50 protein-coding genes and 13 pseudogenes (2 of these 63 cut by a window edge) are annotated in these 57,671 nt (G+C 32.0%); 35 read left to right on the top strand and 28 right to left on the bottom strand.

Annotated elements, in window-relative coordinates:
* Nucleotides 1-1,754: the 3' portion of a peptidase domain-containing ABC transporter gene (locus AC0ONG_RS29385; protein WP_098437986.1), read on the top strand. The gene continues 439 nt to the left of window position 1, outside the view; 1,754 of the gene's 2,193 nt are visible here — the last part of the coding sequence; its start codon lies off the left edge, out of view; it ends in the stop codon at nt 1,752-1,754.
* Between the two features lie 80 nt (nt 1,755-1,834).
* On the opposite strand, the gene AC0ONG_RS29380 is transcribed toward AC0ONG_RS29385, so the two are convergent.
* Nucleotides 1,835-3,187 (bottom strand): HAMP domain-containing sensor histidine kinase, encoded by a 1,353-nt coding sequence (locus tag AC0ONG_RS29380; protein WP_098437988.1) that lies wholly within the window; start codon nt 3,185-3,187, stop codon nt 1,835-1,837.
* On the bottom strand, nt 3,184-3,855 hold the full coding sequence (locus AC0ONG_RS29375; protein WP_098437990.1) for a response regulator transcription factor: 672 nt from the start codon (nt 3,853-3,855) through the stop codon (nt 3,184-3,186). The genes AC0ONG_RS29380 and AC0ONG_RS29375 overlap by 4 nt, the downstream gene beginning before the upstream one ends.
* A 151-nt stretch (nt 3,856-4,006) precedes the next feature.
* On the opposite strand from AC0ONG_RS29375, the gene AC0ONG_RS29370 reads away from it, so the two are divergent.
* From AC0ONG_RS29370 to AC0ONG_RS29355, 4 genes and pseudogenes are all read left to right on the top strand, one after another.
* Nucleotides 4,007-4,939: an ABC transporter ATP-binding protein gene (locus tag AC0ONG_RS29370; RefSeq protein WP_098437991.1), complete on the top strand. Its 933-nt coding sequence runs from the start codon at nt 4,007-4,009 to the stop codon at nt 4,937-4,939.
* On the top strand, nt 4,914-5,621 hold the full coding sequence (locus AC0ONG_RS29365; RefSeq protein WP_098437993.1) for an ABC transporter permease: 708 nt from the start codon (nt 4,914-4,916) through the stop codon (nt 5,619-5,621). Before AC0ONG_RS29370 ends, AC0ONG_RS29365 begins: the two co-directional genes overlap by 26 nt.
* On the top strand, nt 5,621-6,352 hold the full coding sequence (locus tag AC0ONG_RS29360) for an ABC transporter permease (RefSeq protein WP_474205277.1): 732 nt from the start codon (nt 5,621-5,623) through the stop codon (nt 6,350-6,352). The genes AC0ONG_RS29365 and AC0ONG_RS29360 overlap by 1 nt, the downstream gene beginning before the upstream one ends.
* 1,076 nt (nt 6,353-7,428) lie before the next feature.
* A pseudogene (locus AC0ONG_RS29355) lies at nt 7,429-7,863 on the top strand (Y-family DNA polymerase); the annotation flags it as partial.
* On the opposite strand, the gene AC0ONG_RS29350 reads toward AC0ONG_RS29355, so the two are convergent.
* Nucleotides 7,841-9,487, bottom strand: coding sequence for an ABC transporter substrate-binding protein (locus AC0ONG_RS29350; RefSeq protein ID WP_474205275.1), 1,647 nt, complete (start codon nt 9,485-9,487; stop codon nt 7,841-7,843). The pseudogene AC0ONG_RS29355 and the gene AC0ONG_RS29350 sit on opposite strands and share 23 nt — an antisense overlap.
* Before the next feature lie 102 nt (nt 9,488-9,589).
* Here AC0ONG_RS29350 and AC0ONG_RS29345 point away from each other — a divergent pair, with 102 nt between their 5' ends.
* From AC0ONG_RS29345 to AC0ONG_RS29335, 3 genes and pseudogenes are all read left to right on the top strand, one after another.
* The gene (locus tag AC0ONG_RS29345; RefSeq protein ID WP_474205273.1) at nt 9,590-10,843 is read left to right on the top strand and encodes an MDR family MFS transporter; all 1,254 of its coding nucleotides are present in this window, start codon (nt 9,590-9,592) and stop codon (nt 10,841-10,843) included.
* A gap of 67 nt (nt 10,844-10,910) precedes the next feature.
* Nucleotides 10,911-11,069 (top strand): annotated as a pseudogene (locus tag AC0ONG_RS29340) (IS4 family transposase); the annotation flags it as partial.
* A gap of 53 nt (nt 11,070-11,122) precedes the next feature.
* Nucleotides 11,123-11,206, top strand: a pseudogene (locus AC0ONG_RS29335) (gamma-type small acid-soluble spore protein); the annotation flags it as partial.
* Nucleotides 11,207-11,402: 196 nt separating this feature from the next.
* Here AC0ONG_RS29335 and AC0ONG_RS29330 read toward each other — a convergent pair.
* Nucleotides 11,403-12,634, bottom strand: a pseudogene (locus AC0ONG_RS29330) (condensation domain-containing protein); the annotation flags it as partial.
* Between AC0ONG_RS29330 and AC0ONG_RS29325 the strand changes: the two are divergent.
* A pseudogene (locus AC0ONG_RS29325) lies at nt 12,616-12,831 on the top strand (M9 family metallopeptidase N-terminal domain-containing protein); the annotation flags it as partial. The pseudogenes AC0ONG_RS29330 and AC0ONG_RS29325 overlap by 19 nt on opposite strands.
* A pseudogene (locus AC0ONG_RS29320) lies at nt 12,826-13,140 on the top strand (DDE-type integrase/transposase/recombinase); the annotation flags it as partial. The pseudogenes AC0ONG_RS29325 and AC0ONG_RS29320, both read left to right, overlap by 6 nt.
* Here AC0ONG_RS29320 and AC0ONG_RS29315 read toward each other — a convergent pair.
* A pseudogene (locus AC0ONG_RS29315) lies at nt 13,131-13,550 on the bottom strand (transposase); the annotation flags it as partial. The pseudogenes AC0ONG_RS29320 and AC0ONG_RS29315 overlap by 10 nt on opposite strands.
* Before the next feature lie 200 nt (nt 13,551-13,750).
* Between AC0ONG_RS29315 and AC0ONG_RS29310 the strand changes: the two are divergent.
* Complete coding sequence (locus tag AC0ONG_RS29310) at nt 13,751-13,945, top strand: helix-turn-helix transcriptional regulator (protein ID WP_000956453.1); 195 nt, start codon at nt 13,751-13,753, stop codon at nt 13,943-13,945.
* Entirely contained in the window at nt 13,945-14,406 is a 462-nt protein-coding gene (locus AC0ONG_RS29305; RefSeq protein WP_000040564.1) for a hypothetical protein, read from the top strand. The genes AC0ONG_RS29310 and AC0ONG_RS29305 overlap by 1 nt, the downstream gene beginning before the upstream one ends.
* A 136-nt stretch (nt 14,407-14,542) precedes the next feature.
* On the opposite strand, the gene AC0ONG_RS29300 is transcribed toward AC0ONG_RS29305, so the two are convergent.
* The 4 genes from AC0ONG_RS29300 to AC0ONG_RS29285 form a co-directional block, all read right to left on the bottom strand.
* Nucleotides 14,543-15,139 (bottom strand): LLM class flavin-dependent oxidoreductase, encoded by a 597-nt coding sequence (locus AC0ONG_RS29300; RefSeq protein WP_474205312.1) that lies wholly within the window; start codon nt 15,137-15,139, stop codon nt 14,543-14,545.
* 92 nt (nt 15,140-15,231) lie between these two features.
* Nucleotides 15,232-16,374: a hypothetical protein gene (locus tag AC0ONG_RS29295; RefSeq protein WP_474205270.1), complete on the bottom strand. Its 1,143-nt coding sequence runs from the start codon at nt 16,372-16,374 to the stop codon at nt 15,232-15,234.
* On the bottom strand, nt 16,371-17,270 hold the full coding sequence (locus tag AC0ONG_RS29290) for an NAD(P)-dependent oxidoreductase (RefSeq protein ID WP_474205268.1): 900 nt from the start codon (nt 17,268-17,270) through the stop codon (nt 16,371-16,373). The genes AC0ONG_RS29295 and AC0ONG_RS29290 overlap by 4 nt, the downstream gene beginning before the upstream one ends.
* A gap of 875 nt (nt 17,271-18,145) precedes the next feature.
* The gene (locus AC0ONG_RS29285; RefSeq protein WP_474205266.1) at nt 18,146-19,102 is read right to left on the bottom strand and encodes an SDR family NAD(P)-dependent oxidoreductase; all 957 of its coding nucleotides are present in this window, start codon (nt 19,100-19,102) and stop codon (nt 18,146-18,148) included.
* 289 nt (nt 19,103-19,391) lie between these two features.
* On the opposite strand from AC0ONG_RS29285, the gene AC0ONG_RS29280 reads away from it, so the two are divergent.
* The 10 genes and pseudogenes from AC0ONG_RS29280 to AC0ONG_RS29235 form a co-directional block, all read left to right on the top strand.
* Entirely contained in the window at nt 19,392-20,498 is a 1,107-nt protein-coding gene (locus tag AC0ONG_RS29280) for a phosphopantetheine-binding protein (protein ID WP_474205264.1), read from the top strand.
* A gap of 22 nt (nt 20,499-20,520) precedes the next feature.
* Nucleotides 20,521-21,345 carry a phytanoyl-CoA dioxygenase family protein gene (locus AC0ONG_RS29275; protein WP_474205310.1) on the top strand — a complete coding sequence of 275 codons (825 nt, stop codon included), beginning with the start codon at nt 20,521-20,523 and terminating at the stop codon, nt 21,343-21,345.
* A 20-nt stretch (nt 21,346-21,365) separates the two neighbouring features.
* Entirely contained in the window at nt 21,366-22,172 is an 807-nt protein-coding gene (locus AC0ONG_RS29270; RefSeq protein ID WP_474205262.1) for an acetoacetate decarboxylase family protein, read from the top strand.
* 493 nt (nt 22,173-22,665) lie between these two features.
* Complete coding sequence (locus tag AC0ONG_RS29265; RefSeq protein WP_474205260.1) at nt 22,666-23,274, top strand: hypothetical protein; 609 nt, start codon at nt 22,666-22,668, stop codon at nt 23,272-23,274.
* The gene (locus AC0ONG_RS29260) at nt 23,219-24,343 is read left to right on the top strand and encodes an aminotransferase class V-fold PLP-dependent enzyme (protein ID WP_474205258.1); all 1,125 of its coding nucleotides are present in this window, start codon (nt 23,219-23,221) and stop codon (nt 24,341-24,343) included. The genes AC0ONG_RS29265 and AC0ONG_RS29260 overlap by 56 nt, the downstream gene beginning before the upstream one ends.
* Nucleotides 24,344-24,365: 22 nt before the next feature.
* Entirely contained in the window at nt 24,366-25,490 is a 1,125-nt protein-coding gene (locus tag AC0ONG_RS29255) for an aminoacyl--tRNA ligase-related protein (protein ID WP_474205256.1), read from the top strand.
* A gap of 81 nt (nt 25,491-25,571) precedes the next feature.
* Entirely contained in the window at nt 25,572-26,771 is a 1,200-nt protein-coding gene (locus AC0ONG_RS29250) for an ATP-grasp domain-containing protein (protein WP_474205254.1), read from the top strand.
* Nucleotides 26,772-26,959: 188 nt separating this feature from the next.
* Nucleotides 26,960-27,439, top strand: a complete 480-nt coding sequence (locus AC0ONG_RS29245) for a GNAT family N-acetyltransferase (protein ID WP_474205252.1) — start codon at nt 26,960-26,962, stop codon at nt 27,437-27,439.
* A 267-nt stretch (nt 27,440-27,706) separates the two neighbouring features.
* Nucleotides 27,707-28,162 carry a thioredoxin-dependent thiol peroxidase gene (bcp, locus tag AC0ONG_RS29240; RefSeq protein WP_474205250.1) on the top strand — a complete coding sequence of 152 codons (456 nt, stop codon included), beginning with the start codon at nt 27,707-27,709 and terminating at the stop codon, nt 28,160-28,162.
* A 108-nt stretch (nt 28,163-28,270) separates the two neighbouring features.
* Nucleotides 28,271-28,348, top strand: a pseudogene (locus AC0ONG_RS29235) (IS6 family transposase); the annotation flags it as partial.
* 35 nt (nt 28,349-28,383) lie between these two features.
* Here AC0ONG_RS29235 and AC0ONG_RS29230 read toward each other — a convergent pair.
* The 8 genes and pseudogenes from AC0ONG_RS29230 to AC0ONG_RS29195 all read right to left on the bottom strand — a co-directional run bounded on the left by AC0ONG_RS29230 (nt 28,384) and on the right by AC0ONG_RS29195 (nt 38,336).
* Nucleotides 28,384-29,718 (bottom strand): annotated as a pseudogene (locus AC0ONG_RS29230) (IS3 family transposase).
* Between the two features lie 465 nt (nt 29,719-30,183).
* Nucleotides 30,184-30,482, bottom strand: a pseudogene (locus AC0ONG_RS29225) (DUF3967 domain-containing protein); the annotation flags it as partial.
* Between the two features lie 779 nt (nt 30,483-31,261).
* Nucleotides 31,262-32,788 (bottom strand): alkyl hydroperoxide reductase subunit F, encoded by a 1,527-nt coding sequence (gene ahpF, locus AC0ONG_RS29220; protein ID WP_474205248.1) that lies wholly within the window; start codon nt 32,786-32,788, stop codon nt 31,262-31,264.
* 41 nt (nt 32,789-32,829) lie between these two features.
* Nucleotides 32,830-33,393, bottom strand: coding sequence for an alkyl hydroperoxide reductase subunit C (gene ahpC, locus AC0ONG_RS29215; RefSeq protein WP_063539142.1), 564 nt, complete (start codon nt 33,391-33,393; stop codon nt 32,830-32,832).
* Between the two features lie 62 nt (nt 33,394-33,455).
* Nucleotides 33,456-34,949 carry an amino acid permease gene (locus AC0ONG_RS29210; protein ID WP_474205246.1) on the bottom strand — a complete coding sequence of 498 codons (1,494 nt, stop codon included), beginning with the start codon at nt 34,947-34,949 and terminating at the stop codon, nt 33,456-33,458.
* 150 nt (nt 34,950-35,099) lie between these two features.
* Nucleotides 35,100-35,870 (bottom strand): HalD/BesD family halogenase, encoded by a 771-nt coding sequence (locus tag AC0ONG_RS29205; RefSeq protein ID WP_063539144.1) that lies wholly within the window; start codon nt 35,868-35,870, stop codon nt 35,100-35,102.
* A 33-nt stretch (nt 35,871-35,903) separates the two neighbouring features.
* Complete coding sequence (locus AC0ONG_RS29200; protein ID WP_228546496.1) at nt 35,904-37,421, bottom strand: aminotransferase class I/II-fold pyridoxal phosphate-dependent enzyme; 1,518 nt, start codon at nt 37,419-37,421, stop codon at nt 35,904-35,906.
* Between the two features lie 366 nt (nt 37,422-37,787).
* On the bottom strand, nt 37,788-38,336 hold the full coding sequence (locus tag AC0ONG_RS29195; protein WP_474205243.1) for an NAD(P)H-dependent oxidoreductase: 549 nt from the start codon (nt 38,334-38,336) through the stop codon (nt 37,788-37,790).
* Nucleotides 38,337-38,587: 251 nt separating this feature from the next.
* Between AC0ONG_RS29195 and AC0ONG_RS29190 the strand changes: the two genes are divergently transcribed.
* Together AC0ONG_RS29190 and AC0ONG_RS29185 are read left to right on the top strand one after the other, a co-directional pair.
* A complete protein-coding gene (locus tag AC0ONG_RS29190) occupies nt 38,588-38,920 on the top strand; it encodes a winged helix-turn-helix transcriptional regulator (protein WP_474205241.1) in 333 nt (110 codons plus the stop codon).
* Between the two features lie 276 nt (nt 38,921-39,196).
* On the top strand, nt 39,197-39,751 hold the full coding sequence (locus AC0ONG_RS29185) for a sugar O-acetyltransferase (RefSeq protein ID WP_097888400.1): 555 nt from the start codon (nt 39,197-39,199) through the stop codon (nt 39,749-39,751).
* 162 nt (nt 39,752-39,913) lie between these two features.
* On the opposite strand, the gene AC0ONG_RS29180 is transcribed toward AC0ONG_RS29185, so the two are convergent.
* Entirely contained in the window at nt 39,914-40,267 is a 354-nt protein-coding gene (locus tag AC0ONG_RS29180; protein ID WP_097888424.1) for a winged helix-turn-helix transcriptional regulator, read from the bottom strand.
* Between the two features lie 466 nt (nt 40,268-40,733).
* On the opposite strand from AC0ONG_RS29180, the pseudogene AC0ONG_RS29175 reads away from it, so the two are divergent.
* A pseudogene (locus AC0ONG_RS29175) lies at nt 40,734-40,925 on the top strand (TIR domain-containing protein); the annotation flags it as partial.
* Nucleotides 40,926-41,267: 342 nt separating this feature from the next.
* Here AC0ONG_RS29175 and AC0ONG_RS29170 read toward each other — a convergent pair.
* The 3 genes from AC0ONG_RS29170 to AC0ONG_RS29160 form a co-directional block, all read right to left on the bottom strand.
* On the bottom strand, nt 41,268-41,429 hold the full coding sequence (locus AC0ONG_RS29170) for a hypothetical protein (protein ID WP_176546566.1): 162 nt from the start codon (nt 41,427-41,429) through the stop codon (nt 41,268-41,270).
* Nucleotides 41,430-42,202: 773 nt separating this feature from the next.
* Nucleotides 42,203-42,364, bottom strand: coding sequence for a hypothetical protein (locus AC0ONG_RS29165; protein ID WP_474205238.1), 162 nt, complete (start codon nt 42,362-42,364; stop codon nt 42,203-42,205).
* 624 nt (nt 42,365-42,988) lie between these two features.
* Nucleotides 42,989-44,422, bottom strand: a complete 1,434-nt coding sequence (locus tag AC0ONG_RS29160; protein ID WP_474205236.1) for an IS4 family transposase — start codon at nt 44,420-44,422, stop codon at nt 42,989-42,991.
* Between the two features lie 517 nt (nt 44,423-44,939).
* On the opposite strand from AC0ONG_RS29160, the gene AC0ONG_RS29155 reads away from it, so the two are divergent.
* Nucleotides 44,940-46,121 (top strand): DUF7018 domain-containing (lipo)protein, encoded by a 1,182-nt coding sequence (locus tag AC0ONG_RS29155; protein WP_001024592.1) that lies wholly within the window; start codon nt 44,940-44,942, stop codon nt 46,119-46,121.
* 245 nt (nt 46,122-46,366) lie between these two features.
* Here the strand turns inward: AC0ONG_RS29155 and AC0ONG_RS29150 are convergent, their stop codons facing one another.
* Both AC0ONG_RS29150 and AC0ONG_RS29145 read right to left on the bottom strand, forming a co-directional pair.
* Entirely contained in the window at nt 46,367-46,567 is a 201-nt protein-coding gene (locus AC0ONG_RS29150; protein ID WP_000569755.1) for a hypothetical protein, read from the bottom strand.
* A 372-nt stretch (nt 46,568-46,939) separates the two neighbouring features.
* Nucleotides 46,940-47,161: pseudogene (locus AC0ONG_RS29145) on the bottom strand (DNA cytosine methyltransferase); the annotation flags it as partial.
* Nucleotides 47,162-47,263: 102 nt separating this feature from the next.
* Here AC0ONG_RS29145 and AC0ONG_RS29140 point away from each other — a divergent pair.
* Nucleotides 47,264-47,500 (top strand): hypothetical protein, encoded by a 237-nt coding sequence (locus AC0ONG_RS29140; RefSeq protein ID WP_474205233.1) that lies wholly within the window; start codon nt 47,264-47,266, stop codon nt 47,498-47,500.
* 50 nt (nt 47,501-47,550) lie between these two features.
* Entirely contained in the window at nt 47,551-47,766 is a 216-nt protein-coding gene (locus AC0ONG_RS29135; protein WP_474205231.1) for a hypothetical protein, read from the top strand.
* 106 nt (nt 47,767-47,872) lie between these two features.
* Here the strand turns inward: AC0ONG_RS29135 and AC0ONG_RS29130 are convergent, their stop codons facing one another.
* Nucleotides 47,873-48,475, bottom strand: coding sequence for a DUF3967 domain-containing protein (locus AC0ONG_RS29130; RefSeq protein ID WP_474205229.1), 603 nt, complete (start codon nt 48,473-48,475; stop codon nt 47,873-47,875).
* 452 nt (nt 48,476-48,927) lie between these two features.
* Between AC0ONG_RS29130 and AC0ONG_RS29125 the strand changes: the two genes are divergently transcribed.
* Genes AC0ONG_RS29125 through AC0ONG_RS29115 form a run of 3 tightly spaced genes read left to right on the top strand, consistent with a single transcriptional unit; the run spans nt 48,928 to nt 50,972 of the window.
* Complete coding sequence (locus AC0ONG_RS29125; RefSeq protein WP_474205227.1) at nt 48,928-50,193, top strand: Y-family DNA polymerase; 1,266 nt, start codon at nt 48,928-48,930, stop codon at nt 50,191-50,193.
* On the top strand, nt 50,190-50,531 hold the full coding sequence (locus AC0ONG_RS29120) for a YolD-like family protein (RefSeq protein ID WP_474205225.1): 342 nt from the start codon (nt 50,190-50,192) through the stop codon (nt 50,529-50,531). The genes AC0ONG_RS29125 and AC0ONG_RS29120 overlap by 4 nt, the downstream gene beginning before the upstream one ends.
* A 48-nt stretch (nt 50,532-50,579) precedes the next feature.
* Nucleotides 50,580-50,972 (top strand): hypothetical protein, encoded by a 393-nt coding sequence (locus AC0ONG_RS29115; protein ID WP_098992737.1) that lies wholly within the window; start codon nt 50,580-50,582, stop codon nt 50,970-50,972.
* A 176-nt stretch (nt 50,973-51,148) separates the two neighbouring features.
* On the opposite strand, the gene AC0ONG_RS29110 is transcribed toward AC0ONG_RS29115, so the two are convergent.
* Together AC0ONG_RS29110 and AC0ONG_RS29105 are read right to left on the bottom strand one after the other, a co-directional pair.
* Nucleotides 51,149-51,718, bottom strand: a complete 570-nt coding sequence (locus AC0ONG_RS29110) for a DUF2812 domain-containing protein (RefSeq protein WP_474205223.1) — start codon at nt 51,716-51,718, stop codon at nt 51,149-51,151.
* A complete protein-coding gene (locus AC0ONG_RS29105; protein ID WP_098992736.1) occupies nt 51,705-52,022 on the bottom strand; it encodes a PadR family transcriptional regulator in 318 nt (105 codons plus the stop codon). The genes AC0ONG_RS29110 and AC0ONG_RS29105 overlap by 14 nt, the downstream gene beginning before the upstream one ends.
* Nucleotides 52,023-53,034: 1,012 nt before the next feature.
* Here AC0ONG_RS29105 and AC0ONG_RS29100 point away from each other — a divergent pair.
* The gene (locus AC0ONG_RS29100) at nt 53,035-54,108 is read left to right on the top strand and encodes a Rap family tetratricopeptide repeat protein (RefSeq protein WP_098992735.1); all 1,074 of its coding nucleotides are present in this window, start codon (nt 53,035-53,037) and stop codon (nt 54,106-54,108) included.
* Between the two features lie 310 nt (nt 54,109-54,418).
* Here AC0ONG_RS29100 and AC0ONG_RS29095 read toward each other — a convergent pair whose 3' ends face one another.
* Together AC0ONG_RS29095 and AC0ONG_RS29090 are read right to left on the bottom strand one after the other, a co-directional pair.
* A complete protein-coding gene (locus tag AC0ONG_RS29095) occupies nt 54,419-54,847 on the bottom strand; it encodes an SMI1/KNR4 family protein (protein WP_098992734.1) in 429 nt (142 codons plus the stop codon).
* Nucleotides 54,847-55,442 (bottom strand): annotated as a pseudogene (locus AC0ONG_RS29090) (pre-toxin TG domain-containing protein); the annotation flags it as partial. The gene AC0ONG_RS29095 and the pseudogene AC0ONG_RS29090, both read right to left, overlap by 1 nt.
* 231 nt (nt 55,443-55,673) lie before the next feature.
* Between AC0ONG_RS29090 and AC0ONG_RS29085 the strand changes: the two are divergent.
* From AC0ONG_RS29085 to AC0ONG_RS29075, 3 genes are all read left to right on the top strand, one after another.
* On the top strand, nt 55,674-56,291 hold the full coding sequence (locus AC0ONG_RS29085) for a recombinase family protein (protein WP_474205220.1): 618 nt from the start codon (nt 55,674-55,676) through the stop codon (nt 56,289-56,291).
* On the top strand, nt 56,263-57,255 hold the full coding sequence (locus AC0ONG_RS29080; RefSeq protein ID WP_150191995.1) for a tyrosine-type recombinase/integrase: 993 nt from the start codon (nt 56,263-56,265) through the stop codon (nt 57,253-57,255). Before AC0ONG_RS29085 ends, AC0ONG_RS29080 begins: the two co-directional genes overlap by 29 nt.
* A gap of 400 nt (nt 57,256-57,655) precedes the next feature.
* Nucleotides 57,656-57,671 carry the 5' portion of an NAD(P)/FAD-dependent oxidoreductase gene (locus AC0ONG_RS29075; RefSeq protein ID WP_474205218.1) on the top strand. Its footprint extends 1,214 nt past the window's final position, so the window shows 16 of its 1,230 coding nt (coding positions 1-16); it begins with the start codon at nt 57,656-57,658; its stop codon lies off the right edge, out of view.

Here is a 57,671-nt window from a genome sequence, read left to right as displayed (position 1 = left end):
CTGTTTTTAAAAATTTTTTACAAGATGTTTTTAGTAATAAACTGGTATTCCTTAAACTTTTCTTACTCACTTTCTTTGTTAGTGCAATTACATTATCAATTCCTATAATGATTCAAAAGTTAATAGATGGTGTAACTATCCATAATACTTTGAATATAAATACCATCCTATTATTTGCAGGTCTACTACTACTCTATGGTTTACTTTTACTTGCGAGAGGAAAATATATTGTAGATATACGAGCATTATTAGATCGTTCGCTGCTTGGGAAAGTATTTAGTCATCTGTTAAAAATCCCCTATAAATTTTTTGAGGTAAGAGCCAAAGGAGATTTATTATATAGAATAAATTCTATGAATATAATACGGGATTTATTATCCGAAAAGGTGATAGGTAGTATCATGGATGTCAGTGCTCTAGTTTTTATGACATTTTATATGCTATATAAGTCCCCGGTTTTAACAACCTTAGTGTTAGTTTTATTTTTAATAAGTATTGGGTTTACTCTATTTATGCATTCTCATATCAAAGAATATAGCTTATATGAAATGGTGGAAAGAAGTAAATTAAGTAAAATTCAAACAGAAGCCATTTCAGCAATATTTACAGTTAAGGTATCAGGCATTGAGGAAAATATATTTAACGTTTGGAAAAATAAATTAAATGATGTTTTATTTAGATATAAAAAACAGGCAAATTTACTTAACGTATATACAACCTTTACTCAAATGATGCAGACTATTTCCCCTTTTTTAGTACTTTTACTTGGATTAAAATTATATACTGAGAAAAATATTACTTTAGGTGAAGTAATTGCTTTTTATTCGTTAGCAGTCATGTTCTTTAACTATAGCTTTTCTATATTTCAAACATGGAATAACTTTATCGCAGCTACTAACACATTAGAAAGAATACAAGATATTACTAACGAAAAGATTGAAAAAGAAGGGAATCTACCTGTCCCTAATCCAATAAAAGGAGATATAAAGCTAGAAAATGTAACGTTTTCTTACAGTAAATATTCAAATCCTGTTATAAAAAATCTCTCACTACATATTAAAAGTGGACAAAAGGTAGCCATAGTAGGAGCTTCGGGTTCTGGAAAAAGTACCTTAGGTAAATTATTATTGGGTTTATATACTCCAAATAGTGGTGATATTTTTTATGATTCTTTAAATTTCAAGGATATTAATAAAAAACAATTAAGAAAGCAAATAGGGGTTGTACCTCAAGAAATCTATTTATTTAATGAATCTATTTATGATAACATCAGTTTAGGTCATAAAAACGTGGATATATACGCTGTCAAAAGGGCTGCTGAAATTGCTCAAATTTCAGATGAAATTGAAAAAATGCCTATGCATTACAATACTCTCGTTTCAGACATGGGATTGAATTTCTCTGGAGGCCAAAGGCAGCGTATAGCACTTGCTAAGGCTTTACTTAATGACCCAAGAATAATGGTCTTAGATGAAGCTACTAGCTCTCTAGATTCAATTAATGAAGCAAATATTGCTAATCATTTCAAAAATATTGGTTGTACTTGTATTATAATTGCCCATAGACTTTCAACAATTGTAGATTCTGATATAATTTATGTTTTAGATGATGGAAAAATTGTTGAACAGGGCACACATACTGAGTTAATGAACTTACAAGGGAAATACTGTAAACTTTATACACAGGGCGAGTCGAGTGATAATTCCATTAAAATAGAATCAAATGAGGAATTATCACAATCGATATCTTCTTAAGGATAGCTAAGTAATTAAAAATTGTGGAGTTAAATTTTTATTAAAACAAAAAAAGTAAAAAACATTTATTTATATGTTTTTTACTTTTTTTTAAATGAAATTATAGTCTGTCCATAAGTAGAATCAATAGCCCAGTCTATATCCATTTCCTTTGACATAAGGGAAATAATGGATAATCCTATTCCTGTCCCCTTACTTGAGTGATTGCTATGTTCGAATCCCGGACCATGATCAATAACTGAAATAGTTTCTTGGTTATCACTTGTACTTATGTATATACCAATATAATTCCCCTCACTGGCATATCTAATTACATTTTGTATAACATTATCTATAATCCTTTGAAACCAGTTTTGATCAATATACCAATAAATTTGCTTTTCTGGTATTTTAACGTCTATATAAAAACCTCTTTCTTCTAAGGAATTATACCAGGAAGCAATAATCTTTCTTAATAAAGATGTTATGTTTATATCCTTTGGGTTAAATGGATATTTTTTAGATGTTAATAAAGAATATGATAATAAATTATCTATAAGTTCAGCAATATAACTAATTTTATCATCCATTAATACTATGATTTCTTTTCCTTTAATTGAAGTTACTTCCTTTTCTAATAAGTTAATTTGAGTGCGGAATACCATTAAAGGCGTTCTTAAGTCATGAGAAAGGTTAGCAATTAAATCTCTTCTAAATTCTGCTTCTTCACGTTCCTTCAAACGACTTTTTTCTAAAATTTGAATCATATTATTAAAGTTTTGTTCTAATAAACCGATTTCATCCATTTTTGATAACTCAATTGTTTTTGGTATTGATTCTTCTTTAGAAAGTTTCATAGCTTTTTGTAACCGGATTAACCTATTACGAATATCGCGGAAAAAGAGTCCCGAAAAAATCAAAAAAATTATCAAAATCAATAGAATTACGGTAATAAAAATAGTGCTGTATTCTTTTTGCATTCGTGAAACAGGGTATTCAATATACTTTTTAGGAAGCCGTATTACCATAAAAGCTTCTTTTTTTTCTTTCCCCATATAACTCACTACAGTATAAAATTCTCCATTTATACTTTTTTTCATAAAATCTATACTATAATTCACTGTCCATTGTGAGGGGATATTAGACGGCTTTGAAACGGGGAAATGAGCTCTCCCTTGATTATCGACCCAAAACGTAGAAGCTTGAGGATAGGCTTTATGTATAGAATGAAAAAACTCTTTAATTTTTTCAGGATTTTCTGCATTTAACAACTTAGAATTTTCATTCCAAACTTGTTCAATCTCTTTAGTACTGTAATAAGGTTCAGAAATGGCTAGCTGCGTATAAGATAATGTGAAAATTATCGAAGTCAATGGAAACATGACTGGAATTATAACTATAGCAATCAAAATGATAAAAATATATTTTTTTAATAAAGATGTACTCTTCTTCATCCTCTTAATCGATAGCCTATTCCATGTATAGTTTCAATTATTGTTGGATTACTGGGGTTTATTTCAATTTTTTCTCTTAAATATCGAATGTGTACCATGAGTGTCTTATCCCCTTCTATATAAGAAGTTTTCCAAATAGCTTCAAAGATTTGTTCTTTTGTTAATGTCTGATTTAGATGCTGCATTAGATAGAAGAAAATTTGATGCTGCTTACCAGTTAACTCTATCTCTTTATCTGTTATAGTATTAAAAACTCGATATTCCTTTGTAGAAACTTGAAGATGCTTAATTGCTTGTAAGGTATTTTCTAGTCTATTATACCGCCTCAATAAAACTTCTATTCTTGCTAATAATTCTTTAAAATGAAATGGCTTAGTTAAATAATCATCAGCGAATAATAGTCCTTGTAATTTATCATCTAATGCAGTACGTGCAGTCACTAAAATTATTGGGATGTCTGGATAGTTTTTTTTAAACCTTTGCCCCAGTGTGAAACCGTCTAATCCTGGAAGCATAATGTCCAAGATAATTAGATCTGCGGTTGTAATCGCCTCATAACATCCTTTTTCTGAAGTAAACCAAGATACTCTGTAAGATTGCTTTTCTAAATCAATTTTTATTTGTTTTCCTATCTCAATTTCGTCTTCGATACAAATAATGTGCTTCACGTTCTCACCCCTTAATATCAAATCAATTTTACTTATTTAACTATATAACAATTACTATATTATGTAAAAAAAGAAATTTAAACAAATTTTAAACTATATAGAAATTTAATTTAACCTTCATGAAATATAATAAATATAAGGTGGTGTTTATATGAAATATATTGTTGAAACAAATAATCTAACTAAAAAATATAAAAAAAGTAGTGTGGTTAGTGGTGTGAATCTAAAAATTCCTGAAGGTGAAATTTATGGATTTTTAGGACCCAATGGTGCTGGAAAGACAACTAGCATTAGAATGTTACTAGGTTTAATTAAAGCGACTGAAGGTAATATTTCAATTTTTGGTAAAGATTTAAATAAAAATCGTTTATCTATTTTATCTGATGTTGGAGCATTAGTAGAAAATCCTTCTTATTATGCACATCTCAATGCAATTGAAAATTTAGAAGTTTATAGAATTTTAAGAAATATACCAAAAGAAAAAATACATTCTGTTTTAAAAACTGTCGGACTGCAGAATGCAGCACACCAAAAAGTTAAAGAATACTCTCTAGGCATGAAACAACGTCTTGGTCTTGCCATTGCATTACTTGGTGATCCTAGATTATTAATTTTAGATGAACCAACAAATGGACTTGATCCCCAAGGGATACATGAAATGCGTGAATTAATAAAGAGTCTCGCTAAGGAAAGAGGCATTACTATACTAGTATCCAGTCATTTATTAAGTGAAATAGACCAAATGGCTACATATGTTGGGATTATTTCAAAGGGACGGCTCATTTTCCAGGATAAAATTGAAGTTTTACGACAACATTCACATAATTCAATTAAGATTTTAGTTAATAAACCTAAGGAAGCATGGAAAATCATTCTTGCTAGTGGTATACCGTCAGTGATGGAAGAGGATAAAATTGTTATATCTAATACTGATAATACAGCTATAGCTAAGATTGTGAAGGCTTTAGTAGCAAATGATATATCGGTATTCCGTATTGAAGAAGAAAAAAATTCACTTGAAGATATTTTCCTAAACATCGTAAAGGAGGAACAAAACGATGTACAAATCCCTCTTAGCATCTGAATTTCTTAAATTAAAGCGTAAGTGGGTTTGGTTTTTAATAATGATAGCCCCAATAGGTGTTATTATACTTCAAGGAATAAATTTCAGTTTAAGATACGATTACTTAATTGAAAAATATAAAAATGATTTATGGGGAGGGCTACTTTCAAATGTTCAGTCTCTTTCCCTTCCAGCAATAATACTAGGAATTACAATTATTACTTCTATAATAGCCCATTTAGAACACAGCTCTACTTCTTGGAAACACCTTTTAATACTACCAATAGAAAAAAGAAAAATATTTATAGCTAAATTTATATTAAGTTTTATTTTATTATTTATATCTTGTTCCATCCTCTTTATAGGCAGTATTTTTTTAGGTATAGGACTAGATTTTGGATATTCTATCCCATGGTTAAAAGTTATAAAAATTAGTTTTTTCCCTTACTTTTCTGCTTTACCAGTTTTAGCATTACAATTATGGTTATCCATTGTTTATAAAAATCAAGGGATAACATTAATAGTGGGAGTTTTAGGTACAGTATTAGCACTATTCTCAGAATCCTTGCCAGATTGGATTATATGGAAATTACCCTCACTTGCAAGTAAATCAGATACAACTACACTGTTAGGGGCAACTGTTGGGATTTTACTAATTTTGATAGCAACATTTGATTTTGTAAGAAGGGATGTGGATAAATAATGCTAAATTTAAGATTATTTTTGGCTGAATTCCATAAGATTAAAAAGACAAAAATTTGGCTACTATTATTTATTAGTCCCCTTTTAACAGGGATGTTAACTTACCTAAAAGTGGGTGATACATTAGCACCTTTAAATAATTGGGAAATTATTTATTCATTTGCTTCAATAATACACGCTATGATCTTTCTCCCATTATTAACTGGAATTTTTACCGCTTTTATCTGCCGTCACGATCATTTACATGGTGGGTGGAAGCAATTACTAGTTCAGCCTATAAAACGTTATCAACTTTACTGTACTAAAGCTATATTTGTGCTATTTTTTATAATTATTACTCAACTTTTATTTCTTTTAGAAATAATTATAGTAGGTTCTATGTGCGGGGTAACAGGCCCTTTTCCTACAACAAATATATTGAAATCTTTAATAGGTGGAATATTTACAACATTACCTTTAATAGCACTTCAAATGTGGCTTTCCGCAATATGGTCCAGCTTTGCTGCTCCAATGGTAGTATGTGCTGGTCTAACGATACCTGGTATGATAATTAGTCAGTCTGAACGATTTGGTCCAATTTATCCATGGAGTCAACCCCTTTTAGCTATGTTACCTTCAGGGAGTGAAACAGGGATACTATTTATTTCTACCAAAAGTATATTAATTGTATTGATTAGTTTTATTATTTTCTTTATTGGAGGATTGCTTAATTTTAATAGAAAAACATATTAACTCTATAAATTAGAAACTATGACATAAAAATTACTATAGCACCAAGAAGAATCTATTATTATATTGTTGATATAGTTAATATCAACAATATAATATTTAAAATAGCCGCTCCACATCTACAAGGAGACGGCTTCTTCTCTTACTTCCTATATACTCGGCTTTATTCGTTATAGGGATTCAGCCATAAATTTGGGGCTAAAGATTCAACTTGAGTATGATTTATTAATTGAAGAATTTATATTTCGAAAGTTTAAAGGAAACATCCACCTGCATTTTATGTAAAGTTATGCTTCCTGCTATAAATTGATACTTAAGGGAAAAAGCAGAAGCAACATTCGTGCACTTTTATACTTTTATATTTGTGTGAAAGTGTAAACTGACACAAACAAAAGGGGTACAATACAATACAATGCAAACAATGTTAATCCATACAAAATCAAATCCGTTTTTTCAAAAATTCATTTAGTAAACTTAATTTAAAAATGATGTACTTTTAATTAAGTTCTTTTTATTTCCTTCGTTATTACATCTACTCATTTTCAAAACCTCCACCAAGTAGAGCTTGGTATATTAATGAATTCTAGTCTAAGTAAAGATTATTTTTATTATACATTGTCGTAAAATGATATAAAACAAGCAAAAAAGGACCTCTTTAATATTAAAGAGGTCCTTTTTTATAGTGTATTTTAAAATTTTTTTTAGTTTCTCAAAAATGCTCTTAGAATTTAAGGATAAAGTGAGTAAAATGCATGTGTAGAAGGGAGGCTTTATATTATGCAAAATCCAACAAAAACTTTTTATCTAAAAATTAAATTTTTCGGATTCAAAATGATTATCAACTATTCTTTATAAGAGAATATAGCCTATTTTAATTTGAAAACAAAAAGGTAGAACAACTTTTTACTTCTACCTTTTTGTTTTAACAATACCTTATTCAAAATTTTGTTGCATCTATTAATTGTATAAACTCCCCCTTAATTATAAACTTCTTTAATATATTATAATTCCTCTTCATGAAAGAACGTAAGTTCGTGTGTAATAAGGACAAATGTTCTTTCACTTTAGGAGGAATCACAGTGTATGACTATTCAATCCTACCGAATAGAATCATCTTATGTGTTGATTTACGGAGTTTTTACGCTTCAGTAAGCTGCATCAAAATGGGATTAGACCCAATGCATACAAAATTAGCTGTAGTAGGTGATGTAAATAGAAATGGTTCAATCGTTCTAGCTGCAACACCCCCATTAAAAGCGTTGGGTGTAAAGAAGATGGCAAGGCTATACGAGATTCCTCGAAGAAAAGATATTCTTGTTGTAAATCCAATTATGGGAACTTATATTAAATGCTCCAACTACATAACAAAACTAGCTTTACAATACGTTCCTATTGAGGATTTTCACCAATACAGCATCGATGAATTTTTCATGGATATTACCGATAGCATTCATTTATTTGCCAACGATCCATACGAATTCGCTATGAATTTTAAATTAAAGGTCTTATCCAAAGTTTAGAAAAATCCACATATCCAAAATATTTCATCTTAATATTCGTTAAATCTGATGAAAAAGGAATTTGACGTGTATCATAGTATAAGGGAATCATAATAGAGGATTCTATCAGTTCTTTTTCAAGATTCTTATTTAATGAAGCCCACTCCTCAAAATGTGTATGTTTGTATTTAGAAAGGTGTTTTTTTAGGGATTTATTTGTTTTTAAAGCCTTAGCCAATGGTGAATATCCAGCTGTTAAAAAATAATAAAATGATATCTCTTGATTCATCTCGAATACTTCACCATGAATATAGAGATCTACTTGTTCATTAAGTTTTTCATCACTAAAATAGTTTTCAAATGGAACCCATTTAACTTGAAAAGGTATATTCTCTTTTTCTAAGATATTCATTAACCATTTTGTTGTTGCTTCTGTATACTGATTAGCTTTTATAATAAGTGGTTCTTTAAATTCGGGACGTTTTCTTTTTGGAATATTGACTTGATGATCTACATCTTTCAAACAACTTTTAATATTTGGGTTTTTTTGAGAATCATATTCATGAATATGATTCATATTGTTAGCTATAATAGAATGTAAGTAATTACGAACATCTATGTGTTGAATTGACGAATTACGCCAAGCATTCATAATTATAACACCGAAACCTGAATTCCTTTCTACTTGAAAGGTAGAATTACTTTTATGATGTTTGGAAGATTGATAAATAGTATCAAATTCTAGAGGGACCTGAATGAATTCTACTGTATCTAGCAAAGGTCTTTCTTGAAAATAATCATGAAATGCTATCAATGATGTTTTCTCCAGGTTATTCTCTCCTATATAAAAACCACCGGTTCCTATGATTTGGCCGTTATTTTCCTTATAAATGCTTGTATTTATCATGCATAATATTTGTAAACAATAACTACAACTATCTGGATAATGTATATCAATAATTAATGGTGATACAATCTCTATTTTTTCTATGGGTGCCCATAAGTCTTTATAATATTTATGACTACGTAGTTTTGAGAGACATAGTTTCACGTCAGCCGCTGTTAAGATGGATCCATCATGAAATTTTATAGACTTTTTTAAATATAGTCTAAGCTTAGATTGAGTTAAATCCCAACTGTGAGCTATTTCAGGGAATATGTTCCCCTTTTCATCCATATAAACAAGTCGATTGAAAACGTTCGCGACAATATGTGCACTATTTACATCGGTAGCCTCGAGCGGATGTGTTGTTAAAAAGGGCTTTCTTCTAGGAATAATTAATTTATCATCCGAATTATGTATATAGCCAAATTTCGAATGAAACTTAGTCATCAAGCGTAGTTTACTGTTTGGAGACCAATTATATAGTAAATATTTACTACTTTTTTCAACAGGCTGTTGATCCATAATTTCCATTACTTGTGGCTCATAGATTTTTTCTATATTTTTTAACCATTGAAGAGAGGAGGGATTTCCTCTGCCTTTTCCAGAAGTGAAAGTCAGCCAGCCTTCATCCATCCATTTATTTAAGTAACGTACTGTTTGCTTTGTACTTAAATTTAAAAAATCTGAGAGGTCTTGTATTTTTATATTTCCTGAAGAAAATGATTGCCATAGATTCAGTAAATTTTTATCCATCTTCCTATCTCCTTTTATAAGTGGACATGTTTTTCTGAATATGTCCATTTATATTTTGGTAAGTCTAGTTTAATATAACATTAAACAAAAGGAGGAGATACGATGAATTGGAAAGACCTTGAGCAAAATATAAAAGTACGCTTAATTACATCGTTTTTTAATCGTGCTGTTACATCAGCAGTAATGCCCTTTATGGCATTGTTTTTTGCTCACGAAATAAATAAAGTATGGGCCGGGTCATTTTTAATCTTAACGGTTATATTAAGTTTTGTTTCAAATTTAATTGGAGGTTACATGTCAGATCGCTTTCAACGAAAGAAAATCTTATTGTTAACTTCATTTTCTAGTACTTTAATGTTTTTATTCATGACTTTAAGCTTATATCCTACAGATAAGATGATTTGGTTATTTGCTATTGCTTATGTAGGTTTTATAATATCAAACAGTCTTGGAAGCCCATCCATGCAAGCTATCATCATAGACTCAACTACACCAGAAAATCGAAAGGCTGTTTATACAATTGACTATTGGCTTATGAATCTTTCTATGGCAATTGGTGCAGCATTAGGTGGTTCTTTATACATGAATTACCAAAAAGAGTTGTTTATATTACTGACTTTTGTTTCTGCTACATTACCGATTGCTTATAAAATTTGGCTAGTTGCAAAAGTTAAAGAGTGCCTAGAAAAAAGGCATGGAAATATAGTACTTGATCTAATTCAAAACTATAAAGTTGCTATTCAAGATAGAGCATTTTTAAGGGTTGTAATAGGGTCTATCTGCATATTTGCGGCAGAGTGTTCTTTAAACAGTTATATTGGTGTACGACTTTCAGAAACATTCAATCCAATAAGCATTGGGAATTTTGAAATAGTAGGAGTGAGGATGCTAAGTATTCTTAACATACAAAATATGCTTTTAGTAGTATGTTTAACGTTTATTGTAAATAAATTCACAAAGCGTCTAAGTGAAAAAAAAGCGTTACTTTTAGGTCTTGTGCTCTATGGTGTAGGCTATGTAACAGTAACATCTGCAAACACTTGGTACGTACTGATTATTTTTAATTTTATTGCCACTGTTGGTGAACTTGTCTACTCCCCAATCAGAAATACAGAACAAGCTAATATGATTCCGGCTGATAAAAGAGGATCGTATTCAGCTTTTGCAGGTCTATCAAATATTGGCGCGGATCTAATTGCAAGAATGACTATTATCGTTGGTGCGTTCTTAGTTCCTACGATGATGTCTGTTTACATTGGTATCATTGTAATAATGGGGACATTTCTCTTATATAGTGGACTGTTCTTTAGAACTAATATTCAGTCTCAGGAAAGATTGAATAAAATGTCATCATAATATAATACTTTTAATGAAAAAACACGCTATTCTTTCTATAGAATCGTAAGAAAGGATGGCGTTCTTTATGTCTATTTCTGTATCTAACGAGTTACAATTATTTGCTCAAGAGATTCAAAGTTTTTTATCTCCAAATACCTTACGCAATCTTGCTAGAGATGTTGGTTTTGTACAACGAACCAGTACGTACCAAGCAAAAGATTTAGTCGCTTTATGTGTATGGATCTTTTAGATTTTATTGTAGTTTTGAGTTTGAGTGCCTTTAGAAAAATAAAAAGAACTGAAACGTATGTGCATGCAGTGAAACAAGCGAATGCACAATCAGCCACAAAAAAATCCCAGTCTTCTAGCTCTAATCAATAATGAAGGAAAAACACTTCTCTATCTTAAGAGAGGTGTTTTCACATAAACAAAAAATGCTATTCTTTTTGTAGAAATATACAGAAAGGATATTATTTTTGGATGAATCTATTGATGCAAGAGGAGTGCAATTCAAACTAACATTTTGATCAGGGTTATTGCTCATACTTTGGTTTAGCAACAAACCAAAAGACTCCATTTACAAGTATGTTAGTTGACTGACTACACTTTCTAAAAATTGCTCTACTTTTTCTTTTGATGTATCCGGCGTATTATAACCAATCGTAAATGTAAGTCTTCCATTATAAGAGCTTATCCCCATTGTAAAGAATGGGGAATACATAATAGGTGATGTCATATACCCGTCATCGGCTAGAACTTCACAAACTTAATAGGTTCATCTGCTATCACCCCTAAGTTTGTAAGTAATAGCAATGCCATCCCTATTTGTAAAGCCTGTTCGTATTGTTTTTTATACATTTCTTTCACCTCAGATAGCTTTAGAGGTGCTAGTAATTCCATTCCTGCGGCTGAAGAGAGACCTGGATTTTGAAATTTTATTTTATCCATTGATTGTTTGATTCGAACTAGGGTCTGATTAAATGATTCATTATCTTCCGTTTTAATCACTGGCATTTCCATACCGGATAAATTGCAAATAGCACCAGTTGTATGATTGGGAAGATATCGGCGTAAATCAATTGTTAAACCAATCATTTTTTCTGCAGTGCGAGGTTCTGCATACACAGTGAAATGTGATAAAAATCGGAAGTATGCCGCCATAATGACATCATTCAAGGTGGCCTGTTTTACTTTTGTCCATTGGGTTAGACGTAGAGTTTGCTCATGGCTCAACCGCCGTATGGACATTTTGGGGTATGCAATTTCGTTCGGTTGACATGGAAAAGGCCATAAAGATGCTTGTTGTTCTTGGCTAGGGCGATACGCACTTTTTACGTCTGATATTCCAGCATAGTTGAAAACAGGTGATTGATCGCGAAAACTCCCATTCCCCGTGCCAAATTCCTTTATAATTTGATCCTTAGAATGCCCCTGGGAAAGTTGAGTATATATTGATCCCAGTAAACTAAGATATTCCTTGACTCCTGCGCCATATGAACAAAGATGTGATAATTTAACAACTAAAATATTTGTTGTAGTACCTTGTAATAATTTTGTTTGAACCATTGGCCCCTGAATATAATCTCCAGGTTCCTTAATAAAATCTATTGCCATTATTTCAAGTTCTTAATCGTTTCCTTCTGCAAAAAAACAAGTCGTTGATTTAGTACTAGATGAATGTTCCTCCCAGTAAGGAATATCACTTTCTACAAAATGGCTGTTCAAAACTGGCTGTAATTGTAACGTTATCCTTACTGATTGTTCAAGCATTTCCTTTGATATACCTATAGGAAAATAAAGAACGCATGAACGTTATCATTAATGAATTAGGACAACGAGGAAGAGCTTTTACGAAAGAGGACTCAAAGGGAATTGAAACATTTGTTGAGATATTACGTTCTGCGTTTTATGTGGGATATTATAATAATGAATTAAGTTACCTAAAAGAGAGAAGCTTTCATGATAAATGTTTACCAGCATTAAAAGCAATTGCAAAAAATCCAAACACAATCGATTTTTTCCTAAGTAAAACAGGAGATCAGAAGGCTGTAAAGCACTTTTTCAAGAAAGCTGTGCAGTCTTTTCATGTTTCGCAGCCTCGTGTCATAACAGTCGATAAGAATCCAGCTTATCCTATAGCAATTGAACAGTTGAAAAAAGAGAAAAGCATACCTGACGGTATGCAACTTAGACAACAAAAGTACTTAAATAACATAGTAGAGCAAGACCATCGTTTTATAAAGAAACGAATCTGTTCTATGCTAGGGCTCAAATGCTTTGATACAGCTACATCCATTCTTTCTGGAGTAGAAGCAAATTTATCTGGAATCTGAAAATGTGTAGAATCCAATACACGAATACTCCGAAAATAGTTTGTATATAAAGTTGAAATCTTACTAGATGTACAGAATTGTTGGTGAAGTAAATAGGTTAATATTTGTTGTGAAAAGTGCACAGCCTGAGAATTAAATCGTTGATTGAGTCCTTCTGGACTCATAGAAATACCTGTATTCGTTTCTAAGCGACTACATAATTGTGTCAATGGAGTATGAGCTATATTTTGGCTTAACCAAACACATAGAGCCACTAAATCTTGAGCACGGTATTTACTTTTTCGTTGAACAAATCCTATCTCTCTAGCTAACTGTTCTAAAACATGTGGTGACATATATCGTTGTAATTCTTTAGAAAACAATTCTAGTTCATCTGAAATCGATAAATCCATACAAAAACGCCATCCTTTCTGTATATTTCTACAAAAAGAATAGCTTTTTTTTCATTTTATAGATACAAATTTATATATTTGATTTGTATAGGAATATCCATGGAAATATAAGGTGTTAAAATTTCTAGGTATTTACATATATATATGACGAATGTAATATATATATTACAAAGGTAATAAATGTATTGGAGGCTTCTAATATGCTTACCAAAGTAAAGCGAATTCGACTTGAAAAAGGGATGACACAAGGGGAATTAGCAAAATTAACAAATGTAAGTAGACAGACAATCGGTCTAATAGAAAAAGGCGAATACAACCCATCTTTGAAATTATGTATTGAGATTTGCAAAAGTTTAGGTGTCACATTAAATGATTTATTTTGGGAGGAAGATTAATGTCTAAGTTACTAAAATTATATCTTTTTGGTAGAGGTACTTCTGTTGATGAACGAGAACAAAATACAGCCTTCGAAATAATGGCAAACGCTGGGATGTTAGCTCTTTTCATCTGTTTTGGAGCTATGTTATATGACTTGATTTTAAACAAAGAAATTACATCACTTGGCATTCTAGCCTTAATTATTTTATTAACAACATCATTTTATATCGTTATGATGATGCGAATCAAAAAAATATATATACGTTATACATCAAATAATAAAATGTTAGTTCGTAACTCGATATTCTCAGGATTTATTTTCTTTGTTGTATTTACTTTATTAACATATTTACCTTCTGGAGAAGCAATTACCATGAGAGATCTTACTATAAATAGTATGGGTGGAGTATTTTTCGGTTTATGTATATATGGATATAGTAAATATAATAGTAAAAAAGTTGAAGAAGACGAACTATAATGATTAATTCAAAACACCCTTCATTAGTTATTAATGAAGGGTGTTTTTTGAATTATCTTTATTGATGTAGCGATTAATCCGATTGCATTTTTTCTTTAAAAATCAGTACCTGCTATATAATCATTAGGTTAAACTTCTATAATGCTTTCAGAATGAAAACGTGATGTTTTCTATGGCAACCAAGCTTATTTTTATCGTTGTGGGGGGACACCAAAACCTTAGCTTGATGGGCATGAGGTTCAGCCCACATAAGATATACATCTGAATGCTTTACTGCTACCTCCATTGCCTCATCAGATGCGCCACCGAAAAATATGGGTGGCCGTGGATTTTGAAGTGAAGGAAATAAAATATTAGCATTTTCCACATTAATATGATTACCTTCGAAATCAATTTCCTTACCTTCCATGATTGGATTAAAAATTTTCAGGAATTCTTCAGTGTATTTATAGCGTTGAGAATGTTCTAAATGTACTCCATCAGCATGTAATTCTGCTGGAACACCTCCTGTAACAATATTCAACTCTAAACGTCCATTACTAATTCTGTCAAAACTGGATGCTAACTGCCCTGCTAAGGTAGGGGATTGTACACTTGGACGCAATGCAATCAAGTATCTAAGTTTTTTTGTTTCATTCACTAGGGAAGAGACAAAAATCCATGGATCCTCACATGACCTACCTGTAGGAATTAGGACACTATCATAACCAAGCATATCTAATGCAGTTACTATTTATTTATGATAATTTAAAGAATTATTTCTGTTACCTTTAGTTGTACCAATATATTTCCCATCACCTTGAGTTGGTAACCACTATATTAAATTCATAAGCTTATCTCCTTTAAGTACCCTGAATTCCTTTGTGCTAGTTGACTATGATATTCTTCATGCAATTTCCTAAACAAGGAGAATAATTCATTTGTCTGATCTTTTAATATATATTCGCGTACTTTGGTATGAGAATACAGAGACATGTATTTAGGATTGTTTTGACCATATTCTTTGATAAGTGTAGTAAATAATTCTATATATGCATCTAGATAGGTATAATCTTTTAGATTTAATATTATTATTAAATTTATAGAACTGTAATAAAAAGCATCTAGTACATTATTTTCTCTTTGACTGACATATTGTTTTAACTCATTAAATAGTTGTAAATTATTTTCTATATATATTTCATCTTTTACAATTAAGTTTTTCAAACATGATGCTAATAGATTAGTAATGTCAATAGATGAGAAAGATTGTTCGTTTGAATTGTAATATTCTCTTGATTTGATAATATTTAATAATGATTGCTCAGCAATTAGTTCGTTTAATGGACTAGTATTTCGATGTTCATAGATATTTTTATAATTATTTTCAAAGTTATTTAATAGGAATAGCTGTGAACGTAAAGACTCTAAGACCACTTTTATTTTATGGTATTTGTGTTCTGCTCTAAAAATAGCTTTATTAATATTTTTTTCATTGTGTGGATAAAGGAAAAACCCTGAGAATTGATGAATAATATTTTCAATTAAAAATCTTTTTGTCAGATTCGGTGTCGGTAATTGTACCTCGAAAGATTGAAAAATAGGATTTTCAGCAAGTTTTAGAAAATCGTAAGCAAAACACCCAGTTATATATGGCAAATTATTATATGGTAGTACTTGAAAAGTACTATTCATTTCTGGGTTATAGTTTATAGCCCAATCAGTAAATTCTTTTAATTCCATTTCGGTGCAGTTTTTATATACCAAGATAAAGTCGATATCTGAATGGAGTTTTAAACTGTTATTTGCATAAGTAATTGAAGGTTCTTTTCTAGCTAGTGAACCTCCAACATATAAATTAATATCTAATCTTCTATATTGGAGTTCATCCGAAATCTCTTTAAAGAAGGTGTTCAATTTTTTATTCAGTATTTTTTTTTCATCTTCTTTCAAGAATACTGAATTTTCGCAGTAATTTAATGTACTCATAAATCCTCCGTATGTTTGTTATGAATTTCATAATAATTATCTATGTATGACATATCTTTAATAAGTGCTTTATCATTATTCATTTGATTATATATTTTCACAGCTTGTTCTAAAAGAGGAGTATAACCATTAAAAGTTTTTGATGTTTTTAAAGCATAATCACAGTCCTTTATCATATTGTATAGAACACAATCTGGCATATTGTGATTGTTAGATATCATCCTTTTTCCTTTACTATTAGCAACTCGAGTGGCCCAACCATTATCCTTCAAAAGTATATCTAGTAAGTCATGTTTTTTCATCGGAATAGCATGGGATAAATTCAATATTTCTGAAAAAGCCAATAATATTAAGCCCCCAAGTGCATTATAGACAAGTTTAAAACGCATAGCCTCTAAATTTGTTCCTATATAAAAGGTTTTAGAAGAAATAGCTGAATATACATGTTCAATATTCTCAATATCTTTTTTGTTACCTCCTAAAAATAATGTTAATGTACCACTATCTGCACCTGATTTACTCCCAGTTAACGGCATAACTAATGGCTTTCCACCTACTTTATATATATTATTTTGCCAATTATCAATAAATTCTTCGGATAAAGTAGAACCATTTATACAATAAGTATCCTTTTTTATATGATAAACTACCCCTTTTTCACCAAGCCATATTTCTGCATTTGCTTTATCATCTGAAAGGAATGATAAAATTATATCTGCATCCTTTATGGCATCAATGTGATTTTTAAAAACTTGTGTATGATCATTTGGTAAATCGTATACTTTATCATAGGTTCTATTGTAAATACTTAAATGATATCCTTTTTTTTGTAAGTTCTTTATTATTCCTCGACCAATAACACCAGTGCCTAAAACGGCTATTTTGCTTTTTAACATTATATTTTCTCCTTTGATTAATAGACTGATTTAAATAAAACTCACATAACTTGTGGATAATATTTTTCTAATGTTATTATATTTTGATAAATTCGTATTAAATCATTTGAGATTAAGCAAAATAGAAATTATATTTTAGTATTAGCTAAATCGGTAGGGTTATTATTAAAATATAATGATTCTAAGTTGTTAATAGTAATAATTCCTAGAAATAAATTATACGATTCACGTTAGAGGGTATTTTGCAAATCTATATTATTTATTTCTATAGATGTGTAGACTTTGTATCTGATAAGCAAGCTTATCAAGGGTATTTTATTATTATTTTTTTCTAAATGCACTAAAATATAGAGAGTATTTGTATAGATGATACCTAAAGTATGTTCAAAATATAAAATTGAATAATTCTCCATTTTTATATTTGAATCAGATTCTTATAAAGTTAATATAAGGATAAAATGAAAAATTTTTGAAATTGGTATAATACTATTTATTATGATATATATTAATCAATATATCAACCATTATATAGATAGTTCTAAATAATGCAAATATTTTTCGTGCAATTCAGAGTATGTCATAAAAAATAAAGAAATAATAATAATGACTCAACAGCATGTCAATTAAAAGGTATCTGAGATTTATTATGAAATTTTCTTTCATAGTAAATCCAACATAATTAAGACATCGACATATATTTAAAAATCATTTTGAGTTGTATGCCAGGGTGTTTTTAAGCTGTGACGAAGATACTTCACTGATCGCTTTTGGCGGTTTAGAAAAAACTAAATAGCCTTTAAAAAGGCTATTTAGCGTTATTCTGGTTTACCATAAGGAAGGATATACATATGGTAAGCTAATACCAATTATGTTTACTATGGATGTAAAATATAATCTTTTAAGGATTGGGCTCCTTCTTTTAAGTCTATCCGAGGTTCCCATCCAATAAGCTCTTTTGCTTTTTTATTATTTAATACAGAGCGTTTCACATCCCCGAGACGTGGCCCTCGAACATGAATTGGTAAATTGGAGTTAAAAGCTTCTCGGATAGTGTAATAAATATCTAGAATTCCAATTTCATTTCCAGATGCTATATTAATAATATCATTCACTTTTCTCTCCAAGCATAATACATTCGCTTCTACTATATCTGATATATATACATAATCTCTTGTACATCCTCTTGGCATATCTGGATATGTCATCAGAATAGAATCTTTTTGATTTAGAATATTATCAACAAATATCGGAATAACTCCACATTCACCATCACCAATTTGTCTTGGGCCATAAACATTAGCATATCTCAGTATAGAGAAATTAAATTTATATAATTCGCTATAAATCTTTATATATTGTTCTCCGGCAAATTTTGTAATAGCGTAAGGGGATATTAATTGTGGAATATCAGTTTCTTCAGATTTTTCATTCCCTATTATTTCTTTAGAGAGAGCCCCACCAGATGAAACGTAGATAAAATTTTGTATTGGAAATTGTTGAGCTAAAGTAATTAAGTTTATTAATCCCATTAAATTTATCTCTAAATCATTAGTAGGGTTTTCTACAGAATCTGGAACAGATTTTTGAGCTGCATGATGATTAATAACTGTAGGACGATGCTTTTGGAATACTTCTTTCAACTTTTTTTTGTCAAGAATATCTAATTGGTAAAAGTATACACCCTCTTTTTTTAGAATTCTTTCAATATTTTCATGTCTTCCAGAAGATAGGTTATCTATAATAACAACGTTATGTCCTTCTTTTACATATCGTTCACAGATATGAGAGCCAATAAATCCGGCTCCTCCTGTAACCAAAATAGTTTCTTTCATTTGCATTACCTCCACTAGATATTTCGATAATTAAAAATTCTATAAATTATTTTACAACATTTTCTTGAAAATTGATATAGGCCCTATTTTAGTAAATATATTTCTGCAAGGCCTGGTGATTTTTCGATAATTTATTAATAATTAACTATTGACTTTTCATTTGATTATTCTTAAAATTCAATACAGTTCTAAAATTTACAATATAATGCATTTAATGCATTTTTAGCAAAATTGGTACTATTTTTGATATAGGGTGCTAATCTTGAGCTTTGAGAGAAGAGGAGAAGAAATGGATAAATTAGAAGAGGTTCTTGAAATTGTTGCTAATGTACTTGAAAAACCTGTGGATTCCGATGAAGATTTAGAAAGTCAAGGGATGGATTCTTTGAATTTAATGCACTTGATGTATCAATTAGAGATAACTTATAACATTCAATTTGTTGATGATGATCTGCGAAAAATAAATTTTAAAACTATCTATAATATTTGTTGTTTATTGGAAAGTAAACTAGAGGAACATCAAGAAAATGAAAAGGATTTATCAGCACCCTTTATTAATATCGGTAATCAAAAGATTAAATGTATACTGCGAGGTGGATGTGATCTCAGGAGAACAGAACCATTTTTATCTTTAGGAACGAATCTATGTGTTCAATCAGAATTGACATATGTTTCTCCTACTGGAGTAATTATTCGAAATGATCATTTAGAGATTCTAAAAAATTCTCTCATCTTGACAGAGGAACAAAAACAAGAACAAATAAAGAATTTCCCTTTTTATGATGAAAAGGTATTTAATACAGCATTATTTAATTCCAATTATGACGTAGTAATCATTAGTATGTTACATGATTATTATGCAGGACTTTATCGTAATAAGTATGACAAAGATTTATTAATTGCATTTGGTGATTATAGTTCCCCTTCTTCTGATATAGAAAATTGGCATGCAGACTTTGAACAGAAAATCTCAGATCAGTATTGGGAAGGACGCGGCAAAATTAATAATGAGAAAATGGCATCGTTCTATGAAAATTTTGAATTTATTGGTGGCGTAGATCGTGACTATTTTATTAATCAGTTGCATTGGCTTAGAAAACACATGAATCCTAATGCTATGCTTATACTTTTGAATGGTAGTCATACAGATATTAAAAAAACACTTTTATTAGATCGTGCAGAAAGACATAAAAATATGAACTCTTGGCTCGAAGAAGCTGTCCATTCCATGCCTGATACGTATCTAGTAGATGTAAATAAGTATATAAAGAGTCAAGATGATCTACTTGATACGATTGGACATTATAGACGGGATCATTATAAAAATATTGCTTATGAAATTATAAAGATAATCGAGAAGAAATATAGCAATAGCAACCTTAATCTAGATAAGTAATTAGGGGGATTTTAGAGTGAAAATGAATTTAAAAGAATCACAAGAAGTAGCTTTAAAGCTTTTTGGCAATACAATTGCTACATCAGACTTAAAATCAGTAGATGAGATAACAGAACAGGCAGTAAAACAATATAAACAACAGGGATATTTAATAGTTGAGAACTTCTTAACTGAGAAAGAAATCCAAGACGGGTTAGATGGAATCATGGATATTATATATAAAAAAATTAAGGGGCCTCAAATTCAGTACTATATTCCAGAGAATCAGATTTGTAATGAAGAAAATCCTGAGTTTGCTGTTCGAAAACTTTCTAGATTTATTGACTATTGTGAGCCATTAAGAAAAATAGCTGAGAGTAAAAAACTAAGAGGAGTGGTTGAATTATTATTGGGGGAAGAGGCTTTGTTAACCGATCCAATCGCCTTATTAAAACCGCCTAAATATGGGCTGGAAAAACCATGGCATCAAGATATGGCTTATGGAGTAACAGCATTTAACAAACCATTATTAGGGGCATGGATCGCTTTGGATGAGGCAGGACTTGATAATGGGTGTATGCATATAATTCCTGGATCTCATATGGATGGAGGTGTACCTCACTACACTATTCGTGATTGGCAGGTTTGTGATGATAATGTTCAAGTTGAAAAATCCATAGCTGTTCCATTAAAACCGGGTTCTATTATTTTATTCCACGGCTTATTATTACATGCAACGCCACCAAATATATCTAATAAACGACGTCGATCTATGCAGTTACATTTTGTTTCTAAATCTGCAGCAAAATTATCTCGTGAAGAATATTCTAGGATGTTTACTAATGAACTGAGTGGAGCAGAATGTTAAAAATACTAAGGGGGATTTAAATGAATATGCAAGGTTTTACTTTACCGCTTTCTCCGAATGGAACATCTACATTGATAGAAGCACCACCATGGGGGTTTGGCGGAGACTCGTTAGAAGTTAGCTTTGAAGTTGATTTACAAATGTTCTGTAGATTTCTACCAGAACCATTTGAATTAAGTAGTCAACCTGGGTTAATAAGCGTTACATTTGTAGATATGACTTCATTGGGTAATCCTGAACTAGCTTATGCAAATCCAGAGCGTACTCAATATAGGGAATGTCTTATCAAGATGCATTGTAAATTTAAAGATCAAGAAGGATGGTTTGTTCCACTATCTTGGGTTGATAAGGATTTTTCATTACTCCGTGGTTTTATTCAAGGTTTTGGTAAAAAATTAGGGAATATTCATTTGACAAAGTTTCATGATTTGAATCCACTAATAGGTTCAAAAGAAGCAGGTAAAAAGATGAAGGCTATTTGTGAATCTTTTAATGGACTTCACATTGAAGCGGGGATCACTTTAGAACAAGAAGTAACAGAAGATATTTATGCAGGTAATAGCATGTTTGTAATTAGACATTATCCGGATATTGAAGATCCAACACAGTTACTTGTACATGAGGTGTCAGAACTTGTAGTACGTAATGTAAGAAAAGAGAGTATTTGGAAAGGGAATGGAGAAATTTCAATATACGGAAATAAAACTGACGAGTACTTACAATTATTACAACCGAAAAAAGTAGTACAGGCAAGGATATTTAGCGAAGGGTTTGAATTATTAGGCGGTAAGGTACTACACCGTTACCAAAAGCAAATGAGCATGTAATTTATAAGTAAAAACCAAGTTAGTTATGGGTACAGATATAATGTGGAAAAGGGACTATAAAGAATTATGTGCAAATTTCCAAATTATTGGAATATATAATTGATCTAGTGAACAAATGGAAGCTTGTAAAACTTTCATAGAGATAGTGTAAAATTCTAAGCTTATTTTTTATACAGGATAATTGAGATAACGGGAATATTTGATTTAGCACAGAGAGATTTATACAGGTAGAATTATAGCAATAAAATTTTAGAATAAATCGATTAATAATTCATTTATTAGTAAGCTGTATTAGAATGTCAAAAATATTTATTTTACATTTGGATTTTACCTGAAATGAGCTAGAGATTTTCCTTATCTAAGGAGCTTTACACAGGAGAAGAAATTTATAGAATATATTCCACATCCCCATTAAAATATCTAAATATCATTTTATGATTATAAGTTTTTATTGAATGATTTTATAAATGAAAATTTATTAGGAGTGGGAAATATGCTAAATGGAATCAAGTTCCCTATTGTTACATTAGGACCAATGGGGACGGATGCATCTGTCATCGCTTCTTCTTTGAGTAATGAAGTAATTTTTAAAGAAAGCTTTGAACAGTCAATGGAATATGCACATACACATAAGTTAGCTGCTTTGATCTGTTGTGGATTTGTTGAAAGGAAAAATGGACAAATTCAGGATGGATGGGTAGACCTTAACTTTCGTTACATGGATAAGATGAAGTTGACTCATGCTTTTCATGCTAAAACTAAAATGATGTGTATAGCAAAACGTAAGGATTGTGAAGAACCAAAAACAATTATAATTCATCCCGCTACTCAAACATTTGCTAATATTTACACACCCGGACTTGAAGTACACTATACAAATAATAAGCCATCTGCAGTGAGGTTAACTGCAAAAGGACTGTATGATATGTGTATAGGATCTGTTGACGTAATTGGCCAATATGAATGCTTAGAAATTTTGTCTACATTTCAACCAAGTATGGTTTGGGCAATCTATATCCATAAAAATCAGGAGTTGGAGGAAGTAAATGAACCAGTTATCAAATCAAGAAATCATTTATATGAACTCAGCCCAATCGGGTAAATATTCTTCAGAGGTAATATTTTCTATTGAAAAGATATTTCAAGAGGAAAGCCATTACGGTGGAGGCTCACCTTATATTCAACAAATAAAGGGTGAGATTCAGAAGAAATCTAGACAAATGTTAGCTCATTCAATGAATGTACTTCCTGAAGAAATTGTTTTGACTCAAAATACAACAGAAGGAATTAATATTTTGTCACAAGGGTTAGATTTTCGATACCATGACGAAATTATTATTACTAGTTCAGAGCATTATTCTTGTGTTGTACCATGGAAAAATATTGTTAATACAAAAGGAGTTACGTTAAAGACTTTACAAATTGAAGAATGCTATCAGCATAATATTTTTAAGGAAGAGCTTTTTATACAACAGTTACAATCGTTAATTACAAATAAAACTCGAGCATTATTTTTAAGCCATATATTGTATGATACAGGCTTAGAAATACCGGTGAAAAAAATATGTGCACTCTTAAAGAAATACCCAATTGAAATAATTATTGATGGAGCACAAGCATTCGGTCATATTCCTGTCGATTTAAGTGATTTAGGGTGCCATTATTATGCTTTTACATGCAGTAAATGGCTAAATGGTCCTTCCGGAACGGGTGGTTTATATATACAGAAAGACCGTATTAATTCTATTAAACCTGTATTTTCTGGGTATATGTCTATAACAAGTCATGAAACCTGGGAATATAAGCAAGATGCTGGTTGTTTTGAAGTTTCTACTAAGAGTGCACCATTGCTAAATGGAATGATAACAGCACTTGAACAATATAATCCTTTAGAGAAATTTTCTTGTATCTTAGCAAATACAGCACGAGTACAAGAAATACTTCAATCTTTTGTTGAAGTGAAAATTATTTCACCTCAACAAAATGGAATTATCACATTCCAATTATCGGAAATAGGGTATCTAGAAGTATTTAATTTTCTAATTGAAAATGGGATCATATGCCGTACAATAGATGAATTGGAAGCAATTCGCTTTGCAGTTCCACCTTTCTTGTCAGAAGAGAATTATGACCGATTATTTCAGGTATTACGTTCTATATTTAATAATTGATAGTATAGGGGAGCAATAAAAAATGGAGATGCAAATTCAACTTACTGAAGAAATGTTATTAAAAAAAGAACAATTAATACGTATGATAAATTTTGCTTCGCAAGATATTCTTACCATTGAGAGTAAGGGGAATTTTCTTCAAATAACTCTGAATAATGAATCTAATGAGTTCTTAATTACCAATAAGATAAACAGAATTATTAATGATTTTTTAGCTAATGAGCCTGAAGATATTATCCTATATCAACAAAATGGAGATACAAAATATGAGTATCTATTACCTGATAATAACTTAGTTGAATACTATGGTAATGGACTAATTGCTTTTAAGAAAGAGGCTGCGCAACTTCTCCGATATTTTGACAGAACATTTAGTTTATTTTCTAAAGAGTTACAGGCGGAGGAGCCCAAATATCCAACACTTTTACCTATCGATATATTAAAGCGAACTAGTTATTTAAATTCTTCACCTCAATATCAAATGTTTGTTTGTCATCCAAAGGAAGATATGGATGAATTATTAAAGCTAAACAAAATTATTTCTGAAGGAAAAGCAAGTCAATCCTTTAATGAACCTCAATTAGTGCTATCACCTGCTGCTTGCTTTCATTGTTATATGGATTATGAAAATGTAGAGTTGCCTCATCCAGTTACCATCACATTTAATCAAAATGTGTTTCGAAATGAAGGGCGGAATAACTGGGGAGGTATTGGAAGATTAGCGGATTATACAGTGAGGGAAATTGTTTTTTTTGGAAGTATGGAGTATGTTGTTGCTTGTCGTGAGCAAGTGATTAAAAAAACAAAGGATTTTGTTGAAAAATTAAATTTAGATGCCAAATTATGTGTAACCTGTGATCCTTTTGTTGTGCCTGTAATGCAAAGATACAAAAAGATACAAATTCACGAAAAGTATAAATATGAAATGCAATTAGGTATTAGCCCTGATAAATATTTAGCTACAGCATCATTTAATTTACATGGAAGTGTATTTTCAAAAGAGTTTAATATCAGAGTAAGAGATGTAGATGAGACTGTTTCTGGATGTGTAGGTTTTGGTTTAGAACGCTGGGTGTTGGCATTTTTAGCACAATTTGGGACAAATCCTAATCATTGGCCCAAACAGGTTATTGAGCAATTGAAATAAGTAGTGAAAAGGAAAAAGATAAAAAGATGTAGTTCGAAAAAATTATATTTAGTAATGGGATAAAGAAGGGAGAAGTTTAAGATGAAACATATATTAGTAGTTGGAGGTTTTAAGTTTATTCCTCAAAAATTAAAAAAATATGAAAATGTGAAAATGACATTACTTATAGAAGCAAGTTCTGTAGGTAAACAAGATTTGACCTGTTTTGATCGAATTATTGGAGTACCGGATGGTGCAGGCGATGAGGAATGGGTAAAATCTGCTTTATGTATACATGAAATGGATCCATTCCATGCCATTGGCGCTTATCATGAAATGAATCAAGAAAAAGCATGTGAAATAGCTGGAAAAATCGGATTACCATTCCATAATAGAAAAACCATTGAATGTACTCGAGATAAGTATTATATGCGTAAAGTACTTCATGAAGGGGGATTAGATAATACTGCTTTCCAAGTTGTAGAGTGTGAAAATGACATAATAGATTTTGCTAACCAACATGGATATCCAGTTATCTTAAAACCTGTGAACGGTTGGGCAAGTACGGGTGTATCAGTAATCCATAGTAAAGAAGATGTGAGTTCAGCAGTAAAATGGTTTAATAGTTTAGTAGATTCAAAACATATGTACGTAGAAGAGTTTCTTGAAGGTGACGAATTTAGTGTTGAAGCGTTCTCGGAGAATGGGAAACATCACATAGTCTGCATTACCAAAAAGTTCAAAGATTTAAATCATATGGTGGAAATGGGACATGTCTTACCAGCAATGCTAGACGAAAATCAGGAAATATCAATTAAGAACCTTGTTCTTAATGCTCTAGAATTATTTGGGGTACAAAATGGTGGTTCACACACAGAAGTAATTCTAACTTCTGAGGGACCTCGAGTTATAGAAAGCCATGCTCGTCTAGGTGGCGACTGTATTCCAGAGCTTATTGAGATAACATCTGGGCTCAACCTTTTAGACTTATGGGCAAGACAGACGTTGGGAGAGAATGTCTTAGATGAAGTGATAAATGCTAAGCATGAAAAATTTGCTTCAATCTGGTTTAATACACCAGAAACGAGAGGAACATTGGTAGAAGTTAAGGGAGTTAAAGAATTAGAAACCACTGAGGGAATAGAAAATGTTTGGGTATGGAGACCCGGAAGCATTATGAAAGGCATTCAAAGTTCATTCACGCGTTCTTCTTATGTCATCAGCTCAGGGCAATCGGAGCAGCAAGCTTTAGAACGCAGTCAACGTGCCTCTGATAAGTTAACTTTTGTCGTAGAGTGCTAGAAAATGAATGTAATGAAGTATACGACATGCTAAATCGTAATGCAAGATGGATGTTAACATCGTAATTAATCTATCTTTAGTTAAATTTTTAAAAATTAAGCTTTAGTGATACGGAGTGAATACCACTGAAAAATATTTCTGTAGAAGTTAAACATAAATATAAAATTATTAAGGCAAATATAAACCATGTGGAAGGAATTGCGAAAGTTGGTGCAGAAGGGTGGCATGCTACATATTCAAATTTCAAGGAAGAGAAATATATTGAGGATGCCATAAAAGAACAATTCAATTATGAACGGATTTCTTCTGGGATTCTAATGCCAGATGAGGATTGGCATGGTTTCCATGGTTGGTATGTAGCACTTGAAGATAATGAAGTGGTTGGTATAATCGCAGGAGGAGAGATAGGTGTTACCGCGCAAATTCTTGTTTTCTATGTTCTGCCTAATCAAATCGGAAAAGGGATTGGAACATCTTTATTAGAGCATTTGACTGAAATTCAACAAAATAAAGGTTTTACGAAACAATTGATTAGTACGTTTAAAGAAAATTTAAAAGGAATTTCTTTTTTAAAAGAAAAGAATTTCATGAAAATAAAAGAATATCCTATTAATAATGGTTCCCAAAACGATAAATCGCTCCTTTGTAAATACTCTAGAGAAATTTAGTCATCTTGATGCTCTAATTATGAGAAAAAATTAGAATGAATATGTAATCATAAAAAATAGAAAATTTAAATAGTTATGGGGCAAAATATAACTTAAATAAATAATGTTACTATTTGTTGCTACAGAGATTTAGTAGATTACGTAATGATTTAAATAAAAGAAACAATGACTTAGATAAAAAGTTATTAAATTATTTAAAGATGCAATAACTGCTCAGGTTATTAGTTTAAAAGGTTATAGTAAAAGGAAAGAAAAGGAGTGGTAAAAATGATTGAGGTAGGAGAAATGGCACCGGATTTTACACTAGAAGGAAGTAACGGAGAACAAGTTCGTTTATCTGATTTTCAAGGTAAAAATGTAGTGTTATATTTTTATCCAAAAGATATGACGCCCGGGTGTACAATAGAAGCATGTGATTTCCGTGATGCGTATGGACTATTTAGAGAAAAGGATACAGTTATTCTTGGTGTAAGTCCAGATCTGATAGACACACATATAAAGTTTATCGAAAAGCATGAGCTTCCGTTTTTACTTTTAGTAGATGAAGATCATAAGGTAGCAGAACAGTACAATGTTTGGAAATTAAGGAAGAACTCCGGTAAAGAGTATATGGGAATTGAGCGTTCTACATTCCTTATTAATAAAGATGGTAAAGTTATAAAAGAATGGCGTGAAGTAGAATTTAACGGCCATGTTGAGGATATTCTTTCCTATTTAAAATAAGTGTGTAAGGGTGAGGAAGGAATTTCGGTTCTGGTGCAAAGTTCTAAGACTCTTGCAAGTAATCTCCTAATCTTGGATATACTGATAGTGTGACTCTAAAAAAGGTGCATAATCAGTATGGAAAAGGAAAGTTTGTTCAAATGGAAGCATTATCAGCTTAAACTCATCTTATTAGCAGTAAGGTGGTGAAGTGACCCCCGAAAGTTAGACAGGTCGTTTCATTAGGCAACCTCTAGGGTATGAGCCCGGTATTGTACCGGGCTCATACCCTTTAATTTTGCCTTAATTCTTTTATGATTATAGTAGTCTATATACTTGGCTAATTCTTGTTTGAAATGTGTTATACTTTCAAATTCTTTTCGATACAGAAATTCCGATTTCATAATACCGAAAAAATTTTCAATAACAGCATTGGCATAACAGTTTCCTTTGCGAGACATACTTTGTGTTATGCCACATTGCTTAAGAAAATGACGGTATTGTTTCATTTGATAGTGCCACCCTTGATCAGAATGAATGAGGAGTTTGTCTGGATCTATTACACGTTCAAGGGCTTGGTCCAACATCGTTGAAACAAGGGAATAGGTTGGCCTTGAAACAATTGTATATGTAATAATTTCACCATTAAATAAATCTAACATTGGTGATAGGTTTAACTTCTCCCCAAATAATTTAAACTCCGTAATATCTGTAACCCACTTCTCATTTGGTTTTTCAGATTGGAAGTTGCGATTTAAAATATTCGGCGCAATTTTCCCAACTGTCCCTTTGTAAGAGCGATATTTTTTTGTACGAACCAGACATTTTACCCCTAATTCTTTCATAAGACGATACACCTTTTTATGATTCCCTTTGTGCTCACGATTCATCAGTTCATCGCGAATACGACGATACCCATAACACCCACCATGTTCATCATAAATAGCTTGAATCCGTTCTTTTAACTCCGCATTTGAATCAGGACGATTGAACCGTTTGATCCAGTAATAGTACGTACTACGTGGAATGTTTGCGAGTTGAAGTAACTCTTTGACAGGAAATTCATGCTTAACTCATAGATTACTTCCGCTTTGTCTTGTTTTGTGATTTTTCCTTAAGGCATTCAAATTTTTTAAATATGCATTTTCCATACGTAAACGCTCATTTTCCGCTTGTAAGGCTTCGATGGATCCTTCAACTACTGATTTTGTCTTTTTATCTTTCATGGTTGGACGCCCCTTTTTCTTTGATTGTAGGGTATCCAATCCTCTTGTTTCATACGCTATTTTCCATTTCCGAAGCGTTTCATAAGACGGAATATTGAAAAGTGCCGCTGTTTCTGTAATAGATGTCCCGTGTTCATTCATATAATAAAGTACATCTAGTTTATACTGGGTTGGGTAGAATGTATAGCACTTTTCAAAGGCCTTTTCACCTGAAGACTCATACCGTCTAATCCACTCAAGACGTAAGCTAGGGTTAACTCCTATAGATTTAGCGATTGTTTTTCCACTTTCTGTACCATCTAAATATCGTTTCACCGCTTGGATTTTTTCTTTTGAAGAAAATTTATCCATAAAAAATGCACCTCCAATTGTTAGACTGTGTCTAACAATTGGGGTGCACTTCACTACAAGGAGGCAGCTTTTTCTCTTACTTCCTATATACTCGGTTTTATTCATTATAGGGATTCAACCATAAATGGGGGGCTGAAGATTCAACTTGAGTATGATTTATTAATTGAAGAATTTATATTTCGAAAGTTTAAAGGAAGCACCCACCTGCATTTTATGTAAAGTTATGCTTCCTGCTATAAATTGATACTTAAAGTAAAAAGAAAAAGCAACATTCGTACACTTTTACACTTATATAAAAGTGTAAAAGTGTAAACTGACACAAACAAAAGGGATACAATACAATGCAAACAATGTTAATCAGTACAAAATCAAATCCGTTTTTTCAAAAATTCATTTAGTAAACTTAATTTAAAAATGATGTACTTTTAATTAAGTTCTTTTTATTTCCTTCGTTATTACATCTACTCATTTCCAAAACTTCCACCAAGATTTCTTTTTTGCTGCAGCTATTTCTTCCTGAGTTGATACAATAGTACGTTTTGCATCTTGAATCTCTCTGACCATCTTCATAAGATTATCATCTCTTAACTCTAACCTCTTTTCTATCCTTTTTTCACGTTCTTTCCGATTTTTCATATCTTTTCTTATTAATTTATTTCTTTAATATCCTCTTTGATTAGTTTGTTCTTTTGATCTATACGATCACCTAGTCTCTTTTCCATTTCTAATAGATTTGCTTGCTGTACCTTATTAATTTCTTCTATTTGTATTTATGTGGATACAAACTTTGTATTACCTTGAAAAGTGAATAAAAATTGTCGTGGTCTTATAGGTGTGAACTTTCTTTTTGGGGATCGAGAAAGACCACAGATTTTAGATACCTTTTTCGGCATTTGAAATAAAAAGATTTAGATAGTAGATGATTTTTAGAGTAGAACAGATATTGAAAACTTCGCCATATCTGTTTTTTTACAGGATATGGCGAAGTTAATAGGATTCGACCGAGATACGTGTAAAAATAGGTCATAGTCTTACTTTTATTTTAAGAATCAATTTAGTAAACTTATAAATATCGTTTCATTCCATTGCTACACATCTCCCAAGAGTGTATTGAATACCATTATAAATATATAGATATTAAATTTTGTTTATCTGTATAAACTAGCTGTAGGATACATTCATAAAATTTATAAGTACTAAAAAGATGAAAATCTTAAATTGTTTGGAATTTCATTTATAGATGACAAGTGGGCAGGGGAAGTAGCAAGAACAAATTGTAAATATGCTATCTAAAAATGAGGGGGTTTCTTAGAACACAACTCCCAAAGGAAGACTATATTGGTAAGTAAATTATTAAATAGAAAGCAACCTATTGAAAAGATACGAGGATTAAATTCGAAATCTTAATTTTTATAATACATACGAAAACCAGATATAATACCTTCTTGGTAATATATCTGGTTTTAAGGACAGGATATATTGGATTGTTATAGGTTCTTCATTAACAAATTTAATACTTTCTAATCGGTATCAAATTATGTTGTTAGTTACGGATCAAGTAATCAAATGCACCTAAAGATGCGTTTGCGCCTGATCCCATTGAAATAATGATTTGTTTGTATGGGTTATTTGTGCAGTCACCCGCAGCAAATACACCAGGTACGTTTGTAGCACCATGCTTGTCTGTAACGATTTCACCACGAACACGTTCTACTGTTTCACCTAGCCAGTCTGTGTTTGGTACAAGACCAATTTGAACGAATACACCTTGTAATTCTATATGGTGAACTTCGTCAGTTTTACGATCGATGTAAGAAATACCTTCTACTTTGTCACTACCAGTAATTTCTTTCGTTTGAACGTTCTTTAATACAGTTACGTTTGGTAAGCTGTACAGACGATCTTGTAATACAGCATCAGCTTTTAGTTCTGGCATGAACTCAAGAACAGTTACGTGTTTTACGATACCTGCTAAATCAATTGCTGCTTCAACGCCAGAGTTACCACCGCCGATAACTGCTACATCTTTTCCAGTGAATAATGGGCCGTCACAGTGTGGACAATATGCTACACCTTTGTTTTTAAACTCAGCTTCACCAGGTACACCAACATTACGCCAGCGAGCACCTGTAGAAACGATTACGCTCTTACTTTTCAGAATAGTGCCGTTTTCAAGTTCCACTTCAATAAGTTCTTTTTTCTCTAAACGTTTTGCACGTTGTAGATTCATTACATCGATGTCGTATTCTTTAACGTGCTCTTCAAGGCTTGCTACTAGCTTAGGACCTTCAGTCTTTTTTACGCTGATGAAGTTCTCAATGCCCATAGTATCCATTACTTGACCACCAAAGCGCTCAGCAACGATACCAGTGCGGATGCCTTTACGTGCTGCGTAAATTGCTGCACTTGCACCAGCAGGACCGCCACCAACAACAAGTACATCATATGGATTTTTATCAGCGAATTCTGATGCATCTGGGCCAACGCCTAGTTTTGCAAGAATTTCTTCCATCGTTATACGGCCGCTTCCAAATGTTTCACCATTTAAGAATACAGTTGGTACTGCCATGATGTCTTTACTTTCAACTTCTTCCTTAAATGAAGCGCCGTCAATCATTGTATGTGTAATACTAGAGTTTAGAACGCTCATTACGTTAAGAGCTTGTACAACATCAGGACAGTTATGACAACTTAGGCTAATATAAGATTCAAAATGATATTCGCCTTGAATGTTTTTAATTTGATCGATTAATTTTTGTTCAACTTTTGGAGCGCGTCCACTTACTTGTAGTAAAGCTAACACTAATGATGTAAATTCGTGTCCTAATGGAATACCAGCGAATACGACACCAGTGTCTTCACCAGGGCGGTTTACGCTAAAGCTTGGTGTTCTCTCTAATTCAACTTTTTCTACTGTAATCTTAGATGACATAGTAGCTAATTCGTCTACTAGAGCTAGCATATCTTTAGATGTGTCATCAGATCCTGCACTAACTTTTAGTAATACATCACTTTCCATCAGTTGAAGATATTGGGCTAATTGTCCTTTGATATCTGCGTCTAGTAACATTGTGTCTTACTCCTTAAATTGTATTTCTTTTTGTTTATTTATTAGATTTTACCTACAAGGTCAAGGCTTGGTTTAAGTGTTGCAGAGCCTTCTTTCCATTTAGCTGGACAAGCTTCGCCTGGATTATTACGGACGTATTGTGCAGCTTTTACTTTGTTTACAAGGATACTTGCATCACGACCGATATCGTCAGAGCTAATTTCAACAGATTGAATAATACCATCTGGATCAATAATAAATGTGCCACGTGCAGCAAGGCCTTCTTCTTCAATCAATACATTGAAATTACTAGAAATCTTTTGAGTCGGATCACCAATCATAATATATTCAATTTTATTAATAGTTTCTGAGTTATCATGCCATGCTTTATGAGTAAAGTGAGTATCAGTTGAAACAGAGTATACTTCAACTCCAAGTTCTTTTAAAGTTGCATATTGATTTTGTAAATCTTCAAGTTCAGTAGGGCATACAAATGTGAAGTCAGCAGGGTAGAAGCAAACTACACTCCATTTATCTTTGAAATTTTTTTCTGTAACATCAATAAATTCACCATTCTGGTAAGCTGTCGCTTCAAATGGTAATACTTCTGTGCCGATTAATAACATAATAAAATTCCTCCTAAGTTTAAATATTAATTATTATAAATAGATTTAAAAAAAGAAAATTCTTAATTAAAATCACATTGCTTAAGATCAACAATTTTAGTTTTATATTTTATCTTATACCCAAACCAAATACATAAAAATAAAATTGCACTAATATATGTCGCAAATAAATCAACCCATGAAACATTCATATTTACAAGGTTTTCATATTCTTGTCCTAATATAACAACAATACATAGTACTATTGAAATTATAGGAGCGAATGGAAACCATTTAGCTCTATAAGGAAGATCATTAATGTCTTTTCCTTGGGCTATATATGCTTTGCGAAATCGATAATGACTTAACGCAATTCCTAACCAAGCTATAAAACCAGAAAGGCCGGAAGAGCTTAACAACCACATGAATACTTTTCCTTCGCCTAAAAAAGAAGAAAGAAAAGCAAACATTCCTACTAGAGCCGTAACAATTAGAGCATTAATTGGTACACCATTTTTATTTATTTTCATGAGAGATTTTGGAGCTTTTCCTTCTCTGGCTAAGGACCATAACATTCTAGTAGATGCATACATTCCAGAATTAGCAGCTGATAGAATAGATGTTAAAATTACAGCATTCATGACAGATGCAGCAAATAATAAGCCTGCTTTTTCAAAGACTATTGTAAAAGGGCTCATCGAGACATTTTCAATATCTATATTCATTAAATAAGGATGCGTATATGGAATAAGCAGCCCAATTACAAAGATAGAACAAATATAGAAGAGTAAAATTCTCCAAAATACTTGTTTTATAGCTTTAGGGACATTTTTCTTAGGGTTCTTACTCTCACCAGCTGCTACCCCTACTAATTCTGTTCCTTGGAAAGAGAATCCAGCAATCATAAAAACTGATAAGATGCTTAGACCACTAGAGGGGATAGGGGCTTCACCGATAGTGAAGTTTTTAAATCCAACAAATTCCCCACCAATAATCCCAAGAATAGTGAGTAATCCTACTAATAAAAAAACTATAATTGTTATTACTTTAATTAAAGAAAACCAAAACTCAGCTTCTCCAAATGACTTGGTGGAAAAGTAATTAAGCAGAAATATTATAGTTAAGAAAGCAGCACTCCAAACAATGCCTGGAATGGAAGGGAACCAGAATTTCATTATAATAGCAGAAGCTGATAACTCTACTGCAATGGTAATGGCCCATGTATACCAATAATTCCAGCCCAGAGCAAATCCGAGAGCTGGATCTACGAATCTAGAGGCATACACACTAAATGAACCCGAATGAGGTAGAAAAGTAGCCATTTCACCTAGACTCATCATAAGTAGGTATACCATTATTCCAATTGAAATATAAGCAATTAGAGCGCCTCCAGGACCTGCCATTTGAATGGATGTACCACTAGAAATAAATAGTCCTGTTCCAATTGAACCACCAATAGCAATCATAGTAAGGTGCCTAGCTTCTAATGTTTTTTTTAATGTATTTGTAGGATGTTCCGTGCTTTTTTGAGCTATATTGTCAACATGCGAAGTTACCGTTGCTCTTTCAGAACTCATAAAATCCCCCATATAAATTTTTTGGAGTATTTAGAAATAACATCAATTCTTACAGGTTTATTCAAACACTCTTGATTTTGTAGAGATTATTTCATAAAGAGTCGGAAGAATTTCTCTCCGACTCTAAAGATGTTTAACTCACCGTATAGTTTAAACTCCTACTAATTCTTTGTTATCTTCATAAATTTCGCCCATAGTTTCATGAGAAATCTCTCTAGACATATCTTCCTCGGATGCATAACTGAAAACAACAACAGTACGTCGAGAGTCATTATTTAATGGTGTAACCCTGTGCAATGTAGTGCCGGCTTTCATAAAGTAACAATGATCTTTAGGAACATACAAACTCTTAATTTCACGGCTCTCTAAAACTTCTTTTAATCCAGACTCTGGGTTTTCTTTATCCCAAACAGTATCAGGCACATACTCAACAAGAGCACCTTCACCTTCTTTAGGAGCTTCAATCACCCAGATTAAAGCAAATGTATAGTCATCCCAATGCCATCCGTGTGTGTCACCTGTTTTCTGTTGGTTATTAATAATAAACTCTTCTGGTGTATAAGGAATGCGGTGAACTGGCTCATTATTGTTTAAGAAGGTTAAGAAATTTAAAAGTACTTCAGACTTAAAGAATGCTGGAATTAATTTTCCATCCTCATGAATATTATCTCGATTTACTACATTAAAGTTACGTGGAGTATTCCCTGTAGCTTTAATGGTAATATCACGACGTTTTGCATTTTCAGAAAGAAGGTATTTCGCTTCTGCAGACATAGCTGCAATTAGAGGTTGCGGTAACATGTCATTCATCATTGCTAAACCTTCATTTTTAAATCTTTCTTGAAGAACTAATAAGTAATCCTTAGGTAATGAGTTAATATGTTGTTCTACAATTGCATCAAATTGTTTTTGAAATTCCATAGTAAATTCCTCCTAATTTTTAAATATAAAAGTTTATTTATTATCAATGACTTTAATAGCATGTAAACCATTGCTACTTTGCACAGAAAGTCCTAACTCAATACAGTATTTTAGATAATTCACGATATCTTTTGTAATAACTTCGCCTGGTAAAAGGACAGGTATCCCTGGTGGTGTTACCAGAACGGATTCTGCTGCCACTCTTCCAATAGTTTTATCTAAATCTACATACTCAAATTTGGAGAAGTACGCTTCTCTAGGTGTCATAGCCAATGTAGGTGGAGTTAATGTTCTTATAGCACTTTTACTCTTAGTTACTCGATCAAAATCAATTGGTATTGAACCATTCTCAAATCGAATAGCTAATGACTTTAATGATTGTAGTAGTTGTTCAATATCAGATTCATTATGACCAATTGTTACAATGAAAAGAATATTATTCACATCGGAAAGCTCGACTTCTATGCGATAATCATCACGTAAGATATTTTCAACTTCCCTACCTGTTACGCCCCAGTTTGTCACATTTATACAAAGCTTTGTCTCATCTAAAGCAAAACTAGAACTTAAACCCTTCAAATCCTCTGGTCCTAAGCAAGAAAGCCCTGGAATTTTATTAATTGAACCTCTTGCAATGCGAGATAAATTTAATGCTCGTTGCAACAATTCTTCTCCATTAACTGCTAGTTGTTTGCGAGCTGCATCTAAAGAAGCCATTAATAAGTAGGATGCGCTAGTAGTCGTAATTAAAGAGAAATTTTCTTTAACCCTATCTAGACTCACCAATCCTTCTCGAACATTGATCACACTTGTTTGAGTAAATGAACCGCCCATTTTATGCATACTTGAGGATGCAATATCTGCACCTGCTTCCATTGCAGATATAGGGAGATCCGGATGGAAATGTACATGTGATCCTTGAGCCTCATCCACTATGACTGGTATTCCCTTAGAATGCACATAATCAATAATGGCTTTCAAATCAGTTACAGCGCCATAATAAGTAGGGTTTATTACACATACACCTTTAACATCAGGGTGAGCTTCTAGAGTTTGCTTTATATTTTCTAAGCTAATCCCATGGCAAACACCATAGACAGAATCAATCTCAGGAGATATAAAGATTGGTACTGCACCAGATAAAATTAGTCCACTAACAATAGAAGCATGTACATTTCTAGGAATAATAATTTTATCACCTGGATTACAAATGCTCATTATCATAACTACATTGGCGCTACTAGTGCCCTGAACACTAAAAATGGTGTAATCAGCTCCAAAAGCGTCCGCAGCCAGTACCTGTGCCTCGTGAATAATACCAGTAGGATGACGTAAATAATCTAATGGAGGTATACCCACTAAATCAAAATCCAAGGTATTTTTTCCAAAGTAGGTTGTAAATTCTTCATCTAATCCTCTTCCCTTTATATGACCAGGTGTATGCATTTGTAAATAATCACTATTTATATAATTCTTCACACCAGTAATTAAAGGAGTCTCATATTGTTTACTTTTATTCTTCGATAGAAAAATTTCTTCTTTAAGTTGCAAGAGATCACCTCAACTAATTAGATTGATTTATTTTAAAAAATAATTCCCTGACCTATGTAGCGGCATAAAGCAGCTTTATATGTTCTCCTCCTAAATTCAAAATTTCTTAAAATTCCTTTTTTATTATATATTCTAAAAATAATCATTAAAAGTAGGCACTTTATTGTGTCAAAGTATCTTGTTATATACATACTAACTTTTAATTAGTTAATTATTTATAATTAATTTTATGTCGTTTTTATTGTCTTAAGGAAAAACATATGAAATATGCTACGAATCTCTTAGTTTTTCCTAAGAAATCCTGTAATAAAAAAGGATCCTAAATATAGGATCCTAAATAGAAATTGTATCTTCCTAAAAATGTGATTAAACTTTCACTTCTTTAGAAAAATCCTGCATATGAAGTATGTAGTTTCTAGCACTTTCTTCTAATTTTTCATCTGATAAGTTATTGTGTTCTGCACCATATACAGCAAAAGTCGGTAAGAACTTCATCCCAGTATAAAGGCATGAAGCCTGATAAGGTTTTAATAATTCACTCAATGTATACTCGTTTGCTGCACCTGCTTGATATTCCTTCTCTGCTACACCAGCAGAAATTGCTAGGCCAAACTCTTTTCCTTGAAGCTTATCTCCTTTAGAACCATATGCAAATCCGTATTCTAAAACATCATCAAACCATTTTTTTAATAACGGCGGAGAGCTGTACCAATAGAATGGGAACTGAAAAATATAACGATCATGTTCTAATAATAGATTTTGTTCATATTCAATATCAAAATTCCAATCTGGATAACGTTTATATATTTCATGTACAGTAAATTCTTCTGGGTGCTTTTTAATCTCCTCAAGCCAACGTTTATTTACTCGAGATTCTTCAATATTTGGATGTGCAATGATTACAAGTGTTTTCATGAAATTTCCCCTTTTCAAAAAAATAATAAATAATAAAAAATATCAATACTATTTTTATATTCAGTAATATTGATATCATGTAATATATACTAATCTTTAAAGTACATACTTTAAAGTACGCACTTTAAAGTGCTATAGGAACCTTGAAGTGCTATAGGAACCTTGAAGTTCCTATAAAAATAGAGGAGGCTTAGTTTTTTATTTAATTTCAAAAACATTATAGACTTAATACTAGTAAAAGGAGCGATTTTATGAAAAAATATAATTTTCCTATTGAGGCAACTCTTGATGTTGTAGGTGGTAAATGGAAAGTAGTATTATTATGTATTTTACTAAATGGAAAAAAGAGAACCAGTGAAATTAAACGTGCTATGCCAAGCATTACCCAAAAAATGCTGACACAACAATTAAGAGAATTAGAATCAGATGGAATTATTAATCGTACTGTTCATAGTCAGGTACCGCCAAAAGTAGAGTATTCTTTAAGCGAGTATGGACAAACTTTAACTGCTGTACTTGATTGTATGTGTGAATGGGGACAATGCCATATACAAAAGCAATTAGAAGATAGTAATGTTAAATAATCTCCATATTAATTTGAATAGCATTCATAATATAAAACCATTGTAGAATCTAAAATGAAAATTCTGATTTCGTTGACTTTTCTAATTTCGTGAATATAATTAAGTTGTCATATATGGTCTACACATCTTTTTTCCAATAACTTGATAACACTTGGTTGAAGAGGATGTTCTATCAACCAGGACTTCTTCTTTAAAATTTGTTTAGGTTAGAAGATTATTAATACAAAAAAAGAATATATGATAAATTTATTTAAGGGCGGAGAGGGGATTTTATTTATGAACGTGAAAGAAAAAATGCGATTGGGCGAAATGTATTGTGGATTTGATAGTGAATTAGTCAAGGCAAGAGAAAATGCAAAGAAAATTACAAGATTATATAATGCAACAACTGATGAAGAACGTGACTATCGTGAACTACTGATTAAGAAACTTCTTGGAAAGAATGGTTCAAATACGTTTATAGAGCCAAATTTCCGTTGTGAATTTGGTTACAATATTGAGGTTGGTGATAATTTCTTTGCAAATTTTGATTGCATTATCTTAGATTGTGGTAAAGTCGCAATTGGAGATAATGTGTGGCTTGGACCAAGAGTACAGATTTATTCTGTAAACCATGTTAAAGAACCACAGGCTAGAAGAGAAGGATATGAAATTGCAGCACCTGTAAACATTGCTGATAATGTTTGGGTTGGAGGAAATACGGTAATAAATATGGGGGTTTCTATTGGGGAAAATAGTATTATTGGATCGGGAAGTGTTGTCACAAAAGACATACCACCTAACGTAGTTGCAGTAGGAAACCCTTGTCGAGTTATAAAAACAATAGATTAATTATCTATTTTAAAAGTAACGTAAAATATAAAGTGGAAATTATTTCCTTTAAACTTAATATTAAACTGTAAAGATAAATCACCCGTAGTAAGTTAGGAAATTTAAAATACGGGTGATTTTTTTGTTTTAAATTTAAAATATTATACTGAAAATACTTGCGCTCTAGATAGTTTGAAATACAATATTAGGTTCATTAATATCTTCTAAATAATTTGTACCAATCTCACACATTTGAAATAAAATAGCTTCTAACTCATACCCCTTAGATGTAAGAGAGTACTCTACTTTCATTGGTACCTGTTGATATATTTTCCTCCCAATTAACCTATTCTGTTCCAACTCGCGTAGCTGTTTTGTCAGCATTTTTGAAGTTATTCCAGGTAGTAAAGATTTTAATTCACTAAAACGTTTCTTTTCAGAAATTAAGTAAAATAAGATTAACATCTTCCATTTACCAGTAATCATATCAGATAGTAATTCTAATCCACAATTGTAAGTTACTTCTTTCAAATGCATCACCTCGATTGATATAGATGAAAAGATATAATTTTGCGAAAATATATCTTTTCTATAAAAAATTTTATCATATATAGGTAAAGTATAAAATAACAAAAAAGCTATCTTTTTACAGTTGGGGTATTGTCACATTGCCATCAAGTTAATATTTTGGGGTATTTGCTTTTATTAGGTTGATGGGCATATATGGTGACCCCTAATATACATGTTACTCAAACCACTTTAAGAAACAGTTTTATATTAAACACTCTTCGTAATGGAATAGATCCGATTCAAATCAATGTTAGGCTTAAAAATTCTCAAATCTTTATACCCTTACATCAATTTTTTTTATGAATTAGTAAATAAAATAAGGTTTAAAACACGAATAATCTTTATTTTCCATAATTCCTAAATCGACTAAATTCCGAACAATGGAATTGAATAGCGGTAAGTACTAAAAAGAGAATTTACGAAAAATGTTGTTTTTGAGCATGGATTTTTAATAGGGGAAATAGGCAGAGAAAATGTAGCTGCATTAGTGAAAGATACAGTTGAAACACCAAATGATGTATCTGGAGTGGTGTATATTTTAATGGGATCTGAGGGGAGTTGGGAGCTTCAGCTTGCAAAAGAATTAAAAAGTTCCAGTTATGATATTGATTTGAATAATCTATAAAATTCTAATCTATTATTAAAATACTTTCTGAAAAAAATCTTTTCATATTCTTCTATAGCAGTTTCTTTAGGCGTATCTAATGCAAATGTATTCAAAGGCACTAAATACTTATAAATGAAAGTATAGACCCCGTAGAGTTCATCTTTATTACAATTAGTAAAACAACAAGCATAATTACTAGAATTTCAAACAAATTGATTAACAATTTGTTTAATAATTGCTATAATAATTAATAGAAGCTAGTATATTTTTAAACAGTGTGTATAAACTAATAAAGACAGGATGCGTCAACATCCTGTCCAAGTAACTGCTACCGCAAGGTGGTCGGTTGCTAAAATTAAATTATCTTTTTTTAGAACCGCCCTTTCGCTTGCAGGCATTTTTAGGGGCGGTTCTTTTACGTTTACTGCCGAGTTTTTTGACTAGCTTATTTGCATAAGCTGTAAAAAATGCTGTAAAAAAGATTTTTGCAGCATCTTGCAATAAATTAAGTAAAAAATCCATGTAAAGTCACCTCCTTTCTCCTTTAAATAAGAGAAAGGATAGCAACTCGACCGCCCTCACAATATACAATTACTTATTTAAGTTTACCATTTTTATCCCCTTATCATCTACTAATTTATCTATTTTAGTAATTATTTTACACTTTTACACTTGTGTAAAAGTGTATTATCTTATTAGAGCTTCTTATATCTAGCTTGAAAGGTGGTATTCTATGAATCTTAAGAAAAACAACAATCTGCAAAAATAGAGGAATACAGCAGGAAAGAACTAGTAAAACTAAATGAACTCGTATTGTATCAGCAAAAAATAGCGATGGTAGCATTCAATTATACTGCTTACCTTTAGAACTTGAATATTGGGTTCTTTCTTGTATGAAAGCTGCTTCAGCAGGAAAAAATCCATTTCCATGCAAGGTTGCTTTTGGAATTATAGACACAAAATTTTATGTTGAATTCAAGTAAAATAAAAACACGTTTAGCAGGTTAATAAGAAGGGGCTACTCAATTTGAGCAGCCCCTTCTTTTACATCACATGTAACTATTTAACGAATTACAAACCATATAATTTTTTTCAGCAAATTCAATCAAGTAGTTCTCTGTTATCTTTTCCTCACCTTTAAAAGTCAATTTTTGTTCAATAGAATCATAATCAACAGAAGAATAATTTATAGCATTTCGCATTCTATTAAATACAGATATTATGAAAATAAATTTCTCCTTCTGATAGATCTTCAAAGATTCTTTTTTTATCAAACAAATCCAACCTATAAAAATTTAAAGAACATAAATTTTAGCACCGGAAACAGAAATTACAAGGGAAACTTCAGAACCAACTCTTAATTTTTCAAGACCAACAAATTGTGATTTGTCAAAAGTCCCAGCTATGGACTTTGGCTGATTTTCCGGAATAAAAATCCCTTTAGGGAACGCCTCCATATAAATCTTTCCACCTGTTTCCCTCACCTTTTGTACTACATATGTACCAGTTGTAATACCAGGACTATTTATTTGGTTTAAAGAATGACTCTTAGAATTTTCAGCAGCTTTGACTGAAATGGATGCATAAGTTCCCTCTCCATTATTAGCTTTCGTATCCTGTGCCGCAAATGCATTCCCTGTAGCAGAGAATAATAAACCTGTTACTAAAATACCACTAGTTATTTTTTTAACATGGAAAATCCTCCTTTTTCGGTAAGTATTTTACATAAATAAAGATATCATATTTTTCTATTTTTATAATATTATAATTTATTTATAAATATTTAACTGAATATTCTATTAATAAATTATAATCACCCTAAAACTACGATTTTAAAGGGAATAGTCGTTGAATTCCATCATTTTTCCGCTTTCTGAATTGTAGAAAGTAATACGCTATTAGAATATGGAGAGAAGCTTGTTGAATTAGCCGAGCAATTAAAGTTTTTAATGGTGCTACCCCATGCCCATCAAGCTAAGGGGGACAAGAGGGTATATGTGAATGTGTTTTTTGAAATTTTTACGACTACACTAAAGGTGTGCATAACAAATAAACCTATTAAATAGGTGTTTTTAAAAATATTATGCAACTTGGAAACCTTGTGACAACGTACAATCATACACAACACCTAAGATATCAAAGACTGTTTTCTTTTCATACCGGTGAGATTTTCGTCCGTTTTTTTCTAACTGGTAAAACAAACGCAATAAAATTTTTAATAATTCATGGATGCCCTTCTTTAGTCCCTCATAAAACAATAGATAATAATTCTTTATCATATAGATGGATTTGTATTCACTCAGCTCTTTCTTTTTCTTATCTAAGAGTAACTGACGCATTTTGAACATCGTCGATGAACAGAGTAAAATACTAATGAGTTGCCCATATAAATGGCATTCTAAGCGTTCTTTCTTAATTTCTTTGCACCTGTCAATTTTAAAAAAAGATTTCCATGTTTTGAACAAAATTTCAATTTGCCAGCGTAATGAATACAAGTCATGGATATGTTCCGTTGGAACATTTTCTGTAGAAAGATTCGTAATATACACGTTGATCCCACTCAACCGTTTACTTCGTTCTTTGTAGGTAATACCTTTCTTTTTTTCTTTTTTGGCTTGTTCCTTCAACCTTTTCTCTGTTTGTTCTTTTGTTAATCGATGAATAATAACACGAGCTGGTAATTTTTGATACTGTCCAATGTATGCCTCTGAAATCTCCATTGTTTGACCAGGGGACAATTGATTCATGATTTCTTCCATATCTAACTGAATATAGAGTGACCCTTTCTTCAGGGTCCCATTTCGAAAATACTCTGGCCTATCATTCTTACGATAGATTCGAGAATTTAATTTCAAACGTGAGATATAGTAAGCTCGTTTATCATGGATATTCTGTAAATCATGTAAGTCAAAATAGCCTAAATCTCTTATATACAAGTTTTTTGGTCGAATGGTTTGTAGGCTTGTTGAACCAAAGGCTTTATCATTTTCTCTTCCTTCTCCTACATAAACGTGCAGGAACTTCCCACTCAATAAGTCATACTCTAATTGAATTTTGACTCCTGCCGTATGGCTACTTCCACCCGAACCTTGATAATGTGAAGAAAATATATCTGGAAGCTGAAATGTTGTAGAATCTAGAATCCGAATGTGCTTAAAGGTCGTGGTGTATTGATGAATTATTTCTTGTGTTGAATGAATTCTTTGAGTTAGAAGTTTAGCTAGAACTTGTTCAAGAAACTGTACTGCGGAAGCATTAAATCGTTGGTTAAGCCCTTCAGGGCTGATAAGAACACCTGTAGATACTTCAAGACAGCTACATAATTGTGTGAGTGATGTACTTGCAACTTGTTGGCTAAGCCATACACATAAAGCAACTAATTCCTTTGCTTGATATTTACTCTTTCGATGAACGAATCCTATTTCTTTAGCTAAGTGCTCTAGAACATGGGGAGACATATATTGTTGTAATTTTTCAGCAATCGGTTGAAGTTCGTCAAGAATCGGAAGATCCATAAAAAAACGCCATCCTTTCCTATAATTCTACAAAAAGGATAACGTCTTTTTTTCTTTATGAATAGTGCAAAACCTTAGCTTGATAACGATGTGGCGGTACCCCATGCAAATTAATTTAAGAATTCAGGATTTTCCTAAAATGAAAAAATGAGGTTTTTTGTCACAAGTCAGCACAAAATTTCGTTTGGTTATTTGTTTTTTGGGGTTGATGAAGACGTGTTGCTACTCCTGTAAAGGTAGTACCAAGTAACTAATAAATTATGCCTGTTTTATATAATTTTCGCAAATCACTTTGACTCATTAATTGTTATCATTATAAAATAATATAAGGATATATTTTACTAGCAGTTATATGTTTAGGTATATCCTTTTTGTAATTATAAGGAAGAAATTTAAGTTAAGACTGAAACAATAAGTTAGGAAAACTAAACTACGCAGCAGACAATGCAAAAACTCATGAAGGTCTGTCTATTGTTGAAGAAAAGAATTACTAAGAGAAAAAGGGGATAAGTTTAAAATGAATATTAATAAATCATTTAAGGGTATCGCAATAGCAGGGTTAAGTGTTAGTTTCATGCTAGTAGGTTGCACATTAAATACATATGGACTTACACAGTCAGAGTATAGAAAAGTAGATAAGTATTATGATGCAGATAAAATGGTATCTGACCTAAAGAAATTACACTATAGTGATGAACAGATTGAAAATCAACTAAGAAACGCCTTGTCTAGAATTGAGTATGAAAAGGGAAGTAAGGAAGACGAATCAAGTAGTAAAGAAAGTAAATCAAATGTATCAGACACAGAAGGTGAAAACAAGGTAAAAGTATCTGAAGAAGATTACCCTTATCGTTTGACTGAACTACACTTAGAATTCCAGTATCATTTAAAAAAATTAGAAAAGAAAACTGATGAATTATTTACAAAAGAGGGTGTCTACATAGGTGAGATAGATTCCTTAATTAGTCACATTAGTTTGGACATAAACCGTTTTGAAAAAATCAAACCACCTAAAAAGTATGAAGACTACCAATTTTTAATACAAGAAGGGGTAGAAGAGATTAGAAAACACCTAATAAAAATAGAAGATGCAGTTAGACAGTATGATGCCCGTAAGTATGATGGTGAATATGATAAGGATAAAGCAAAAGAAAGCATACAAAACGGTATGTTTGGGATAGATGATGGTGTTTCTAAATGGGAGACAGTATTTAATGGGATAAACGAGAAATACCCTGATGTAGAGCAAAAGGTAAAGGAAGAGAACCAGAAACATGCGAAAGAGGGTCATCGTGAGGAAGATTTAAACGACAAAGTTAGTGGTTCAGAAGTTGATAAATACAAAGCAGCCATCGTAGAAAATACAAATAAGATGGATGAAGTTATGAGAATGATACAAAATATAGGGCATTCAGATATAAAGGATTATGAGTCAAAGAAAAGTGAAATCCAATTGAGTTTGGATATGGCAAAAATACACGTAAGAGACATCAAATACCTTGAGGCACCTAAAGGGTTAGAAGTTGAACAAAAAAAGATAAAGCAGGCAATGGATAATTACTGGAATGCTCTGCAATTACTCTCAGATGCATTAGAAGAACAAAATGATAATAAGTTGGAACAGGCAGAAAACAAAGCAGAACAGGCAATGAAACTATTTAAAAAAGCAACTGAGAGTATTAAAAGTAAAACGAACTAATCATGAAAATGGGCATATGGCGGTAGCCCTATTGCAAATTAACAAATAAAAAAGATAAGATCTGAGATTAGGATCTTATCTTTTCACAAAGAGAAATATTTTGCAAAATATCTTATTATTCAATTTCTTGTTTCCTCTTATGCTTTTCTTCTTGGTTAAACATCTATTGCGTCATACGCAAATATGTACACTTGATTAGCCAATAGTTGCCTTATACGTTATATAGGCTAAAATAACGGAAAGGTTTACTCTGATAAAATCCAAATGACTACAAATATTCCTGTAACCGCCGCAGCTCCAAAAAATCCTAACAACATTTTCCCATAAGTACCAGTAACAACTTCTTTTAAATCTGCTTTTGCCTTTTTCTTGTCTTCTCCTGTTGAAAAGAGATAACTAATAAAATGTACGACTAGTGAAACTAATGCCGCGATTATTTCTATCATTACTTATGTACCTCCCTAATATATGCGAACTATTAATTAGCCAATAATTGTCTTATACATTATATCAGCTAGGGTACATGCAAATATAACAAGTTATTTGTATAACTTATTTTTAAAATGGATATATTAAAAAAATATACCTAATAATTCCTTGGCGTACGAAATTCTTGTTATGTTGGCAGGACCCCATCGCTATCAAGCCAAGAAAATATAACTACCCCCAGAACAATATTTTATGCTAATTTGTAATAAAAAAGCTCATTTTTTCGTTTTGGGGCTGATTTGTATTCTTAAGTTGATGGGCATGTGGTGCTACCCCTATAAGAACTATTAATGCGTTATTGAAATTAAAATACCTAATTACTGCAATCGTTAGGCAATCGCATAAATAACCGGTACACTTACAGAATTACCTGCTTGTCGGTACAATTGTGTGTCTGAGTTTACTTCCTTTGCACAATCAAACGTCCAACTCGGAAACCCCTGGAGCGCTCAGCACTCTTTGGGTGTAAGCCGCCTAACTCTAAAATCCTTTGTTACTACTGCCTAATTACAAGATGTATCTAACGTCTGGGCAACACCTTTTCCTACTCTCCATGATGAAAGGTAGAGCATCCAAAATCTTATGTATCTTATTGTGAAACAAATGAATGGAGTGGAAGCTTCAGGGGTATTAAGGAAATAAAACATATTAATATGAATAGAGATGCAAATGGCCTTTCTAAAACGTTCAGTGGTACAGTTCAAGCAAATTTAGAAGATCCTAACAGAATTTTCTATATTGTTAATGGTGATTTTCATAATAATGGTACAACTACTTTTGATGGTAATGTATCCATTACTGTAGGGAAGCATGGAAGTGTAGATTTTAGTGCATCTTATGCGACGAGTCACTATAAATATACTTATAAAGAAGGAAATGTATATTTTTAAGTTGATAAATTTTTAAAAAGTCGATTACTTCTTAATTACATGCTAATTTAATGGGAGTAATCTCTCTGCAGCCTAAATATATTCTGTTCATTCAAATTCTAATAGGAATTCTAATAATCATGGCACTAATTATTATTACTGGTGAATTATATGATGTTTCAAAGACTATGGGTGATTTGCTAGTTGCTGAATTAATTATAAGAACACTTTCTTTCGTAACAGGACTTGTAGTAATTAGTAAGGCGTTTGAAAAGTATTCTAAATAGTTATTAGTACGTTATTTTCTAGCAATTTATAAAAAAGGGTTATTCATATTGAGTAGCCCTTTTTACTATTTTTCACAAAAATAAGTACACCCACTAATGAATGTACTCACTTCCAAAATTTCCACCAGGTTTTCTTTTGTGCTGCCGCTATTTCTTCCTGGGCTGATACAATAGTACGTTTTGCATCTTGAATCTCTCTGACCATCTTCATAAGATTATCATCCCTTAGCTCCAACCTCTTTTCTATCCTTTCTTCACGTTCCTTACGATCTCTCATATCTTCCTCAATTAATGTATTCCGTTGATCTATGCGATCACTTAATCTCTTTTCCATTTCTATTAGATTTGCTTGCTGCACCTTATTAATTTCTTCTATCATAGCGCTATATTGTTGTTGGAATTGATATTGCATTTGATAAGGGACTGGATCAGTACCCTGGGATTCCTCTTTCTTATTAGCGATTCCAAACTGCTTTGCAATCATTTTCGCAGCTTTTTCTAAAGTCATACCATCTTGCTTACTCAACTCTACTAACTGTTCAATAAGTACAATATCAAATTCTGTATATTCCCTTCTCCCTCGACTATTTTTTCTTACATCATACCCTTCACGTTCAAGGACATCCGAATACTTTCTAAGTGTGCTGCCACTTACCCCTAAACGACTATAGACCTCATTGCTGGTATATATTACTTCTGCTTCTGACATAGCGCTACACCACCTCCTATAAGCAAAATTCCATATCCAAGGTTTAATACCTCTTAAAATCCATCGACGAAGCTCGCAAAGTCTTTGCTAGGTTTTGTCGGAATAGGTAGATTGGAAATCACACGAAATCATTCGTGATATTATTTGTTTCAAAAAAATCATATTTTTTTAAAATTACTCTTAAAAAACAGGGAAAGAATTCTTATAATACGCAACGTAGGCTTCTGTTGTGCTAGTTATAAAAAAGGAGGATATTTTAACTATGAAAAAAACAAAGGGAAGAAAGAAAAAATTAGATGTAAAGATTCGTTTTTGGGGATTCAAGCTTTTCGTTAAATATTCTGCTTAACAAAATATTTATATTCAAATTTTATTTATAAAACCTCTTCATAAAAGAACGTTAGTTCGTGTATAATGAGAACAAACGTTCTTTTATTTTGGGAGGAATCACGATGTATGACTATTCAATCCTACCGAATAGAATCATCTTATGTGTTGATTTACGCAGCTTTTATGCTTCAGTGAGTTGCATCAAAATGGGACTCGATCCCATGCATACAAAGTTGGCTGTAGTCGGCGATGTAAATAGAAATGGTTCAATTGTTCTTGCAGCAACACCACCCTTAAAGGCCCTGGGCGTAAAGAAGACGGCAAGACTATACGAGATTCCTCGAAGAAAAGATATTCTTGTTGTGAATCCGATTATGGGAACATATATAAAATGCTCCAATTACATAACAAAACTAGCTTTACAATACGTTCCTATTGAGGATTTTCACCAATACAGCATCGATGAATTTTTCATGGATATTACCGATAGCATTCATTTATTTGCCAATGATCCATACGAATTCGCTATGAAGTTTAAGCGTGAAATATATGATTATACACGAGTTGAATGTACAATTGGAATCGCTCCTAACCCACTTATGAGTAAGGTTGCTTTAGACATTGAAGCTAAGAAGAACAAGGACGGAATTGCTCTTTGGAAGTATGAAGATGTCCCTACGAAATTATGGAGCATACGACCGCTTAATAAGTTTTGGGGCATTTCGTACAAAACAGAAGAAAAGTTGAATCGAAAAGGAATACATTGTATCGGAGATTTAGCCAATTATCCTCTTAAATATTTAAAACAGAGTTTCGGCAAGATTGGGGAGGAATTGCACTTACATAGCAACGGCATTGACTTCAGCCGTATTTCGGAGAAATACATTCCTACTACAACTTCAATTGGAAAAAGCCAAATTCTAATGCGTGACTATACAATAGAAGAATTTCCAATTGTTCTACTGGAACATATTGAAGAAGTTTGTTATCGGCTTAGAAGACAAAACAAACTTGCTCAAACCGTTCATTTCTCTGTTGGTTATAGCAAAAGTTATAACGGTGGTATTAGAAAAACACATACTTTAAGTCGTCCAACTAACTTAACAATGGATATTTATAAGATTTGTACATACTTTTTACATCAACAATACACTGGCGAACCGATCCGCAGCATAAACATTTCTCTAACGAATCTAATTCGAGAGGGGGAGGAACAAATTTCTCTTTTCGATAATGTCACGCAGCGAGAACAAGAAGTAAAATTAACAAAAGTAATGGATGAAATACGCACACGGTTTGGGAAGAACAGCATATTGCGGGGGATTTCCTACACGCATAGCGCCACAGCACGATACAGAAACACACTAATAGGGGGACACAAATCATGAACAACGCTAATATGCCAAAAGGAAGAAAAATGATCAAATGGACTCCGTTCGCAGCAATGCCTGAACAGTTTGCTGGTATTCGTGAAATCATCAAGGAGAAAAACAAAGTAACTCGGCCGATCTTAACAGATGACGAAAAAGAATTAATTGAGAACATGTTGTTATGTTCCTTAGTATCTGAAGAAGAAATACTAATTACATACTACGAAGAAGGTTATTTACTCTCTAGCTATATGACTGTTGTTAATATTGATCCACCAAATAGTGCTGTTATATGTACCGATGCTTTTTATAACAAGATAAAACTCCAATTTTCTAATATAATAGGTGTAAAATAGAATAAATTAACGTTATCAAGTTAGAGGTTCATTTAAGGGAGTGTAAAAATGCAAAGGAATCAGTTAAGAAAGAACACAGCAGGAGTAGTTATTCATAATGATATTAATAAATATCCCTTTCTAAATATACCTATGATTATTAATGAAGAAGACGGAATGGTTTATGAGGTGTTAAACGCTGGTTTTTACACTAACGATGCAGTAGCAATGATAACAACGGATGATTTTGCTACAACCAGGGTAAATGCACCGATTATAACAGTAAAAAACAATGATGGTAGTATTCAAGCATATCGCTTACCTTTAGAGCTGGAATATTGGGTACTTTCTTGTATGCAATCTGCTTCAGCAGGGAAAAATCCATTTCCATGTAAAGTTTCTTTTGGAATTATAGACTCAAAATTTTATGTGAAATTTGTAAATAGACAAAAAACTATTTAATTTTAAAACCTAAAACAAGCATAACCCCGTTCTAAATTTAGGACGGGGTTAAAATATAGTTATTTAATTTTCGATATAAGATACTTCACTGTACTCAAAAATATAACAATAAAGTCATTTGGAAATCTATGATTTATTCAACAATAGCGCGCAATTCTGGAAGATTTCAAAAACGTTTATTTTTCTTTTAGCATTGAATACTTTTGATAAGTTTTATAGAAGCTGATACCAACGAAAACAAGCATAAGGGCTGGAAGCAACCTCAAAAGGACAAATGGAGTTTCAAATAATAATGCTTTCCAAAACAATACACCTTTCATACTCCAAAGACCTTCAGTTAAATATACACCTGAATTCTTGTAAAGCATATGAAAATAAGGCAATAACAGTATACTAATACCAGATGAATAACCCATCAATCTTTTATAATAATTGCTCTTTGATTGGCGATCCGAGAAGATTTCATTTTGATCATCATCTTCTTTTTGCCAATATCGAGTTCCACTAAGCCAGGGCCCTTTTATATAATTCCAACCAAAATCTTCATATATCCCTCTGTAATCTTTAAACTTTTTCTTTGACAAATAATCTTGATAATCCAGTCGCATCACATATCTCTTGTCGGTTTTTTCGAAAGTGTATATTCCTAATCCACTAATATTTGTACAACGATAGCCTTTTTGCAATTGCTCATTCAGCCATTGCTCCTCTTTTTCGATATCAAAAAATATCTTAGCTGTCTTCATTCGATTCACTTCCTTCGTACAGGGATAAAATATGTAATAGCCTATTTTGCTCCATTTTCAAAATGGCACTTCCTTCCGCAGTTATCATATAAACTTTTCTCCGACCTGACTCTCCAACAGATTCAATCCAACCATGCTTATTCAAGTTTTCAATCGCACCGTATAATGTACCAGCTGCTAAAATAACAGTACCGTTACTTATCTTTTCTATCTTCTGCATTACGGCATAGCCATGGAGTGGCTCACGCATAGCTAATAAAATATAATGCATGGTTTCAGACAACGGTAGTAATTTATGTTTCATATCCTCACCCTTTATTCAGTTCGACTATATAGTTCAACTTAATAATAAAGTAATACAGTTCAACTGAATAGTCAACAACATTTTCGAAATTAGTCAAAGAAACTTAAAATAAATAGCTTGATAACAAGGGGGAAATCAAGCTAAAAAGTCACCTTCCTTACGTAAGGGAAAGCGACTTTTTGTGTAGTGTTATTCAATTAAATGGCTCAATTGTTGAATAACATGACCAGCATTTTTTAAATAACTTTATTATGTTTTAAACGAATTTATTGTAAATTAAACAACTTTATTATTTCTGGACAAAATTCAAATGAAAAAGGAGCAATATTTTTGCTCCTTTTTATTATTAAAGAGTTTATAATCTTCCTTATCCTACACGCATAGCGCTACAGCTAGACACAGAAACACATTAATAGGAGGACACAAATCATGAGTAACTCCAATATGCCAAAAGGAAGAGGAATGATCAATAGACTCCGTTCGACGCATTGACATCTCAATTTGACGGAATATGTGATTTGAACCATAACTTCGCCGTTCTGGCAAGGTTATGGTTCTTTTTATTTGCGGCAAACTTATACTTCCGGGATTTGAAGAATATTTTTAATGTAGCTTTTAAATAAAGGCTATTCATTATTTATAAGGGGTTACTATATCATGGTTTTTATTCTTTAATTCCCTCCATTTATAATTTTAAATTTTGACCCATTGCAGAATTTTAAGATGATAATAAAGTTATTAAATTTTAAAAGTTCAAACAAGCATAACCCCGTTCTAAATTTAGGACGGGGTTAAAAATATAGTTGTTTCTGTAGTGTCTAAAGTAAGATATTTCATTACACTAAAAAATGTAATAATAAAGTCATTTAAAAATCTAAGTTTTATTCAACAATAGCAGTTGTTTAAAATCAGAATATTCAGTTTTTATTTTTTCAACAACACCAGCACCTTGGAATTCTGCTAACATGATAAGATTATGGAAATATATACTAATAGGATGAGGGGATTAAATATGAATGTACAAACTGTCTCTAAAGGAGAAATAACAAATTTACTAAGCAATTGGTATCAGTCCATTATTTCACAACATGTACTAAAATCCACAAATTTCAAGAAAGAAATTGATAGTAAAATTCATCAAATTGAAGAAGACCAAAACATCCTTATCTATTATTCATTACTAGATTTTAGATATAAGTTACTTACCCATGACGTTAAAAACTATAAAGATAGTTTAGAAAAGATAGATTGTATACCTGATCAAGCAGATGTCTTCCTAAAATACTATCATTGTTTTTTTAAAGCAATTTATTCAATTAATATGGGAGATTACACTTCTGCTAAAGAGCAATACGAAGAAGCTGAAACATTATTAAAGGCTATTCCGGATGAACTTGAAATAGCTGAATTTAATTATATGTTTGGTTCTTTCCATTATCATATTTATCAGCCACTACCAGCAATCAAATATACTACAAAGGCAAAGGAATTATTTTCAAAGCATGCAGGGTATGAAATCAAAGTTGCTGCTTGTAATAACACACTAGGTCTTGCTTGTACTTCCATCGGTCAGTATGAAAATGCGGAAGAACACTTCCTTGCGGCTTTAAATACTTTCAACAAACACAACGAAGATAAACTATCAGCAAAAGTGAAACATAATTTAGGATTATTGTATGCAGATCAAAACCTTTCCGAACTAGCAATTAAATACCTAAATGGATCACTTGTAAATAACCCAAAAACATTGTTCTTATTAGCGCAGGAGTATTTCAAATTAAATGATAAAAACGCTGTCAGGTTGAATATTGAAAACGGATTAAAAATTTCAAATGAAGAGTACAATCATCATTTCAATATTCTAAAGGGATTAAATGACAATATAAGTACAGATGAATTGGAAGACATCATTTTGGCAGGAATTTGTTATTTTGAGAAAGAAGAGTTATGGAAATATGTAAAAGATTATTCAGCTATTTTAGGCAATAAGTTTTACGAGTTAAAATCGTATGAAAAAGCGAGCAAGTATCTACACATGACAAATGAAGCGGATAAAAAGGCTTCAGAGAAAGGAGCTCTAAAGTAATGAAAAAATCTCTATTAATTTTTGCTATTGTCACAGGTTTTTTATCTTTCAGCTTCAGTAACACTACAAACTTACAATCTGTATCAAAAGAAAAAGTAGATTTTGTTCAATATGCACATGGTGAAACTATTTAACACAATGAAATACTAAAAAGTTATGTCATTACCCCTTTACAATGCATAACACAAATAATTATTAACAAAATGAAAAGAACCTAATGTAGGTTCTTTTTATTTGCTGTATAAAGTTTTATAAGACATGCTTTAATGTTACCTTTTCAGAATACAGTGGTTTTCATATGTCCTTAAAATTATAACAATAACTTTTCTACACCTACACCATCCATTAATAACAGTTTCAAAGAAGGTGATATTTTAATTGCTTCTTCGATATCTAAATCTCCAAAATCCACCATATATAATCCGAATCCTTCTTTTCCATTTGCATATAATAGCACTTTCCCACCTTCATCATCACCAATTGCGAGTGAGTTAGGTATATATTTTTGGATATTATGAGCTTCATTCATCTCCATACAACCCGCTGGACTCCAAATACGGATATATATTTCATTATTTACATTAATCTCTGCATCTGTACAATGTTGAATTATCTCTAGATAATCTGAAGGAACATCTATTGATGAAAAATCTTGTAATTCTCGAATCGTTTCTTTAGTTGCTGGGGGTTCTTGTGTTTCTAAAGTGAAAACTGCATTTAAGTTCTCAAGTATACTCATTAATACTCAATCCTTTCATATTTTACTTTTAACTTATCAAGCATTCTATATTGTTGTTCTAAAGTTCCTCTAATGGTTTCTTTAGAAAATCCCACTTTTTCAAAATCAGAAACTATATTCTTTAATTCCTCTTGTAAAGAAGAGCTCCATTTTCCATTTCCTAAGGCTACACGTTCATCACGTCTCAAGTTCTGCGCATTAGTAATTATAGTATGTGGTAACCCCTTTCCTGTTTCAATCGTCACTGTTGGTGCAAGTTTTGGATCATATCCATATTGACTTAGATTTGCTTCCGCCCATTTTCCTTGTAAACCATGATGAGATTGTAACCTTCCTCCATTTGGATCTTTCCCTTTTGGTTTAGACATTGATTGTATATGCGTTTTATTAAAAAGCACATAATTCGACTCAGCACCCTTTACAGTTTTAACAGCACTAGCTGACATCTTTACACCTTTACCGATTTTAAACATATAATACCGGCTACCGTCATACCTCCAGCTATGACTCTGTCAAAAGTACCAAGTTTCTCTCACGTAGACGGATCTACACCTTTCCAAGCACGCCGAACATCATATTCTCCACTTATTTCACCGCCTTGTATCCTACAATTAATTTCGCAACACCTTTTTCAAACAATCATAATACAAAGTCAATTACACTTTACCAAAAGGTACACCTTTTGGTACATAGTAAACTCTATTAAATTTAGTACTTCAAAAGGTTTGAAAATGTACTTTTGAAATACTAAATAATTAATGATACCTTTTGAAGTATTTTTGTTATTATTTTAGTAGAACCAATTTTGAAGGGATGTCTTTTTATTTTGAGTACAAGAAAATTTGGATATATAAGAGTCAGTAGCAAGGACCAAAATGAGAATCGTCAGATTGAAGTAATGAAAAAACTCATCACTGACGAACGAGATATTTTTGTCGATAAACCGACCGGAAGAGATTTTAACCGAGAACAATACCAACTTCTAAAACGCATGTTAAGAAAAGATGATATTTTATATATTCATTCCCTGGATCGCTTCGGGAGAAATAAAGAAGCTATCCTTCAGGAGTGGAAAGGTATTACCCAAAACATACAAGCTCATATTGTTGTATTAGATATGCCACTTTTAGATACAACTCAATATAAAGATAGTTTAGGAACTCTTATTACTGATCTGGTACTTCAAATTTTATCGTGGCTTGCTGAAGAGGAACGGACAAAAATAAAAACTCGCCAAAGTGAAGGCATTGACGCTGCAAAGAAAAAAGGAAAACATTTAGGAAGGCCTAAAACTAAAATAACTCCAGAATTCATTGAAGCCTATAATAAATGGAAATTCGGACAGATAACAGCATTAGATGCTATGAGAAGGTGTAATATGACTAGTCCTACATTTTATAGGGTGGTCAAAAGATATAAAGAGAGGGGAAATAAAAATCAATAACATTGCAGGAACAAAACAAGATACACTACAAGGATTTTCTTCCTACTTATTAAATAAAGGTCGAAAACCCTCTACGATCAAGCGATATATTTACGATATCGAGAGCTACATTCAATGGCTGCATCAATCTGAACACCTGTCTGAAGACATTAGTTGGGAATCTCTATGTAAAAAGGATTTCGAAGCATTCTTTACTTACTTGATAGAAGAACGTCAATACTCTGACAAGACGGTACATCGTATTTACATCGTTCTTAATAGGCTGTACGAATATTTAGATTTACCTAGCCCCATCGAAAGTGACATTCACATATCTCCACCTAATCGTGCATTACGTACTGAAGACTTTATTTCTCTACAGGAAGAGGAACTTCTAAAGCAAGTGTCTCAATCATTAGAAGGACTGACAGAAAAACAACGAACTACCCGTCCTATGATTTTAGAACGAAATTTCTCTATTATAATTTTGCTCCTAGACTACGGATTATCTCTACATGAGCTTGTCGCTTTACGAATGAAACATGTGCATTTCGAGAACAATACATTATCTATTCCGGAAGATACAAAAATCAATCGTACAATCCAGTTAAAAGAAGAGGATAAATTACACTTATATCATTACTATAAAACTATTCCTGAACCAGTACGCCCTAGATATCACAGCGATGATCCACTCTTTGTTGCTTTTCATTTTATGCTCGGTACTTACCTTTGGAGTTATGACGATGATGCACCAAAATTTCTAACGGAAATCTCCATTCAAAAAATGATTCGTTTAGAAGTAAGGCGGGCAAATTTGAGGAAAGGGATTTCTGCACAACATTTTCGAAATACCTTTATTTTAAAGATGATCCAGCAGCAATGCACAGCTGAACATATTGTAAAACAAGTAGGATTTAAAACTCACGTATCCTTAAAAAGATACGATACGTACTACGCAGACACTAACCAGAACAAGGGTTAAAAAACTACACTTGCCCTTTAGAAAAAAGAAACAATCTCGCCTAAAATTGACTTTGCATAAGCTTAGCTTGATAGTGATGTGGCGATACCCCTACAAGGAGTTTGGAGTCGATGTTTTAACAACCATTTTTGTGAATATACATCTATTAACTCTTCACGAGACAAGTAAACGGACCTTTATTTAATACTTAAATTATCATTCCGATTTTTACCACAAATTCTTTTTAATTGTATAGCAGGTGAGAATTTTCTGTACTTATTTCGTTTTAGCTTCCATACTTTATGTATGTAGTGCATTCTTATCAATTTTCCCCATTACTTTAACTCGTAGGGGCATTAACTTTAGAACTCTGCTAATGGATAAGCAAGTTAATAATTATACTTGAAAATGGAGTGATACAATGAATAAGACGTATG

The sequence above is a fragment of the Bacillus sp. TCT6 genome, from assembly GCF_056033845.1.
The sequence above is the reverse complement of the archived record's forward strand: the minus strand, read 5'-3'. Positions and strand labels throughout refer to the sequence as shown.

Bases quoted from the DNA above. Each gene is read 5' to 3' on its own strand.
- AC0ONG_RS29380 (WP_098437988.1), bottom strand. From the start codon at position 3,187: ATGAAGAAGAGTACATCTTTATTAAAAAAATATATTTTTATCATTTTG.
- AC0ONG_RS29370 (WP_098437991.1), top strand. From the start codon at position 4,007: ATGAAATATATTGTTGAAACAAATAATCTAACTAAAAAATATAAAAAA.
- AC0ONG_RS29365 (WP_098437993.1), top strand. From the start codon at position 4,914: ATGTACAAATCCCTCTTAGCATCTGAATTTCTTAAATTAAAGCGTAAG.
- AC0ONG_RS29360 (WP_474205277.1), top strand. From the start codon at position 5,621: ATGCTAAATTTAAGATTATTTTTGGCTGAATTCCATAAGATTAAAAAG.
- AC0ONG_RS29350 (WP_474205275.1), bottom strand. From the start codon at position 9,487: ATGGATAAAAATTTACTGAATCTATGGCAATCATTTTCTTCAGGAAAT.
- AC0ONG_RS29345 (WP_474205273.1), top strand. From the start codon at position 9,590: ATGAATTGGAAAGACCTTGAGCAAAATATAAAAGTACGCTTAATTACA.
- AC0ONG_RS29310 (WP_000956453.1), top strand. From the start codon at position 13,751: ATGCTTACCAAAGTAAAGCGAATTCGACTTGAAAAAGGGATGACACAA.
- AC0ONG_RS29305 (WP_000040564.1), top strand. From the start codon at position 13,945: ATGTCTAAGTTACTAAAATTATATCTTTTTGGTAGAGGTACTTCTGTT.
- AC0ONG_RS29295 (WP_474205270.1), bottom strand. From the start codon at position 16,374: ATGAGTACATTAAATTACTGCGAAAATTCAGTATTCTTGAAAGAAGAT.
- AC0ONG_RS29290 (WP_474205268.1), bottom strand. From the start codon at position 17,270: ATGTTAAAAAGCAAAATAGCCGTTTTAGGCACTGGTGTTATTGGTCGA.
- AC0ONG_RS29285 (WP_474205266.1), bottom strand. From the start codon at position 19,102: ATGAAAGAAACTATTTTGGTTACAGGAGGAGCCGGATTTATTGGCTCT.
- AC0ONG_RS29280 (WP_474205264.1), top strand. From the start codon at position 19,392: ATGGATAAATTAGAAGAGGTTCTTGAAATTGTTGCTAATGTACTTGAA.
- AC0ONG_RS29275 (WP_474205310.1), top strand. From the start codon at position 20,521: ATGAATTTAAAAGAATCACAAGAAGTAGCTTTAAAGCTTTTTGGCAAT.
- AC0ONG_RS29270 (WP_474205262.1), top strand. From the start codon at position 21,366: ATGAATATGCAAGGTTTTACTTTACCGCTTTCTCCGAATGGAACATCT.
- AC0ONG_RS29265 (WP_474205260.1), top strand. From the start codon at position 22,666: ATGCTAAATGGAATCAAGTTCCCTATTGTTACATTAGGACCAATGGGG.
- AC0ONG_RS29260 (WP_474205258.1), top strand. From the start codon at position 23,219: ATGAACCAGTTATCAAATCAAGAAATCATTTATATGAACTCAGCCCAA.
- AC0ONG_RS29255 (WP_474205256.1), top strand. From the start codon at position 24,366: ATGGAGATGCAAATTCAACTTACTGAAGAAATGTTATTAAAAAAAGAA.
- AC0ONG_RS29250 (WP_474205254.1), top strand. From the start codon at position 25,572: ATGAAACATATATTAGTAGTTGGAGGTTTTAAGTTTATTCCTCAAAAA.
- bcp (WP_474205250.1), top strand. From the start codon at position 27,707: ATGATTGAGGTAGGAGAAATGGCACCGGATTTTACACTAGAAGGAAGT.
- ahpF (WP_474205248.1), bottom strand. From the start codon at position 32,788: ATGTTACTAGACGCAGATATCAAAGGACAATTAGCCCAATATCTTCAA.
- ahpC (WP_063539142.1), bottom strand. From the start codon at position 33,393: ATGTTATTAATCGGCACAGAAGTATTACCATTTGAAGCGACAGCTTAC.
- AC0ONG_RS29210 (WP_474205246.1), bottom strand. From the start codon at position 34,949: ATGAGTTCTGAAAGAGCAACGGTAACTTCGCATGTTGACAATATAGCT.
- AC0ONG_RS29205 (WP_063539144.1), bottom strand. From the start codon at position 35,870: ATGGAATTTCAAAAACAATTTGATGCAATTGTAGAACAACATATTAAC.
- AC0ONG_RS29195 (WP_474205243.1), bottom strand. From the start codon at position 38,336: ATGAAAACACTTGTAATCATTGCACATCCAAATATTGAAGAATCTCGA.
- AC0ONG_RS29190 (WP_474205241.1), top strand. From the start codon at position 38,588: ATGAAAAAATATAATTTTCCTATTGAGGCAACTCTTGATGTTGTAGGT.
- AC0ONG_RS29185 (WP_097888400.1), top strand. From the start codon at position 39,197: ATGAACGTGAAAGAAAAAATGCGATTGGGCGAAATGTATTGTGGATTT.
- AC0ONG_RS29180 (WP_097888424.1), bottom strand. From the start codon at position 40,267: ATGCATTTGAAAGAAGTAACTTACAATTGTGGATTAGAATTACTATCT.
- AC0ONG_RS29170 (WP_176546566.1), bottom strand. From the start codon at position 41,429: ATGGATTTTTTACTTAATTTATTGCAAGATGCTGCAAAAATCTTTTTT.
- AC0ONG_RS29165 (WP_474205238.1), bottom strand. From the start codon at position 42,364: ATGGAGGCGTTCCCTAAAGGGATTTTTATTCCGGAAAATCAGCCAAAG.
- AC0ONG_RS29160 (WP_474205236.1), bottom strand. From the start codon at position 44,422: ATGGATCTTCCGATTCTTGACGAACTTCAACCGATTGCTGAAAAATTA.
- AC0ONG_RS29155 (WP_001024592.1), top strand. From the start codon at position 44,940: ATGAATATTAATAAATCATTTAAGGGTATCGCAATAGCAGGGTTAAGT.
- AC0ONG_RS29150 (WP_000569755.1), bottom strand. From the start codon at position 46,567: ATGATAGAAATAATCGCGGCATTAGTTTCACTAGTCGTACATTTTATT.
- AC0ONG_RS29140 (WP_474205233.1), top strand. From the start codon at position 47,264: ATGAATAGAGATGCAAATGGCCTTTCTAAAACGTTCAGTGGTACAGTT.
- AC0ONG_RS29135 (WP_474205231.1), top strand. From the start codon at position 47,551: ATGGGAGTAATCTCTCTGCAGCCTAAATATATTCTGTTCATTCAAATT.
- AC0ONG_RS29130 (WP_474205229.1), bottom strand. From the start codon at position 48,475: ATGTCAGAAGCAGAAGTAATATATACCAGCAATGAGGTCTATAGTCGT.
- AC0ONG_RS29125 (WP_474205227.1), top strand. From the start codon at position 48,928: ATGTATGACTATTCAATCCTACCGAATAGAATCATCTTATGTGTTGAT.
- AC0ONG_RS29120 (WP_474205225.1), top strand. From the start codon at position 50,190: ATGAACAACGCTAATATGCCAAAAGGAAGAAAAATGATCAAATGGACT.
- AC0ONG_RS29115 (WP_098992737.1), top strand. From the start codon at position 50,580: ATGCAAAGGAATCAGTTAAGAAAGAACACAGCAGGAGTAGTTATTCAT.
- AC0ONG_RS29110 (WP_474205223.1), bottom strand. From the start codon at position 51,718: ATGAAGACAGCTAAGATATTTTTTGATATCGAAAAAGAGGAGCAATGG.
- AC0ONG_RS29105 (WP_098992736.1), bottom strand. From the start codon at position 52,022: ATGAAACATAAATTACTACCGTTGTCTGAAACCATGCATTATATTTTA.
- AC0ONG_RS29100 (WP_098992735.1), top strand. From the start codon at position 53,035: ATGAATGTACAAACTGTCTCTAAAGGAGAAATAACAAATTTACTAAGC.
- AC0ONG_RS29095 (WP_098992734.1), bottom strand. From the start codon at position 54,847: ATGAGTATACTTGAGAACTTAAATGCAGTTTTCACTTTAGAAACACAA.